The organism is Bradyrhizobium sp. USDA 3315 (genome assembly GCF_054056795.1).
This window is the reverse complement of sequence record NZ_JBSRYP010000001.1, coordinates 572955-629404: the sequence shown is the minus strand read 5'-3', so window position 1 is coordinate 629404 and position 56450 is coordinate 572955. Positions and strand designations below refer to the sequence as shown.

Below are 56450 nucleotides of genomic sequence, written 5' to 3'. Positions count from 1 at the left end.
TGTCCGAACGCGCGCTTCCTCGGCCGTCCCCGTGCATCGCGCTGCGCCGGGAGGAACGGTGGCGCAAGGTGATATTGCACCGTGAAGTCGCCGTCGAACTCCTGACTGAGTTCGTCGAGGAAGCCCGACTGCATATGCAGCCGCGCCACCTCATATTCGTCCTTGTAGGCCATCAGCTTGAACAGCGACCGGGCCACGGCGTCGGTCAAGGTCTCGCTGCCGAGCGCCACTTCGACGCGACGCACGCGGTCGATTGTCGCCCGATAGCGCGCGGCATAGGCCTCGTCCTGATACGCCCTGAGGAAATCGGCGCGCCTCGCGATCACCTGCTCCAGCGTTTCGGGCACATCGGCCGCAGCACCGTCGGCCTTCGGCAAGAACTCCGGATCGGCGAAGGCGATCCGGCCCCAGGCCAGCGCCTGCCTGTTGCGCTCGATGGCGACGCCGTTCAATTCGATCGCGCGGATCAGCGCATCCAGCGACACCGGCACCAGGCCCTGCTGCCAGGCAAAGCCGAGCATGATGATGTTGGCAAAGACGCTGTCGCCGAGCAGCCGCTCGGCCAGCGCGTTGGCGTCGATCATGGTGAGGTTGCCCGACCCGATCACCCGCTCGATGGCGCGTAAGCGAACCGGCGAGGCGAGGTCGGCATCGCGGAAGCGCACCACGTCGCCGGTCGGCATCTCGGCGGTATTGACCGCAGCGCGCATCCCCTTGCGATAGGTGCCGGATGCTTTTGCCGACGAGCTCACCACGAGGTCGCAACCGATCAGCGCGTCGGCCGCGCCCTGGTCGATCCGCACCTGATGCAGCGCGTCGGGTGTGGCCGCCAGCCGCAGGTAGCTCAGCACCGGGCCGAACTTCTGCGCAAAACCAGTGAAGTCGAGCACCGAGACGCCGCGGCCCTCGAGATGCGCCGCCATGGCGATCAGCGCGCCCACCGTGATGACGCCGGTGCCGCCGACGCCCGTGACCAAGAGATCATAGGGCCGCTCGAGCGCCGCGAGCTCCGGCATCGGCAGCGCCGCTGCACGCGTCAGCGGATCGATCGCGCTCGCGCTCTTCGCCCGCCGCTTGCCGCCCTCGATGGTGACGAAGCTCGGGCAGAAGCCGTTGAGGCAGGAGAAATCCTTGTTGCAGGTCGAGAGGTTGATCCGGCGCTTGCGGCCGAACGGCGTCTCCCTCGGCTCGACGCTGAGGCAGTTGGATTCCACCGAGCAGTCGCCGCAACCCTCGCAGACGAGGTCGTTGATGAAGGCAAAGCGCGCGGGATCCTTGATCTGTCCGCGCTTGCGCCGCCGCCGCTTCTCGGTGGCGCAGGTCTGCTGATAGATCAGCACGGTGACGCCGGGAACAGCGCGCAGCTCGCGCTGCACGGCGTCCATCGCCTCGCGCGGATGGATGGTGACGCCCACGGGCAGGTCGGCCGGCGAGAAATGCGCGGGGTCGTCGGAGACCAGCGCGATCCGCGCGACGCCCTCGGCGCGGACGGAGTGCGCGATCGCCTGCACGCTGACCGGGCCGTCGACCGGCTGGCCGCCGGTCATCGCCACCGCGTCATTGAACAGGATCTTGTAGGTGATGTTGGCTTTCGCGGCGATCGCCTGCCGGATCGCCATCGAGCCGGAGTGATAGTAGGTGCCTTCGCCGAGATTCTGGAACACGTGGCTGTTGCCGGTGAATTTCGACGATGCCGCCCAGTTGACGCCTTCGCCGCCCATCTGGATCAGCGACGAGGTCTCGCGGTCCATCCAGCTTGCCATGAAATGGCAGCCGATGCCGGCCAGCGCCTTGGAGCCCTCGGGCACTTTCGTCGAGGTGTTATGCGGGCAGCCCGAGCAGAAATACGGCGTACGGGTCGCGCCCGGCACCGCGATCATGCGGTCCTGTTCGGGCACCAGCGCGGCAACGCGGCGAGCGAGTTGCAATTCCGGAAACATCGGGTCGAGCCGGCGCGCCAGCACGTCGGCGAGCATGCGCGGCGACAATTCGCCGGTCCAGGAGATCAGCCGCGCGCCGCTCTCGTCATGCTTGCCGACCATCCGGTCCGGCTTGGCGCCGGGATAGTCGTAGAAATACTCCTTGAACTGGCTCTCGATGATGCCGCGCTTCTCCTCGACCACGAGGATCTCGCGCTTGCCCTTCACGAACTCCATCGCATCGTGCAGCGCCAGCGGCCACACCATGCCGACCTTGTAGATGTCGATGCCGAAGCGGCGGCAGGCGGCTTCATCCAGCCCGACCAGCCGCAGCGCCTCCATCAGATCGAGATGCGCCTTGCCCGTGGTGACGATGCCGTAGCTCGCATCCTTGATGTCGTAGATGTGGCGATCGATCGGATTGGCTTTCGCGAACGCGTAGACCGCGTGCTTCTTCGCCTCCAGCCGTTCCTCGATCTGCGGGCCCGGCAGATCCGGCCAGCGATAATGCAGGCCGCCGGGCGGCGGCACGAAATCCGGTTGCACGAAACGGCGCGGCGGCGAAAGCTCGACCGAGGCGCCGGATTCCACGATCTCCGAGATCGCCTTGAAGCCGACCCACATGCCGGAGAACCGGCTCAGCGCGTAGCCATACTCGCTGAATGCGAGATATTCGCCGACATCGGCCGGATGCAGCGTCGGCATGAACCAGCTCATGAAGGCGACGTCGGACTGATGCGGCATCGAGGACGACACGCAGCCATGGTCGTCGCCGGCGACGACGAGCACGCCGCCACGCGGCGAAGAGCCATAGGCATTGCCGTGCTTCAGCGCATCGCCGGAACGGTCGACGCCGGGGCCCTTGCCGTACCACAGGGCGAACACGCCATCGACCTCGCGATCCCTTTGCGTCTCGACCTGCTGCGAGCCGAGTACGGCGGTCGCCGCGAGGTCCTCATTCACCGCGGGCAGGAATTCGATGCGGCTGTCCTTGAGCTGCTCGCCGATCTTCCACAGTTCGAGATCGACGCCGCCGAGCGGCGAGCCGCGATAGCCGGAGATGAAGCCCGCGGTGTTGAGGCCGGCCGCGCGGTCGCGCCGCGCCTGGTCGAGCACGATGCGGACGATCGCCTGCGTGCCGGTGAGGAAGACGCGGCCGCGGTCGCGGCTGTAGCGCTCGGACAGCTGATAGGCGTCGAGCAACGGCATCTGGCCCATGACTGACCTCTCCGGGATTCGCGATGTCTGATCCGACAAGGCTATGCCTGTGGGCGTGGTAGGTCTTACCTATCCATTCATTTGTCGCGGAAAAATCGGCAGGATATTGCTGAGAACGATGTAGTTCGGTAGGATCTACCAAATCGAGGGCCTCGCAATGGTCGAAGAGCAGGACGAGAAAATCCTCGCCGAACTGCAGAAGGACGGCCGCGCCACCAACCAGCAGCTTGCTGAAACCGTCGGGATGTCGACCTCGGCGTGCTGGCGCCGGGTTCGTGCGCTGGAAGAGTCCGGTGTCATCTCGGGCTATTCGGCGCTGGTCGCGCGCGAGCGCGCCGGCTTTGCGACCTCGGCGATCCTGCACGTCTCGCTGGAGCGCCACGACGTCAAGTTCGTCGACGAGTTCGTCGCCCGGGTGATGAAGCGCCGCGAGGTGCTGGAATGCTTCGCGACCACCGGCGACGCCGACTATCATCTGCGTGTCGTGGTGCGCGACATGGACGCCTACAACAAATTCCTCGACGAGTTCATGTTCCGCATTCCCGGTATCCGCCACGTCCGCACCAACGTGATCCTGAAGGAGATCAAGACCGGCGTGGCGTTGCCGTTTTGAGGTGACGACGATGATGGGGCCGCGCGCTCAATTTTGTCCCGTCACCCTGAGGAGGCCGCGTAGCGGCCGTCTCGAAGGGCGAACGGCCTCCAGCCCGGCCGTGCATCCTTCGAGGCTCGCTCCGCTCGCACCTCAGGATGACGGTCGAACCAGTCGGTAGGATGGGTAGAGCGAAGCGAAACCCATCATCTCAAGGCTTGCACCGGTGCGATGGGTTTCGCTTCGCTCTACCCATCCTCATATGGGGATTTGTGAGTCAAGTCTCTTCGCGAGGTCTGGGTTGGTGTTTGACGGCAAGAGGGCGGCGCGCGGAGCCGAGCGTAGCGCAGCGCGACGACCGGGCAACGAACAGGGATTGGCTTCCGAAGATTGCTGCAGTTCACTGCATCACCTCATATCCGGTCGGATTGTTTGATCCGTACCCACTTTCCGCATGCTTGCGGCGAGGAAGCCTGGCGAGGATGAGACCCATCTACGAAACGGCGGTTGAAGCCCTAGGATGGCACGGTCATCATCCATCCCGCACGGAGCGCGGCGAAGCCGCGGCGCGTGGTGGGGTGGTCGGTTTTACGCCTTGATCACGGCCTGGTCGGGGACGAGGCCGGTGGTGAGATAGCGCCACAATGCCACGATCAGCTTGCGCGCCAGCGCGACGATGGCGATGCGTTTGGCGCGCTTGCCGGCGTCGGCGGTGCGGGTGCGGAACCAGCGGCTGAGCGTGCTGTCGCCTTGATGACGAAGCCACAGCCAGGCCAGTTCGATCGCCTTGTGGCGGGCGCGCCGATTGCCGGCCTTGCTGATGCCTTGCTCGCGATCGGTGCCGCCGCTCTTCCAGGGACTGGGCGTCAATCCGCAATAGCTGGCGACCTCGCGGCGGTTGCGGAAGTCCTTGTAGAACAGCTCGTTCACCAGCGTTGCCGTGAAGGCCGGGCCGAGCGCCTTGAGCCGCTGCAATTGATCTCGTCGCTCGACCATCGGCGTCGGAACCGCCGGAGAAGTGTCCGCAGCCTGGGTCTGCTCCAGCGCCGCGAGTTGCTCACACACCAGCATCAGCCGGGCGTGCTCGCGCTTGATCTCGGCCAGAAGATGCGGCGGCAGCGCCTCGCCCTGCCAGTCGCGCTGCCGCTCGAGCCAGGTAAGCCAGTCGCGCCGCCGCGGATTGCCGACCGCCATCCCCCGAAGACGCAGCAACGCCTTGATCCGGTTGCTGTGGGCGGTCTGCTCGGTGACCAGGCGGTCGCGTTCGCGGCTGGCGCGCCGGGCATCCTCCGCTTCCACGCGCGGCACCCGCACGATCCGGACCACCCGCGGCTCACCCCGCAAATAGGCCATCAGCGTGCGCAGCAATAGCTCGCCGTCGATCCGGTCCGTCTTTGCTCGCCGTGCCCGCTGCTCCACCGCAATGCTCGCGGGGTCGAACACGAAGTTCAAAATCCCGGCCGCCTCCAGCAGCCGGTGCAGCCAAAAGCCGTCATAGCCGGCTTCATAGCAGCTCACCACACGCGGCACCGATCCGAGCTTCTCCGCCACCCGGGCGCGGGTCCGTTCGATCAACGCCAGCAGTTCGGCGTGATCGCCTCCTTGCAGCTTGTGGCGCGACATCCGATCCCGGTCCGGGCTGTGCAGCGTCACAAGCCACGTCTTCTGACTGAGTTCGATCGCAACAAAAATTGTGCCACAATGGCTGGCGGTGGGCGTCCCTGCGGTCGATGCTTGCATCTGACTTCTCCGATGGTTCGAGTGTGGAAACCCAAATCTATCGGAAAGGCCACGCTCACCGCCCCATGGAATCTACGAAGATACGGGTCATGCTGCCTGTTCTGTCGACTTGGTCTTCAACAGAATCATGAACACCATGACATGGCTGACCAGCAGCAGCGGCACATAGAGCGCCGGAATATAGATGCCGGCGCCGAACAGGCCGGGATCGCCGATCTTCACGCCGTTGTAATAGGCGTTGAGAAGGTCCAGCGTGCCCCAGATGTTGAAGACCCAGACGATCGGAATCGCGATCGCCCACCGCCAGGACAGCGCCGCCATCGCAAGCAGCGCGAGAACGGCGGCGACAAGATCGCCCCATCCGACCTCGCTTGCGAAATCCGTGCTCAACTGCGGCGACACGAACCCGGCCACCATGAAGTTCATGCCCAGGAACCTGAACGCATGGAACGCTGCGAGCAGTCGGAGCGCGTTATCACGTGGCATCGCGCGGACCGCCGGCCAGACGTAGGTGACGGCGACGACAGCACTTGTCAGAAACGCGCCGGCGACGCTGAGGACGAATGGAAGATTGAAGCCCGGGGGCATCGGCGGATTCCCTTGTTGTCGATCGGTTCGGCTGGCTTGCGTTCAGGACCTTGACGCTCAGGGCTTGGCGACGAGCAGGCGGAGCGGCAGCAGCGGGCCGACCCCGATGTACTCGTGATCCATCAGATCGAGCTTGGACAGCGGCAGGCCTTCCATGATCGCGTGCGCCTCGGATGCATCCTTGGCGTCGAGCAGCAAGACCACGCCGCGCCCGTCGGAGCGCGAATACCATTCGCGAATCTTGCCGTTGAGATAGAGCTGCACGGTCTGCCGGATTTCGTCCGGCATCACGGCCATCACCTGATCGCGGGTGACGCCGGCTTTCGCGGTGAGGATGACCATCACACCGGTGGTGACGGTGGCTTGGGCTTGTGCTTGAGCTTGGGCAAAGGAGGGAGCGGTCATGGAAGTGGTGCCTGTCAAAGTGAGGGTGAGAGCCAGGATTGTGTGACGGATTGCTTGCATCGGTCGCATGTCTCCGTTCACGACGGATGTCGTGATGTCGCGTGAGCAGCGCAGGTCGCGTTGCCGCTGCTTGTGGCTCCGATGTAGGGCGGCTTTCCGCGAGCGACTATTCGCGATAATGTTCACAGGCCATGAAGCAGAACTTCACAGTCCGGCAGGGCGCGCTCGACGGTGTCGAGGCGTTCCTGGCCGTCGCCCAGCACCGCAGTTTTCGCCGCGCGGCGGCCGAGCTCGGCGTCACGCCATCGGCGATCAGCCAGGCGGTGCGCGCCCTTGAGGCGCGCCTCGGCGCCGTGTTGTTCATCCGCACCACCCGCAGCGTCGGGCTGACCGATGCCGGCGAACGGTTTCTGGCGCGCGCAAGACCGGCATTCGAGGAGCTGGTCGCGGCGAGTGGGGCGGCGCGCGAGCTCGGGCAGAAGCCCGCCGGGCTGTTGCGTCTCACCGTACCGCGCTCGGTGGTGCCGATCCTGCTGGAGCCGCTGATCGCGTCGTTCTGCAAGGCCTATCCCGAGATCGAGGTCGAGCTCGCCGCCAGCGAGGAATTGGTCGACCTCGCCGCCGGCGGCTTCGATGCCGGCATCCGGATGGGCCAGTTCATCAACCCGGACATGGTCGCGGTGCGCCTGACCAAGCCGTTCCCGTTCGCCATCGTCGGTAGCCCGGACTATCTCGCGCGCCGCGGCCGGCCGAAACGCCCGGACGATTTGCGCGAACACGCGTGCCTGCGGCTGCGGCGATCGAACGGCGGGCTCGCGCCATGGTCGCTGACCGACAACGGCCGTTCGATCGAGCTTGCCGTGTCGGGATCCTTCATCGGCCATGATTTCCCGACGCTGGTCGGCGCCGCCATCGAAGGCGTGGGCCTCGCGCAAGTCCCCGCACCGCTGATATCAGGCGCCGTGAAGGAGAAGAAGCTCGTCCGCGTGCTGGAGCCGTTCGCGCCGACCACGCCGGGCGTGTTCCTCTACTATCCCGGCCACCGCCAGATCATGCCGAAGCTGCGCGCCTTCATCGATCACGTGAAGAGCAGGCCGCGGGCTGAGCGGTGAGAAGAGCCCGGATTTGCATTGCTCGTTCAGGTCATCGCGGAACGACGGGAGGGTCTAGGCGCGCTTCTGAGGATGCCAGTCAGGCACCGTCTTGACCATGTGCCAGACCAGCAGGTCGAGGGCGCGGGTCATGCCTTCCCGCGATCTGGTGTTGGTGAACGCCGACCAGCAGAAGTCGCCGCTGGTTCGCACCGAGATCGTCGTCGTTCCGTCCAGCAGGCCGCTGTGCCACCAATTGTTGTTCGCGGTGACGAACAGGCCCTTGGCGTAGCGGGGGTTGATGGCGCTGGGGGTGCTCATGACGCGGAGGCTGTCGTCGGTCAGCAGCTGCTCGGTGTCCTTGAAGCCGTCGATATGGACGAACAGCGTCGTCAAATCGCCCGGCGTCGCAATCCAGCCGCCGTGCGAATCCATCCGGGCGACGTTCATCCGGTACGGATCGCCGGTCTGGCTGTAGTATTTCACTTCGTTGCTTGCGCGCTCGCTCAGCGTATTGCCGGCAATCTGCATGTCGGTGATGCCGCATCGCTTCAGGACGGCGTCCTTGATGTATTGCTCGTAGCTCTGGCCGCTCAGCTTTTCGATCACGCGGCCGAGGATGCAATAGCCGAAGTTCGAATAGGCATAGGCTTCGCCTGGCGGACTGGTGAGCGGCATATGCTCCAGCGTCCAGCTGATCAGTTCGCGATGCTTCAGGTTCTGGTTCATGAACATCGGATCGCGAAACTGGTTTCCCCAGGTTCCGGTGGTGTGGGTCAAGAGATGCTCGATCGTGATCTGCTCGACATGGGAGCGAGACGAGCCGACTGGCATCAAGCTTGGCAGCGTGGGTGTCGTCGGATAGTCCTTGCCGAGAATGGAGCTTGCGCCGAACACATAGTCGCCGAGCCGCAATTTGCCGGCCTCGATCAGGGTGAAGATCCCGGTCGAGGTCACAGGCTTCGATATGCTCGCGATCCGGAAGCGGTGTTGCGGGGTCAATGCTTCGCCGGTCTCCCGATCCGCAACGCCGAACGCCTCGACATAAGCGGGCTTTCCCTTGATTGCGATCGCGATCGAAAGACCCGGTACATCGTAGTCCTTCATGAAGTCGGCGGCCAGGTCAGCCATCTGCTTGCGTTGCTCCGACGTCGGAAGCTCCGCGGGCTGCTCGGCAAGGGCGGTCGACGGCCCGCAAACGATCCCTGCGGCCGATAGCAGGGAGCCCTGAAGCAACGTTCGGCGTGAAAGTGGCATGGCTGACTTGTCTGATGAGTGCGCGCGGACCTTATTGCGCTTCGCCCTGTGTTGTCACGATGCGAACGGCTGTGTGATCACGTCACGATGGCCCGTCGGGCAAATGATGTCGCGAGAATGCGGATGTGTGATCCACAAGCGGCGCCACAAACTCGCCGTCGTCCCGGCGAAAGCCGGGACGACAAATGGAGAGAGAAGCGACCCGGTCCATCACCGTCATGCTGAGGTGCGAGCGCAGCGAGCCTCGAAGCACGACGGCCCGGCTCTCGACGCAAGGATGGAGCGGCGGCCGTGCATCCTTCGAGGCTCGCTTCGCGAGCACCTCAGGATGACGGCTCTAAAGTGGTGCAAGCCGCCTCACACCTTCTCCCTCACGAACCTGTTCCGCAGCGTGCCGATGCCGGTGATGTCGATCTCGACCACGTCGCCGTCCTTCAGGTCCGGCGAGGCGCCGTCGGTGCCCATCCAGATCACGTCGCCGGGCGACAGCGTGAAATATTTGGTCAGTTCGACGAGGAACGGGACGATGCCGAAGATCATCTCGTTGGTGTGGAAGCGGCCGGTTTCCTTGCCGTTGACGCGGATCGCGGTCTCCATGCGGTCGAGGTCGACATCGGTCTCGATCCACGGACCCATCGGCTTGAAGGTATCGGCGTTCTTGGCACGCCACAGTCCGCGATCGGCCTTCTGCCAGCTGCGTTCGGAGACGTCGTTGCCGATGGTGTAGCCGAACACGCAGTCCATCGCGTTGGCCTCGGTCAGGTGCTTGGCGGTCTTGCCGATCACGACGACGAGCTCGCCCTCGTAATGGATCTTCTCGGTCGCGCTCGCGGGGATCACGACGTTCTCGTCATGGGCGATCAGCGCGTTCTGCGCGCGGTAGCCGATCTCGGGACGATCGGGAACGTTCGGCACCGTGCCGGCCTTGTCGGCGGCTTCTTTGAGGTGTTTCAAATAATTCAGCCCGACGCAGTAGAAGGTGCGCGGGATCAGCGGCAGCTCGATCTTGACGTCCTTCAACGCATGCGTCTTCGACGTCTTGCTCCATTCACCGAAGGGATCGCCATTGACGGTGGTGACGGCGTCGCCCTCGACGAGGCCCCAAGACGTAGTGCCTGCGGCAGTAAATTTCAGCCAGCGCATGATGATGTCCCTCTATTCCGCGGCCTGCGCGCGGGTCTTCCAGGCGCCCGCGGCCGGGCGCTTCAGCTCGAGATTCTCGCGCAGCGTCGTGCCGGCGTAATCCTTGTGGAACAGCCGGCGCTTCTGCAGTTCGGGCACCACGTGGTTGACGAAGTCGGCATAGGAGCCCGGCACGTAGCTCGCCGCGACGACGAAGCCGTCGCAGCCGCGATTGACAAACATCTCCTCCAGCCGGTCGGCGATCTCCTTCGGGCCGCCGACCATCGCGTCCTGCACCTGGCCGCGGCCGGAGAAGGTGATGAAGTCGCGGGTCGAGGGATTGCTCTTGCCGGAGGTGCGCAGCACGCCGTCGCGAATGCCGAGCATGCCTTGCATGCCCTGCAACTCCTCGGTGGTCAGCGGCTCGTCGATCGGTTTGGCGCCGAAATCGAAGTTGAGGCCTTCGGCGAGCAGCGACAACGCGTCGATCTCGAGCGGCAGCTTCTGGATCACCGCCATCCGGTCCTCGGCCTCGGCCTTGGTCGCGCCGGTGACCGGGGTGATCAGATTGCAGAGGAACATCTGGTCGGGATCGCGCCCGGCCTTGGCGGCTTCGCCCCGGATCGCGTCATAGCCCTGCCTGGCATTGGCGAGGTTGCGCGCCGCGGTGAAGATCACCTCACCCCAACGCCCGGCAAAGCGCTGGCCGCGGCCGGAGGCGCCGGCCTGGATCACGACGGGATGGCCCTGCGGCGAGCGCGGCACCGTGAACGGGCCGCGCGAGGTGAAGAACGCGCCCTTGTGGTCGAGCCGCTTCACCTTGGTCGGATCGGCGAAGCGGCCGCTCTTCTTGTCGATCAGCAGCGAACCATCTTCCCAGGCGTCCCAGTGGCCGAGCACCACCTCCATGAACTCGTCGGCGCGGTCATAGCGATGGTCGTGCTCGAGATGCTGCTCGCGGCCCATGTTGAGCGCTTCGCCGTCATTGACCGACGTCACCACGTTCCAGGCGGCGCGGCCACCCGTCATCAGGTCGAGCGTGGCGAAACGGCGGGCGACGTCGAACGGCTCGAAATAGGTGGTGGAGGCGGTCGAGGCGAGGCCGAGCTTGGTGGTGACCATGCCCATCGTGGTCAGCACCACGATCGGGTCCATCTTCACGCAGCGGATGCCGTATTCGACGGTGTGGGCGTGATCGTTGCCGTAGCGATCGGGCATTGCGAGGCGATCGTCGAAGAACGCCATGTGGAACTTGCCGCGCTCCAGGATGCGCGCGATCTCCTGATAGTAGTCCGCCGACATCGAATCGTCGCGCGATTCCGGGTGACGCCAGGAGCTCGGCAGGTTGGTGCAGTTCTGCGCCTGCAAAAAGCCAACCAGCGCCATTTGCCGTGTCATGTCGTTCTCCTGTGTCCGCAACTATCAGCGAAGGTCGAGCTCATCGGTGAGCTTGTAATCGGCGGCGAGCGCCTTGAGCTTGTCCCAGGTCGCATCCTCGATCTCGATGCCGTCCTTGCGCCGCTGCTGCTCGCGCAGATATTCGATCTCGCCGGGATAGAACACGCCGCGGCTCCCTTCCGAGGGCGGCGTCGATTTCAAATAGCGGGCGAAGTCGGCGACTTCCTTCCTGAAGTCCTTGAGCGGACGGAATGCGGCGACGTTGAACACCGCCATGAAGCAGCCGTCGTTGTGTCGGCCGGTCGGCTCGACGCCGAAGCCGAGCCCGGTCAGGAGGCCGCACAGCACCTCGACCATCGCGGCAAGGCCCGAGCCCTTGTAGCCTTCGCTGCCGCCGAGCGGCAGCAGCGCGCCGCCCCTGCGGTAGTCCTTTGGGTCAGTGGTGTCGCGCCCCTCGGCATCGATGATCCAGCCCTTCGGGATGCTCTCGCCGCGCGCCACCGCGAGCTGGATCTTGCCGGCGGCGACTGCCGAGGTCGCCATATCGAGATAGAATGGCGCCTCGAGGTCGGAGGGCACCGCGATCGAGAGCGGGTTGGTGCCGAGCCGGGCCTCGCGGCCGCCGAACGGCGCCACGTGTTTCGGCGAGCGGCCGGAATCGGCGGCCGCAATCCCGATCATGCCTTCGCGCATCGCCATCATCGGGTAATGCGCGAGCCGTCCGACGTGGCTTTGGCGGAACACCGTGCAGGCCGCGACATTGGCGGTCTTCGCCTTGTTGATGGTCATCTCCATCGCCTTGGCGTTGACGTGGAAGCCGAAGCCCCAATGACCGTCGATCACAGTCGTGGTCGGTGTCTCCTGCACGATGGTCCATTTCGCGCCGGGCACGATGTGGCCGGCCTTGATGCGGTCGATATAGGTCGGGATTGCGATCACGCCGTGGGAGTCGTGGCCGGCGAGGTTGGCGTTGACGCAGCCGGAGGCGACTGCGCTGGCTTCCTCCTCCGATGCGCCGGCACCCTTGAGGAGTGCCGCGCCGATGCGCGTGAGACGGTCGGCCTGGACGATCGGCATGGGATTTTCCTCGCGGTCTGCCCGCGTGATGCGCGGGTCGTGCTTGCTGTTGTCGACGTCATGCTCTCAAAGCGCCGAGGGGCGAGCAAGGGCAGAAAATCCGGGCGGCCATACCGCCAGCAGGGTGCTCGCCGCCGCGATTTCACCGAGTGGAACAGGCGCGGTCGCGATGCGGAATTTGGCTGCTCCGGCGGCGCGAGCAGGACGTCCATCCGCGCCTCGCCGCCCTCCGCCTCAGGCTGGCACACCGGTGTCCGTAATATCCCGGAAAACCGCTGCCGGCATTCGTCAGCCGTTTACTTTGTCGTGCAACTTGCCGGATACGCTAACCACCACTTAGGCCTCTCGCGGGCAATGTTCCCCGCCAGATTGGAGGGGTTGGCCCCGGGGCCTTCAGGAATCGTGCAGTCGAGCATCGGGCGTACCTTCGCGGCGTTGAGTGCCACCAACGAAGCGATCCTGTACGCGAAATCACCAGAAGAATTGTACGGCAAGGTCTGCGAAGCCGCGTTCTCGAGCGGGAGCTTCCTGGCCGCGACCGTGTTTTTGCTGGAGCCGGATACCGGTCTCTTGAGGTTCGCGGCTGGCTACGGCGACGATGTCGCGCGACTATGCAGCATCACCATTTCCGCGATCGCCAACACCCCGGAGGGCGAAGGCGTGGCCGGCCGCGCGTTCCGCGACCAGAAGGCCTGCGTCCGCAACGACTATGTCAACGACGCTGTTTCGGCGGCTTGGCGCAGCGGCGCGGCAGCGGCCGGCGTCGGGGCGGCCGCCGCGGTGCCGCTGGTTTGCAACCGGCGCAGCGTCGGCGTCTTCATGGTGACGCGGCGCGAGATCAATTCGCTCAGCGACGAGGCCGTTTCGCTGCTCGAGCGCATGGCCGCGAACGTGTCCTTCGCGCTCGATAATTTCGACCACGAGGCCTCGCGCAAGAGCGGCGAGCGGGCGATGCGCCGGCTCAACCGCATGTTCGGTGCCATTAGCGCAACCAACGAGGCGATCCTTCGCGCCAAGACCGAGCACGATCTCTATCAGCGGGTCTGCGATGCCGCGGTGTTCAGCGGAAAGTCCTTCGCCACGGTGGTGCTGCTGGCCGAACCCGACACGCACTGGTTCGAGCCTGTCGCCGGCACCGGCGAGGCGCTCGACCTGATCACGCAGACGCGCTTCTCGACCGATCCGGACAGCGTCTACGGCAAGGGGATTTGCGGCGAGGCGTTCCGGACCCAGCGGCCCTGCGTCGAGCACGATATCCCGATATCGATGAGCCCGTCGCATATGCCGATCGGCGGCAGCGGCCTGATGGCCTGCGTCGCGCTGCCGCTCATCCGGTTCGGCAAGAGCGTCGGCGTCCTGATCTTCTTCACTAGCAATTCCTGGGCGCGTGACGAGGAGATCATCGCGCTGCTCGCGGGGATCGCCGAGAATGTCTCGGTCGCGCTCGACAATTTCGGCCGTGCCACCGAAAAGGCCAGGGCCGACGCCGAGCGCGAGCGGCTGTCGCGGATGTTCGCGGCGCTAAGCGCGACCAACGAGGCGATCATGCGCGCGAGATCGCGGCTCGAGATGTTCGAGCTGGTCTGCGCGGCGGCGGCGCATGGCGGCGGGTTCAACTCCACCAGCATCCTGATCGCGAAGCCCGGCGACGATTTCCTGGAGATGATGGCGGTCGCGGGGCCTACCGCGGCAAATGCGCGCCGCCTCAACGTCTCCCGCAGCGAGGCTCGCCCCGAAGGGCGCGGCGTCTGCGGCCGGGCGTTCCGCTCGCGGCGCGCCTGCATCAACAACGATTTTCTGGGCGACGTCGCCAGCAATCCGTTCCGCGACGTCATCGACCGCGAGGATGCGCGATCGGGCGCGGCGTTCCCGCTGATCGTCGACGACGAGCCGGTCGGCGTGATGCTGTTCATCTCCGCCAAGCGCAACACCTTCTCGGCTGAATTCGCCGAGCTGCTGCAGCGGCTCGCCGACAACGTCTCCTATGCGCTCGGCAGCTTCGACCGTGCCGACGAGAAGGCGCGGACCGAGGAGCAGAAGGAGCGGCTGCGGCGGATGTTCGCGGCGCTGAGCGCGACCAACGAGGCGATCATGCGGGCGAAATCCCGCAGCGAACTGTTCGATCTGGTCTGCGATGCCGCGGCGGTCGGCGGCCAGTTCGTCTCGGCCACGATCAGGCTGGTGCGCCCGGGCGAGGTCTTTCTGGACAATGTGGCCGCCTCGGGCCCAAACCGGGTGCGGGCCCGAGAGGTTCAGCTGTCGGCCGACGCGGCGCGTCCGGAGGGACAGACGCTGACCGGCGTTGCGATCCGCACGCGCAGGCCCTGCATCAGCAACGACTATCTCAGCGATTTCGGCCCCGAATCGCACGTCTATCCGGCCGTGCGCGACAGCGGCAGCAAATCGGGCGCAGCCCTGCCGCTGCTCAAGAACGGCGAGGCGATCGGCGCGCTGGTGTTTCTCTCCAGCGAGTTCGGCACCTTCAGCCCGGAGATGATGGCGCTGTTGCAGCGGCTTGCCGAGAACGTGTCGTTTGCGCTGGCCAATTTCGATCGCGCCGACGAGAAGGCGCGGGACGACGAGCAGAAGGAGCGGCTGTCGCGGATGTTCGCGGCGCTGAGCGCGACCAATGAGGCGATCATGCGGGCGAAGTCCCGCGCCGAATTGTATCGACTGGTCTGCGCGGCGGCGGCGACCGGCGGCAAGTTCACCTCGACCACGATCGCGCTGGCGCAGACCGGAAGCGACTATCTGCGGATCGTCGCGATTGCGGGGCCGGCGGCGGAGGGCGCGCGCCAGGTGACGCTCTCGACCAGCGAGGCGCACCCCGAGGGGCGCGGCGCCTGCGGCCGGGCGTTCCGCTCCGGCAAGGCGTGCATCATCAACGACTATTTTGCCGATCCCGAGACCGCCGCTTTCCATGAGCGCGCGCGGCTCGATGGAACGCAGTCCAGCGCCTCGTTTCCGCTTGTTGTCAGCGGGCAGGTGGTCGGGGTCATGATCTTCGTCGCGATCGACAAGGACACGTTCACGCCGGAGTTCGCCGAATTGCTGCAGCGCCTTGCCGACAATCTGGCGTTCGCGCTCGAGAGCTTCGATCGCGCCGATGAGAAACACAAGGCCGACGAGCGCATCGAATATCTTGCCTCGCACGACAGCCTGACCAATCTGCCGAACCGCGAGACGTTCAACGAGATGCTGCATCACGCGATCTCGGCGGCGGATCGCCATCGCCGGCAGCTCGCGGTGCTGTTCATCGATCTCGACCGCTTCAAGGTGATCAACGACTCGCTCGGCCACGACGCCGGCGACATGCTGCTGGTGGCGATCGCCGAGCGGCTGCGTGGATCGTTGCGCGCGAGCGACGTGGTGGCGCGGCTCGGCGGCGACGAGTTCGTGGTCATCCTCGAGGAAACCGCCGAACGGGACGACGTCGAGCGCATCGCCGGCGATCTTTTGGTTTCGCTCAGCCAGCCGCTGCAGCTCAGCGGGCATGAGTGCCACACCACGGCCTCGATCGGCATCGCGATGTATCCGGCCGATGGCTCGGACGTGCAGACGCTGACCAAGAATGCCGACATGGCGATGTATCTCGCCAAGGAAGACGGCAAGAATGGCTTCCGCTTCTTCTCCAACGAGATCAGGGCGCAGTCGATCGAGCGCTTGACGATGGAGAGCGCATTGCGCCGCGCACTCGAGCGCAAGCAATTCTCGCTCGACTATCAGCCCAAGGTGGACATGGCGAGCGGGCAGATCAGCGGCGTCGAGGCGCTGCTGCGCTGGACCCATCCCGAGCTTGGCAAGGTATCGCCGGGGCAGTTCATCCCGCTTGCCGAGGAGACCGGCCTGATCGTGCCGATCGGCCGCTGGGTGTTGAAGGAAGCCTGCGGGCAGAACATGGCGTGGCAGCGCTGCGGCCTCAGGGCCGTGACGATGGCGGTCAACCTTTCACCGCGGCAGTTCGGCGATCCGAACTTGCTCGACGACATCGACGCGGCGCTGGAGGAGAGCGGCATGTCGCCGGCGTTGCTCCAGCTCGAGGTCACCGAGAGCATGGTGATGCGCAACGTGACGCGCGCGGTGCGCGTGCTCGACGCGATCCAGAATCGCGGCATTCGGCTGGCGATCGACGATTTCGGCACCGGCTATTCGTCGATGTCGCTGATGAAGCAGTTCCCGATCGACACCATCAAGATCGACCGCTCTTTCGTGCGCGACCTGCCCAATGATTCCGAGGACGTCGCGATCGCGCAGGCGATCATCTCGATGGGCAAGGCGCTTGGCATGACCATCGTCGCCGAGGGCGTCGAGACCTCCGAGCAGCAGGAATTCCTGCGCGCTCATGCCTGCGACGAGATGCAGGGCTTCCTGTTCAGCCGGCCGCTGCCGCCGCGCGATCTCGCCGAATTGTTGAAGCCGTCGCAGGCAGAGGCGTCGCCGCCGTTGCAGCCGTCGCTGGATGGCGAGGCGACCAGCGAGGCCGAGCCGGATCTAGGGCGGAAACGCGCTGTCGTCTGACGGCTGCACGGGCAGGTCGCGAACGTCGGAATCGGTGGATGCGACCTTGCGCGAGAAATCATAGGGCCACGGCAGGATGTCCTGGCCGGCCAAAGTCTGGCGCAACACAACGGCAGCCTCCGCAAAGCTCGCGCCGTCGGCAAGGCGCAACTGGCGGCTCCAGGCGGATGGCAGCGGTTCGGCGGCATCGCGCATCTCGAATGCCGGCCCCCACCACCAGGCCGGCGCGGGCGGCCGTTCCGGTTCCGGAATGACGCGCCAGCGCGCGAACTCGTCGACGATGCGGGCAAATTGCAGCTTGGCGGCGGGATGCATCGAAGGCCCTTCCTTGGGCCGGGATGATAGCATCGCTCCCACCTCGCGCAACGCGGCTATTGGCGGCCGTGCTGCCAATGCGCCGTCACGTCGGAGCCCGATTTGTTGAGGTGGACGTGCTGGTCGACATGGTCGACCCAGGACAGCGGAATGAAGTGATGGTGCTGACCGTCAGGCGAGCTTTGCTTGGTCAGCTTGATCTGGTCGGTGCCTTCCATGTGGTCGACCTTGCCGACCGTTTTCTTGTCCGACGAGATCACATCCATATGTTCCCGAATGTCGGCAGCGTTTGCCATGCGTCATATCCTCGTCATGCTGATGAGGATGAAACGCCGCCTGGATGCAAAGGTTGCTAGCCGGTTCCGGCTACTTCTGCTCGACCTCGGTCGCGGTGGCCGGGCCTTCGCCCATGATCAGCAGCACGGCGTCCTCGTCCTTGGCGCCGTCCCAGTGCACCTGCTTGCCGAAATGGGTGACGAAGCTGCCGGCCGGCATCGCCACGGTGCCGTGATCGGGATCGAATTTCGGACCCGAGCCCACCCACCAGGTACCCTTGAGGACCACGATGTAGCGGTCGTTGGGATGGAAGTGTGGACGGCTGAAGTGACTGCCCTTGGTCCATTTGGTGTAGACCATGTAGAAGCCGGGCTTCGAGGGATCGCCGACCACGACCGCATTCTGCGCGCCGCGCGCGTCGACCGGGCTCCAGGGAATCTGATCCGGCAGCTTGTAGGTGACGGCGGCCGGATTGAGCTCGGCCGCGGAGCTGACGCTCAGCGTCGCGGCGAGGGCCAACGGCATCATCAGATATCGCCAGGACCCGTTCGATGCCGTCATCGGTATGCTCCCAGATCGGATTTCTCGAGCGACTGCCGCGCTCGTATACCGCGCGATGCTAGTCGTCCTTGCTTCAGCCCGGCAAGACGCGGCCGTGCATGTCTGACCTCAGGATTGCGACAACGATCCGTGACACAACGCAGTTGCAATATGAAAAAGCATTTACGCCGCCGCAGACGATGATAGGTTGCGCGCCAACCAAAAGACGGGAGGATAACCTTGAAGAAGCATCTGTCGATACTGGCGGCGGGACTTGTGATCGGTGCGGCCGCGCTGCAATTTTCCACCGCCGCCTCGGGGGACGACGGCTGGGTCACGCTGCTCGACAGCTCCAAGAAGGGTGACTGGGACGAGGTCGGCAAGGCCAATTGGGCGATGAAGGACGGCGCGCTGGTCGCCGACAAGCTCGACGGCAAGGATCTCTCCTATCTCGTCAGCAAGACCCAATACAAGGATTTCCAGATCAGGGCGGAGTTCTGGACCGACGAGGATGCCAACAGCGGCATCTTCATCCGCTGCGAAGGCAACAAGGTGATCGACTCCAAGGTCTGCTACGAGGTCAACATCTTCGACAAGCGGCCGGACCCGACCTACGGCACCGGCGCGATTGTCGACGTCGGCAAGGTCGATCCGATGCCGAAGGCGGCCGGCAAATGGAACGTCTACGAGATCACGGCGCAGGGGCCGCATTTCGTCGTGACGCTGAACGGCCAGAAGACCGTCGACGCCCAGGATTCCAAGCACGCCAACGGCTATATCGCGCTCCAGTATGGTTCGGGCGTGGTCAAGTTCCGCAAGGTGCAGATCAAGCCGCTCTGACGGCGCAGGTTGAGCGGGGCCTCGGTCGCACTGCGACGAGGCCCCTCCTCATTGAGGAGCACTGTCGGTCGCAGAGACCTTCCGATCGTCACTCTGCGTGCGCAGATGGTGGCCGATCACGAGTCCGGTCAGGCACAGCAACAGCCCAAGTGCCGGCGGCGCAAACAGCGCCTCTTCCTGGAAGATGCCGTTCACCAGAACGACCATCGTGCCGAAAGCGGCGAGCCCCTGGATGAGGATTCCCGACGAGGCGTAGAGCCGCCAGGCCTTCAGCGCCATCGCCAGGAAGTAGCCAAGCGGCACCAGTGAGCCGATCCCCATCTGGTACAGCAACACGCCGACGGCGCTCTCCACCGCGCCGTCCATCGTGCCGGCCGCCTGCGCGGCGTTCCAATCGATCGAGAAATAACCTTCGGAGAGGTTGCCGCCGACGCCAAGTCCGCGGCCGATCGGATTCTGCCGAAAGCCGTCCCAGCCGCCCATGAAGCCGATTACGTGGAAGTCGCCGATCTGGAGTCCGATATAGATCGCCGCGATGGCGTACAGCACGAGCCCGACCAGTGCGACGGCAAGGGTGACGGTTGCGCCGAGCAGCCAGGTTGCTGTCCAGCCCAGGGCGACGAAGATGACCAGGATGAGCGCGCCTTTTACGCTGCAGCAGATCAGCAGCGGGATCGCGGCCAAGGCCAGCCAGCGATATCCGACCGCGAACAGGAACAGGATGGAGAAGGCGATCCCGTAACCGAAGCTGATCGGGCTCATATTCGGTCCGAAGATACGCAGCAACGACGAGAGGCCGAGGTCTTCGAACAACGGGCTGTTGAGAAAGCTGAAACGGAAGCGATCGATCAGATCCACCGGCACCCTGCCGGTTGCGCGCATCTCGGCTTCCCAGGATCCGGAGCGGGTCGCCTTCAGCTCGTCGAAATGCCAGAACGTGTAGCCGTTGGTGATGGAGAGCCAGAAATCGCGGAACAGCAGTTCGACATATCCGCAGACGATCAGCAGCGCGGCAACCGTCACCAGGAACGGCGTGATGCGGATCTCGAAGGTTGCGGCCGTCAGCAGCGATAGCTGAAACAGAAACAGCGGCAGCGCAATGTTGCGCAGATAGACGAGGGCCGCGTGCGAGTCCTGCGTGGCGCCGAGCAGGAAATACGCCGTTACGGTTGCGAGGGTGATCAACCCCCATTTCATGATCCGGTCGATCTCGGCGGAATGTTTCCGCTCGTGCAGCGCGTAGAGCGCCAGCGTGACCAGCCACATCACCGCGATGACCAGGAAATTGTAGCCCTTGACGAAATCCATCTCCTGCTCGGTCGTCATGTAGGACGACAGGATCGAGACGAAGAGGTTCTGGAAGAAGATGATGAAGATGGCGATCGACGGCGCGTAGGCCGGCACCGCGAGCACGATGGCGCAGCCGATCAGGCTTTCGACGACGATCGCGAGCCCGGCGTTGGCCGCCTGCATGATCGGTGCGAATGCGATCGATGCCACGGCGATGCCGAGTGCAGGAATCAGATCGCCGGCCAACAGCGGCCGCGGGGCTATCTCTGCTTGCACGGGCTCTGACCTAATGTGACCGGACGTGTGGGCGTGCCACACCGCATCGTCGATCTAGCCGCGCATTGTGTAAGAACCGGTTAACCAGATGGGTCAGCGGGTCCCGAGCAGGGCCCTCAGCGCCTCGCGGTCGACCTTGCCGGTGACCGGGTCGGCGAGGCCGAAGCCTTGCGATAGCTCCCAATGGGTCCAGCCCCAGCATTGTTGCCGGGCGTAGGCCGTCACGCCGGCGAGCCAGCGCAGCCGGCTGTCGCGCGGCGCTCCGGCCTTGAGCACACCGAATTCATTGATGATGATCGGCCGCGAATATTGCCGTTGCCAGGCGGCGGCAGGCTCGAGCCACTTGTCGACGCCGCGGTCGGGAATGGCGCGGTCCACCATCGCGAGCGCCTTGCGCTTGTCCAGCGCGGTGAGCTGCTCCCGCAGCTGCTGAACCCTGGGATCGTCGGCGCGGACCGGATAAGGCAATCCGGTGACATCATGCAGCGGTTCACCCGGATCCCAATGGGCCTGATGGGTGAATACCATCGGATCATAGAAGTGGATGGCATAGACGACATTCGGATCGTCGAGCGGAGTGAAATCCGGCAGCGAATCCGCGCGCTGCCAGTTGACCGGACCGGTGACCAGCGTGGTCTGCGGCAGCAGGCCGCGAATGAAACCGGCCAGCTCCCGGACTTCGCCCTGCCATTGCGCGGCCTCGACATCCGGCTCGTTCAACAGTTCCGCAAACACACGGTCGGACGGATAGCGCTGCATGACCCGTGCGAGCTCGGTCCAGGCGCGCTTCATTTCGATCATCGCACTGGTGGGATCGTCCTTGTGCAGCGCGTTGAAGCGCTCGCTGGAATGCAGGTCGATCGACACCGCATAGCCGAGCGCGAGCAGGGTCTTGAGCGCGGCATTGACGGTGCGCAGGCGGCTGTCGATCTCGGCTTTCGCGGCGAAGCGCGGCATGACGAAGTCGGCGGGCACCGGCAGCCGGATGTGGGTCATGCCGGCCTTGCGCAGCTCGAGCAGCAGGCTGCGGGGCGGCGCCGACCGCGGATCGGCCATCCAGCCGTCGGCATTGACGCCGCGTGACAGCGCCTCGAGCCGGTCGGCCGGGACGCCTTCGATCAAGGCGGGGCAAGCCCGCGCGGCGACCGACAGCAGAATGGACGCGCTGACCGCGAGGGCAAGGATCGATGGCCGCGTCATGACCGATCAGCGTGCGGTGGTTGTCGCGGGATCGTGACGGGTTGCGGGGCGCTCACGAATATACTGCCTGTTGTGTTCGAGCCGGCCGGGGTCGCGGGGCGTCGTCCGAAAGATAGCTCGGCGATGCAACGATGCGGTAAAGGCGTAACACGAAAATTTAACTTATGCGCCTTCGCCGACTATCCACGAGAATCGCAAACGAAGCGTTTGGTCGCGACCGCGGCGTGCTGGCGCTGCGTCACTATCCGAAATTCTCCGCGCGGCTGAAGCAGGCGCTCGGCAAGGCGACCCCGTCGCGCGAAGAGGATTGAGCCGCCGGCACAGCGCGCCGCTAGACCCCTCGGACCACGCCCGGCTGGCCCGGTGCGCATTCCAGCGCAGCACGGTCCCAGTTCGCGTTGATGGCCGCGGCCTCATAGCTCGATTGCAGGAATTCGAGCAGCGCCTTGTCGGGGTCCGCAGCCGTCCGCACGGCGTCGTAGGGCAGGATGAATTCGCCAAGCGCCTCGCTGAAGAAGGCGGCGTCGGGCCGTACCGGCGCGCTGCGATAGCCCGCGGGTTCCGGATAGGCGTAGGAATAGAACGCGGGATAATCGATCGCGCCGCCGCCCGGCCAGAAGCCGGCGCTGCTGACCTCGTGCGAATAGGCCTCGTGCGCCACTTCATCGGGCAAATGGGGCACGCCGCCGGGATGCCGCGGCGCGGTTCTGCCGGAAAACCGCGTCACCGCGAGATCGAAGCTGCCCCAGAAGAAATGCACCGGGCTCGCCTTGCCGAGGAAGCCGGTCCGGAATTGCTTGAACACGCGATCGCAGTTCACGAGGATCTGGTGAAACCGGCGCACGGCATCCGCGTCGTACGACGCATGCTGCGTATCCTGCGAAAAGCGGATCGGATCGGCGACTTCGTTCGGTATCTCGTCAATGGCGACGTCGATGCCGAGGTCCTTCAGATTGCTCATGACCGCCGCGTAGAAGCTTGCGACCGATTGACCGGCCAGCGCGAATTGCCGTTCGGTGCCGTCGCTGGTCGAGATGCGGAGCACGTGATCGATGAAATCGAAGTCGATCTGGAACGTGCCATCGCCGTCGGGGATCGGCGAGGTCGTCAGCCCGCGCGCCGTGACATAGAGCGTGACGTGCCAGGAGTGATTGAGCCAGGGCGACTTCGCCAGCCGGATCTTGCCGGCGATCTGGGTGAAGAGCTGGAGCGTGGCACAGCTGTCGCGCCACGCCGCGGTCGGCAGTTCCGGCCAGCGGGTCTTCTGTGTGTTGGTCATGACAAACCTCTGGGCTGCGCGACGTACAGTGCTTCGGCTATTACGAATTGTGTCGCGATGACCTCGGGCGAACCGATCCTCTGGTTCCGCGCGACGTGCTCTGGTCGGCGAAGCGCACGAACGCGCTTTGCCGTCAAACCGCACGTAGGTTAGTTCGCGGCCCAAGCTCCGTGGTCCTCACCGGCGGCATATCGTCGAGGGCGGCAATCCGGCGGTCAATCTCACGGATCACGTGTTTCGAGAATGGCCCGAAATGCAAATACAGCGCCATCAGCATCACGATGTAGCGAAGCGCGCCCGGATTGGACTTGGCGACCTCGACGAAGGTCTTCCAGAACGGTTCGCGGACCTCCGGCAGGGCACGCATGATCGTGTGCACGCCCTCGATGCCGCCAAGCCTCTTGCGTATGTCGCCATCCGGCAGGTCGCGGCGCCGGTCGGACCGGTCGAGCATGGCGGCGAGCCGCGACAGCCGTCCTGCATAGGCCGTCGGGTTGAACACGTGCCCGATCACTGCCTTGTAGTCCTCAAGGATGTCACGCAGCGGACGTATGGTGTCGAAATTGCAGCCGAGCGTGCATTGGTCGCCCGCCTGCTCGACTTTCATGAGATCGTGGCCTTCGTGCAGGCGGCCTTCCTTCGCCAGCCGCCGCGTCAGCTGTGTGCCCGGCAGTGCATAGAGCAGTCCAACCATGCAGACTGGAATGCTCGCCTCCTCGATGAAGTCGATCATCGCGTGCCCCATCGAGGCTTTCTCGGTATCGAACCCGACGATGAAACCCGCGGTGACGAACATGCCGTAGCCATAGATCTTGTGAATGCATTCGGCGATGTCGCGCCGGGTGTTCTGCTTCTTCTTCATCTGCACGAGGGTCTCCGGATCCGGGCTCTCAATGCCGACGAAAATCCCGAAGAAGTTCGCGTCCTTCATCGCCTGCAACAGCTCGCTATCGTCAGCGATATTGATCGAGGCTTCCGTCGAAAACTCGAACGGATAGTCTCGCTCCTCCAGCCAGGCTTTGAGCTGCGGCAGCAGGATGCGGAGGTTTTTCTTGTTCCCGATGAAGTTGTCGTCGACGAAATCGACATGTCCGCGATAACCGTGATCGTAGAGCGCTTGCAACTCAGCGAGAATTTGATCGGGGGTCTTGGTGCGCGGCACACGACCATACAGCTCGATAATATCGCAGAACTCGCAGGTGAACGGGCAGCCACGCGAATATTGCACGCCAATGAAGAGATAGTGCTCGAACTTGATCAGGTCATAGCGGGGCATCGGGCTTAACGTGACGTCGATCTTGAATTTCTCGGCGACGAACACGCCCTTGCGCTCTCCACTTTCCCAGGCGGCGACGAATTGCTGAATGATTTGCTCTGCCTCACCGATCACCTGGAAGTCCGCGTCGGCGTAAAGATGCGGGCTGGAGGAGACGTCAGGTCCGCCGACACATACCGGCTTGCCGTGCCGGTGTGCGAGATCGATCAGGTGGAGAAAATCAGGTTGCTGGTTGAGCATGCCGCCGATCATGACAAGATCGGCCGAGTCGAGATCGGCGTCCGTCAAGGGCTCGGTGTTACGGTTGATGAGGCGAATATCCCAATGCTTCGGCAGCATGGCGGCGACGGTGATCAGTCCGAGCGGCGCCGCCGGATACTTCGCATCGACGAGTTCACAAGCTTCCGTATAGTTCCAGAAGGAGTCCTGAACGAACTTCGGATAGATCATTAGGACGCGACAGGGAACCGTCATGTTGCTCCGGCCTGGATATTGACGGGCACGATGACACGCGGCTTGTCGCCGCTCAAGGGCTCAATTCGCGGCCAATTGTCAGGCAATCCTGGGCATGGACGCCTATTACGTCGATTATCGGCCTTTCTTGGCGTCTCTTGGCGTTCGAGCAGCGATCGCTCTTGCGCCGTTGTCCGGGAACGACGTCGCGACTTTGGTAGGGGCGGCAATCGCGAACGAGAATGCCGCCCCCGTCGCATCAGTCGTGAAGTTTCCTCGCGGTCTCCGCGATCGCGCGGCCCTGATAGCGGGCGCCGGCGAGTTCGTTCTCGCTCGGCTGGCGGCTGCCGTCGCCGCCGGTGATCGTGGTTGCGCCGTAGGGCGCGCCGCCGGTGACCTCGTCGAGCTTCATCTGTCCGGCAAAGCCATAGTTCAGGCCGACCACCGTCATGCCGAAATGCAGGAGGTTGGTGATGATCGAGAACAGCGTGGTCTCCTGGCCGCCATGCTGGGTCGCGCTCGAGGTGAAGGCGCCGCCGACCTTGCCGTGCAGCGCGCCCTTGGCCCAGAGGCCGCCGGCCTGGTCGAGGAAGTTGGCCATCTGCGAGGCCATGCGGCCGAACCGGGTGCCGGTGCCGACGATGATCGCATCGTAGTTGGCGAGATCGTCGATCTTGGCGATCGGCGCGGCCTGGTCGAGCTTGTAGTACGAGGCCTTGGCGACTTCGGCCGGCACCAGCTCGGGGACGCGCTTGATGTCGACGGTGGCGCCGGCTTCGCGCGCGCCTTCCGCGACGGCATTCGCCATGGCTTCGATGTGACCGTAGGCAGAGTAATAGAGAACGAGAACCTTGGCCATGATGGCCTCCTTGTGGTTTGGCAGTAGGGTGAGGTTAAGGAACCCCGTCATTGCCGGGCTTGACCCGGCAATCCATCAAACGGAGAACTCTTGCGAAGCCCGATGGATGCCCGGGTCAAGCCCGGGCATGACGAGTGTGGATGTGGTGATCAGGCCGCGTCGACGAGCACGAGCTCGGCATCCTCGAGCGCGGTGATCTTTAGCTTGGCCTCGTCGCGGATCGCAGCGCCGTCGCGGGCATTGACGCGCACGCCGTTGACCTCAATGCTGCCGGCCGCCGGCACCAGATAGAGGTGACGGGCCTTGTCGGCCGCGTATTCCGCGCTCTCGCCGGCCTTCAGCGTGGTGGCGAGCACCCGCGCATCGGCACGGATCGGCAGCGCGTCGTCGTCGCCGTCGATACCCGAGGCGATAGTGACGAGCTTGCCGGAGCGGTCCGCCTTCGGGAATGGCTTCGAGCCCCAGGTCGGGTGGCCGCCCTTCGTCGTCGGCTCGATCCAGATCTGGAAGATCTTGGTCTTCGCCGGCTCCAGATTGTACTCGGAGTGACGGATGCCGCTGCCGGCGCTCATCACCTGGACGTCGCCGGCTTCGGTGCGTCCCTTGTTGCCGAGCGAGTCCTGGTGCGTGATTGCGCCTTCGCGAACATAGGTGATGATCTCCATGTTGGCGTGCGGATGCGCCGGGAAGCCGGAGTTGGGCGCGATCTCGTCGTCGTTCCAGACGCGCAGCGCGCCGTGGCTGACATTATCGGGATCGTAGTAGCTCGCGAACGAGAAGTGGTGCTTGGCCTTCAGCCAGCCGTGGTCGGCGCCGCCAAGCTTTGCGAATGGTCTGAGTTCGATCATGGTCATTCCCCTTGATGTCGATGTTGAGGAGCAGGCCGGGCGCACTGCGCCCGGCGTCTCCAGAAAATTTTGCGATCAGGCGCCGAAGCCGCCGTCGACGTTGAGCACGGTGCCGGTCACGAACGAGGCTTCCGGGCTTGCCAGGAACACGACGCCCGCTGCGACTTCCTCCGGGCGGCCGAAGCGTTGCAGCGCGTGCTGCAAACGTTGCGTCTCGGCAAACTCGCCGCCGTCCTTCGGGTTCATGTCGGTGTCGATCGAGCCGGGCTGCACCACGTTCACGGTGATGCCGCGCGGTCCGAGGTCGCGCGCCGCGCCCTTGGTGTAGCCGACGACGGCCGCCTTGGTGGCGACGTAGTCGGCAAGCCCCGGGAACGAGGCGCGGTCCGCCAGCATCGAGCCGACGGTGACGATGCGGCCGCCTTCGCCCATCAGCTTGGAGGCGGCGCGGATCGCGGTGATCACGCCGTTGATGTTGATCGCCTCCTGGCGGGCGAGCGTCGCGGTGTCGGCCTTGGGGTCGTCGACCGCGCCGCCCGATGCGACACCGGCATTGTTGACCAGGATGTCGAGCCGGCCAAAATCCTTGGCGACGGTCTTCACCAGCTGATCGACATCGGATGACGAGGCCTGGTCGGCCTTGTAGGCGCGGGCGTTGACGCCCTTGCCCTTCAATTCGGCGACCACGGCCTCGGCCTTCTCGGGAGAGGCGACGTAGCTGATCGCGACGCTCGCACCTTCCGCGGCGAGTGCACGGGCGCTGGCCGCGCCGATGCCGCGCGAGCCGCCGGTGACGAGGGCAACCTTGCCTGAGAGCTTCTTTGTCATTGGATTTCTCCATCGGTTGAATTTGATGGCACTTGGATATGCCTCCGGCTGTGGTATAGAAATAGAAACTATTGAAACTCATTGTTTCCAGTATTGAGCAATCAGGACAGCGGCCCATGTCGAAACTGCCGGACTTCGAGGCGCTCGCGATCTTCGCAAAAGTCGTGGAATTACGGTCGTTTGCGGCGGCCGCGACCGAGCTCTCGCTGTCCAAGGCGACGGTGTCCAAGGCGGTCAGCCGGCTGGAGGAGCGGCTCGGCGCCCGGCTGTTCAACCGCACCTCGCGGCGGCTGGCGCTGACCGATGCCGGCCAGAAATTGTCGGAGCGCGCCGCGCGGCTGCTCGCCGATGGCGAGGCCGCCGAGAACGAGGCGCTGGCGCAATCGACCACGCCGCGCGGCCTGGTGCGGCTCGCAGTGCCGATGAGCTTCGGCATCAAGACGGTGGCGCCGCTGCTGCCGGAATTCATGGAGGCCTATCCGGAGGTGTCGATCGACCTGCACTTGAGCGACGCCACGGTCGATCTGATCGGCGAGGGTTTTGATGCCGGGCTGCGCATCGCGCGGCTGCCGGACTCCTCACTGATCGCGCGGCGGCTGTGCGGCATGCCGCGCTACACGGTGGCCGCGCCGTCCTATCTGAAGCGCCACGGCCGGCCGACCCATCCGATGCATCTCGCCGAGCACAAATGCTTCGGCTACGCCTATCTCTCGACTCAGGGCGTCTGGCACTACACCAACGCGTCGGGCGAGCAGGCGAGCGTGCGTCCCGCCGGCCAGCTCCGGGTCAATAATGGCGAGGCTGTGATGCCCGCGCTGCTCGCCGGTCTCGGCATCGCCGATCTGCCCGACTTCATCGTCGGCGACGCGATCGCGCGGGGCGAGGTCGAGGTGATCCTGAAAGGCTGGAAGCAGCCCGAGGGCGCCGTGCATCTCGTCACCCCGCCCGGCGGCCCGCGGCCCGCGCGCGTCGAGGTGCTGGCGGATTTCCTGGCGAAGCATTTCGCCAAAGGGCGCGCGCAGCGGAAATAGAAATCCGCACGCGGAGCGGTGGAGGGACATCCGGCCCGCCCCGTCACATTCGTGTCATCCCTTTTAAATTGTATTGCTTATGTGAACTAACCCACGATCGAGGGCTGCCGCGATCGTCTATTTCTGCGTCCTGCACCGGTGTTGCCGCAAAGCGCATTTTCGGAGGAACCAGATGATTGATCTGACCAAGCATGACTTCACGTCATTGTCGGTGAAGGATCTGCTCGATGCCCGCGAGGCCTATCACGTGCATCTGGCACATCTGCAATCGGTCTACGCCACGGCGATCGGCCGCTATCTGATCCGGGACAACGACCGCAACGCGACGGAAAGAAAGGCGCACTCCAAGCCGCAGGCACTCGGACCGCGCACGCTGTTCAATTCGTCGGTCAAGGACTGGTCGTGGCCCTGCATCCTCGTCTTCGTCCGCGACTGGATGAAGCGCTCCGAGCTGAAGAACCATCCCGAGAAGCAGGACCAGCTGGTGCCTCCGTTCCTCTATCTGCCGGATGGTCGCGTCGTGCCCACCTGCGTCGTCAAGGTCGATCCGAACGAGGGCAGTCCCGGCACCGTCGATCCGCCGGTGTTCAAGAGCGATCTGGTCGGCGGCGGCTTTCCGGTGCAGACCATGATCCAGGGCAAGATCCACCGCGGCTCGATCGGCTGTCTCGTCACCAATGGCGAGACGGTGTTTGCGCTCTCCAACCGTCACGTGGTCGGCGCTGCCGGCCGCGAGATCTTCGCCGGCTTCAAGAACACCGACCGCCGCCTCGGCATCAGCGATGCACTGCAACTCGGCAAGCGCGCCTTCAGCGAGGTCTATCCCGGCTGGCCCGGCTCGCGCGTGGTGGCCAATCTCGATGCCGGCCTGATCCGCGTCGATGACGTCAAGGGCTGGACCGCACAGGTTTACGGCGTCGGCCAGGTCGGCGACGTCGTCGACCTCAATGTCGGCACCTTCCGTCTCGACATCATCAACCAGCCGCTGATCGCGTTCGGTGCGATCAGCGGATTGATGAAGGGCAAGATCCTCGGCCTGTTCTATCGCTACAAGACCGTCGGCGGCGTGGAATATGTCAGCGATTTCGTGATCGGCCCGCGCGACGGCGACACGCCGCTCAACAATTATCCGGGCGACTCCGGCACGGTCTGGTTTGTCGACGATCCGGACGCCAAGAAGAACGCCAGCGGCGCGCGGATCCTCAGTCCCCTGGCGCTCGAATGGGGCGGCCAGGAATTGTTCGGATCGAGCGGCAAGGTCCCGATGCAGGTCGCGCTCGGCATCTGCATGTCGACGCTGTGCCGTGAGCTCGATGTCGAACTGATCGGCGACTGGAACGCGGGCCATACCGAGTATTGGGGCGAATGGGGTCACGTCAAGATCGGCGCCTACGCGACCGGTCTGATTGCCGCGAAGCTTCCCAAGCTTGCCGCCATGATGGACGCCAATGCCGACAATATCGGCCTCGACGACAAGCTGCTCGTCGACCTCAAGCCGCATCAGCGAGGCACGTTCTCGCCGCTGGCCGATGTCGCCGACCTGGTCTGGCGCTTCACCCGGCACACCGACGAAAGCAACCATTTCGCCGACATGGACAAGCCCGGCAGGGACGGCAAGACGCTGCTCGATCTTTGCGCGGAGTCGACGCGCAACGTCGATCCGAAGGTCTGGAACGACTATTACGAAGGGATCGGCGAGGACCGGCGCGGTGCATTGCCGTTCCGGGTCTGGCAGATTTTCGACGAGATGGTCGAGTATGCCGCCGCCAACAAGAAGTTGGAATTCGTCTGCGCCGCGGGCATCGTCGCACATTACATCGGCGATGCCTGCCAGCCGCTGCATATCTCGCAATTCCACCATGGCCTCGATCCGAACGACAAGGCGCATGCCAAGGTGCACAGCGTGTACGAGACCACGATGATCGGCCGCCACGGCAAGGATCTCATCAAGATGATCCCTGACGCCAGGACCAGCGACGTCGCGGAGATCGTCCCGGGCGGCACCCCGACCGGCCGCGACGCCGCGGTTGCCGTGGTCGCGCTGATGCAGCGGACCGTGAAGCGGCTGCCGCCGATGACCATCGTCAACCTGTTCAACTCCCACATGGGCAGCGGCCAGGTCGAGGCGCTGTGGTCGAAGCTGAAGGATGCCACCGCGGCCTGCATGCAGGATGGTGCCAAGACCCTGGCCCGGGTCTGGGAAGCGGCCTGGCGCGCCGGCGCGGGCGAGGACCGCGGGCAGGGCGGCAAGTTCGATCAGGACAGTTTGAGCAAGCTCTACAACGACCCGAGCTTCCTGCCGGCGTTTCCGCTCCAGCAACTCACACTGGATGCCGACGACCACCTCGTTCCGATCGGAGGCAGCAGCACGCGGCGCCGCGGCGCGACAACCGCGCGACGCGCGCGTCCGCAAGCAGCGAAGAAGGCCGCCAGGAAAGCTGCGAGGGAAACGACCAGGAAGGCGCCGAAGAAGGCGGTGGCGCGCAAGCGGCCGGCCGCAGCTGCTCCGGTCCGACGCGCGGCCGCCAGCAAGAAGACCGCGACCAAGCGCGGCGCCGCCAGCAAGCGGTCGGTCGGAAAGACCCGCAAGGCGGCGCGCAAGCGCTAGAGCAAGATGACTTGCATCGCATCGCGCAGCGGACTCAGCTTTACCTCGCCCCGCGTGCGGCAGGGGTGTCCGGGGAATGATTCACTGTGTCGCGGTGCATGCTCGGCAGGACCGAGGCAAATCGGTCTTTTCTGGTTGTCGAGACACAGAGGGCCGAGCATGCGATATCGCGGTAGCATTTTTGGAAGGCTGCTTGAACCGATCAATCGACGGCAGTTTCAGACGGTTGTGGATCGTCTGGACGGGGATGCCTACGACAAGTCGTTCAGGAGCTGGGATCATCTGGTGGCGCTGATCTATGCCCAGCTTAGCGGCAACAGCAGTCTGCGCGGGGTGGTGACTGGCTTCAACGCCAATTCGCAGCATCACTATCACTTGGGAACCGGCAAGCTGTCGCGCTCGACGTTGTCCGATGCCAATGCCCGCCGTCCGATCGGCATTTTCGCGCAAACCTTTGCGGCGCTGTCGGCGATGGCGCGTCGCCAGCTGCGGAGTGAAGGCATGGAGATGGTGCGTCTGATCGACGCCAGTCCGATCCCGCTCGGCAAGGTCTGCAGTTGGGCGACGTGGAACGGCCGCATCCGCGGCATGAAGCTGCATGTCGTCTACGACCCAAGGAGCGATGTCCCGACCTGCGTCGAGATGACGGCCGCGAACGTCAATGACATCGAGATCGGCCGACAGACCCCAATCCAGCCCGCCACCACCTATGTGTTTGACAAGGGCTATTGCCGTTTCGACTGGTGGCAGAAGATCAATGATAGCAAGGCTTTCTTCGTTACCCGGGCGAAGACGAGCATCCGTCTTCGCTCGCTCAGGCATCGCGCCATCCGCAAGCGTAACGGGGATGGCTTCGAAATCCTTGCCGATGACGAGGTGAAGCTCACCAGCAAGGGCGATTCGCGCCTTCCAATCCCGCTCCGCCGCATCAAGATCAGACGCGAGAAAGGCGGCAAGATCACACTCCTGACCAACGACCTTGCCCGTAGCGCCGTCGAGATCGCCGCCCTCTACAAGAGCCGATGGCAAATCGAGCTGCTGTTCCGCTGGATCAAGCAGCATCTCGATATTCGCAAGTTCCTCGGCGCCAACGACAACGCGATCCGCCTTCAGGTGCTCGCTGCGATGATTGCCTACCTGCTGCTGCGCATCGCCGCTCACACCAACTGCATCAAAATGCTCCCGCTCAGGTTCGCCGAACTCGTCGGCCAGCTCCTGCTCACGCGTCGATCCCTCGCTGCCATCGACAAACCTCCGCCCATCAACCCCAGCCGTCGGAAATCAACCATCTCACCTGACCAGATGGAGCTCCGCTATGCCTGAATTTCCCCGGACACCCCTGCGCGTGCGGGGAGAGGTCGGAACGCATCGTCAGATACGTTCCGGGTGAGGGGGAGCCTCCACAAGTCCAACTGTCGCCGTTTACGCGGAGGCAGCCCCTCACCCCAACCCTCTCCCCGTAAGAACGGGGAGAGGGAGCACAGCGCCGTCGTTATTCGATCGAATCTCAACATGCACTCGGCCCGACCAGGCTCGATCTTCCCCATCGGTCAGTCGGCGTCAGGTGCGACGCGCGGGACGCTTGAGATCAGCGCTCCGCTCCTGCACGATACGACCAAGCCGCGGCTCTGACCGCGGCATCGCGATCGGTTGCGATCGCCAAAAAAGATGATTGGGGAGAAACTCTCGATGAACCGCCGCGAACTCCTGCGCGTCGCTGCCGCATTGCCGCTTGCGCAGGCTGCGCTCGCCAACTCCGCGTTTGCGCAAGCCGCCTATCCCAACCGCAACATCACGATGATCGTGCCGTTTCCGGCCGGTGGCCAGGCCGACCTTGCGGCGCGGCCGGTGGCGCTCGCGCTGGAGCGCATCCTCGGCAAGCCCGTCATCGTCGACAATCGCGCCGGCGGAGCAGGCGGATCGATCGGCAATGCGCAGGCGGCGCGCGCCGAGCCCGACGGCTATACGCTGCTGATGACGCTGTCCTCGCTCGCGGTGCTGCCGGAGGCCGACCGGCTGTTCGATCGTCCGGTTGCCTACGAGGTGTCGCAGTTCGCGCCGATCGCGCGCGTGCTCGCCGACCCGACGCTGCTGGCGGTGCCGGCCTCGGCGCCGTGGCAGACGCTGCAGGAATTCGTCGACGACGCGAAGAAACGCCCGGGACAGATCCCCTACGGCTCGTCCGGTCCGTACGGCACGCTGCATGTCGCGATGGAGATGTTCGCGGCGAGCGCAGGAATCAAGCTGCTGCATGTGCCGTTCCGCGGCGCAGGCCCGGCGCTCACCGCACTGCTTTCCGGCACCGTGCAGGCATTGGCGTCGGCGCCGGGCACGCTCAAGCAGCAGGTCGAGGACGGCAAGATGCGCGTGCTCGCCAATTGGGGCGCCGAGCGGATCGCGAGCTTCCCCGATCTGCCGACCTTCAAGGAACTCGGCTACAAGGACGTCGAGTTCTACATCTGGGCGGGACTGTTCGCGCAGTCAGCGCTGCCGGCGCCGATCATGGAGCGGCTGCGCGCGGCGATGGCTGATGCCGTGAAGGCGCCGGAGGTGATCAAGACTTTCGAGACTGCGGGCAGTCCGGTCGCCTATATGGACGCGCCGGCGTTCTCAAAATTTGTTGCAGACGACAGCGCGCGGTTGATCGCGGCGGTGAAGAAGATCGGCAAGGTCGAATAGGGAACTCCCGGGACAAACTCTCTTCACTTTTAGTTGTCCGCGCGAACGATCCTTGGCCGCATTCATTGGGCAGCTTTGGAGCAAATCGCGGCGCGGGAACATGCGCGCGCGGGCCAGTATCTGGAACAACGGGAGCCCGACATGCGATCGCAGCGGATCGTCCTGAGCCTTGCCATAGCGATCGGCGGAGCTGTCACGGCAACGGCCGCCGTCGCCGAGGAGTATCGGGGAACCTGGGAACAGCAGATGGCGTGCACACCGGACGTGTGGCGGCTCTGCAGCGACCAGGTGCCCGACGTGCAGCGCATCGTGGCTTGCCTGCGGCAGAACACGCCGCAACTTTCCAACAGTTGTCGCGCCGTGTTCGAATCAAACGCGCAACAGTCGCAGACCCAGGGGCGGGCCCAACAGCCGCAAGCGCAGGGCCGTGCGCCGCAGCAGCCGCAGATGCAGCAGCGGCCGCGCGCACCACAGCCGATGCAGCCGGCGCCATCGCGGCCGCCGTTCGACGATGAGGACTAGTCCCCAGGTCTGACTTCGCAGACGTCGACCCATTCGGCCGCAGTCAGCTCCGCCATCTTGTCGGGCGTGATGCGGACCGCGCTGTGGGTCGAGCCTGCCGCCGGCACCACGACATCGAACGCCTTCAGCGACACGTCGCAATAGACCGGCAGCGGCGTCTTCAGCCCGAACGGGCAGACGCCGCCGACCTCGTGGCCTGTGATGTCGGCGACCTCGTCGAGGCCGAGCATCTTCGGCTTGCCGCCGAACGCCGCCTTCACCTTCTTGTTGTCCATCCGCGACGTCCCGGCGGCGACGATCAGCACCACGCGGTCGCCGACCCGCAGGCTCAGCGTCTTGGCGATCCGCGCCGGCTCGACGCCATAGGCCTCCGCCGCCAGCACGACGGTCGCGGAGCTCGTGTTGGATTCGATCACGGAGATTTCGGGCGCCTTCTCGGCGAAGAAGGCGCGGACGGACTCGAGGCTCATGTTGTTCAGGACCTTGCTAGTCAGGATCTGGCAGACACCAGGGCAGGAAGTTCGGAGAGACCGTGGATCCGGTGATCGGGCACGACGCCGAGCTCGTCCATCTGGGTACGTAGCGCCTTGAACATCGTCAATGGGGCGACCGTCTCGCTTTCGACGCAGGCCAGCGCCATCGCTTGCGGCGTCACCCGCTCGATCCATGCGACGTTGAGGCCGAACGACTTGGCACCGCAGGCGTCCCACGGATTGGAGGAGATGAACAGCACCTCCGCCGGCGGTACTTTCAGCACCTCCTCGATCAGCGTGTAGGCCTCGGGCGCCGGCTTGAACACCTTGTGGGCATCGACGCTGATGGTGGCATCGAGCACGCGGTCGAGGCCTGAATTGCGCACCAGCGCATTCAGCATGTCAGGGCTGCCGTTGGACAGGATCGCGAGCTTCTTGTCCTTCATCGCCTCGAGCGCGGCGAGCGCATCCGGATACAGCGCCAGATGCTGATATTTGTCGATGATGCGGGCGAAGGTCGCCGCGTCATATTGCAGGCCGAGGCAGCGCAGCGTGTAGGCGAGGGAGTCGTGGGTTACGACAGCGAAATCCTGGTAACGCCGCATCAGCGAACGCAGCCAGGAGTATTCGAGCTGCTTGATGCGCCAGACCTGCGTGATGATGTCGCCGTAGCCGGGAAACGCATCCTCGGTGACGTCGGCCACCGACTGGACGTCGTAGAGTGTGCCGTAGGCGTCGAAGACGATTGCCTTGATGGTCATTGTGATCTCTCTTGCCCGCCGATTGTCGCATACAGGAATTTCCTGAGTGCGTCGATGGATTGATCCCTGGCCACCTCGTTGAATTCGAGGTGATGACCGAGCAGCTGCACCGGCGTGGTGTAATGCGGCACGTCGAAACCGTGATAGGCGCCGGGATAGACAATCAGCTCGATCGGGTGTCCCGCATGATTCTGCCGGGAGATGCCGTAGTCGTCGCGGCCCTCGGCCAGGGTCCGGCACTCCTTGGCCGGCGTCCAGTCGTCGAGCTCGCCGACCATGATCAGCGTCGGCACCGTCATGTCGCCCTTGATGCTGAGGCAGGGCGGGTAGAATGCGACGGCTGCGCGGAATTTCTCTGCCGCGTTATGTTCGATCGCGCCACGCTCGACCGAGAGCAGGGCGAGCCAGGCGCCTTGCGAGAACCCGACCACCGCGACGCGATCAGGATCGACCGCCGATTGCCGCGCGAGATAGCTCAGCGCACGATAGGCGTCATGGACGGTTGCGGCCGGCGCGCCGCTCGTGCAGGCGCTGGTGATGCCGCGCGGCCCGAACCGGTCGACCGTGAGCGTGACATAGCCCCAGGCCGCCAAGCGCTTGCCCCAGCGCTCGTCGAGTTGCTTGAAGAAGCCGCTGCAGCCGTGCAGCAGCACCACGGCGGGCGAGGGGCCCGGTCCATCGGGTGTTCGCAGATAGCCTTGCAGCGGCTGCGCACTTGCAAGCGGGCTCTCGAATTCGACGAACGCGGGCGGCTGCCCGCCGCGTGCCGCGCAGCAGAGTCCTGCGCTTCCGATCAGGAGTGCGGAGAGGGTGGCAAGTCCGGTGAAGTTCGTCATGAACCACCTCCGAAGCTTGCCGCCGACAATACTCCCTTAGATTCCCAAAATCTTCCGCGCGTTGGCCTTCAGGACCTTCGGCCGGATCTCCTCGCGGATGTCGAGCTTGGCGAAGTCGGCGAGCCAGCGGTCCGGCGTGATCACCGGCCAGTCGGAGCCGAACAGCATCTTGTCCTGCAGGATCGAGTTGATGTAGCGGACCAGGATCGGCGGGAAGTATTTCGGCGACCAGCCAGACAGGTCGATATAGACGTTCGGCTTGTGGGTCGCGACCGACAGCGCCTCTTCCTGCCAGGGGAAGGAGGGATGCGCGAGGATGATCTTGAGGTCGGGAAAATCCGCAGCGACGTCGTCCATGTACATCGGGTTGGAATATTTCAGCCGCATCCCCATGCCGCCCGGCATGCCGGAGCCGACGCCGGTCTGGCCGGTGTGGAACAGCGCGATCGCGCCGCCGTCGTTGATGGCTTCATAGAGCGGATAGGCCATGCGGTCGTTGGCGTAGAAGCCCTGCATGGTCGGGTGGAATTTGAAGCCGCGGACGCCGTATTCCTCGATCAGCTTGCGTGCCTCGCGGACGCCGAGCTTGCCCTTGTGCGGATCGATCGAGACGAACGGGATCAGCACGTCGAGATGGTCGGAGGCGACCTCGAGCATTTCGTAATTGTTGTAGCGGCGGAAACCGGTCTCGCGCTCGGCGTCGACCGGGAAGATCACCGCGGCGATGTTCTTGGCGCGGTAGTAGGCCGCGGTCTCCGGCACGGTCGGCGGATGTTTGTGCGGCGACTTGAAGTAGTCGGCCATCTGCGCCTGGAAGTCGTCATAGCCGTCGTCGCCATGCATGCCGCACGGCTCCTCGGCATGGGTGTGGATGTCGATGGCGATGACCTTTTCGATGTCGGGCAGTTTGAGCTTGGGCATTCGGTTTCCCCGGCGGCGTGTTCATTGGTGATGGAAAATAATTATATGATATAACGATTTTCGCAAGCGCTGTGGCGTTGAAGGCTTATGGCCTCGCGCCGAGCTCGGCCCGGCGCGAGGTCCGGTTCGGTCGGGGGCGGGCGCGAGGAGGACGAAAACTCGATTCGGCGGCCGTGGCGCCATGGTCAAAGGGCGACGGCGGGTCCGTCGTTGGTCCGGATAATTGTAGTCGTCGCCGTTTCCGAAGCGATCTCAATGGCATGGCGCGGTACCCGGCGCGGGTTCCGGACCAGGGCAGGCCCGAAAATCGGCCCATCTCGGTTGACATTTAACGGTCCGATGGCTTAGAACGCGGCGGTCCCGGGCGGCAGGCCGCTTGTCGGGATAAATCCCATTTTGCCAATTATTGGCATTGATCAGGTACGGCCTCCAACACGGGCCTTTCGAAGTAACAGGATTGTCCCATGAAGGTCCGTAACTCGCTCAAGTCGCTGCGCGGCCGCCATCGCAACAACCGTCTGGTTCGCCGCAAGGGCCGCGTCTATGTGATCAACAAGGTCCAGCGCCGCTTCAAGGCGCGCCAGGGTTGATCCAACAAATCTGATCGACAAGGCTGATCCCACCCGGATCGCCGGCCGATTCCGATCCTTCCTTCACAGGTCTTTGACGCCGCGCTGCTTTGCAGTGCGGCGTTGTGCGTCTAGACTTCGGCGATGGGATTAAAGCTCGGATTCAAGTTCCTGGTGCCCACCAACCGCCGGCTGGCGATCCTGATCGCCGCGCTTCTGGCCATGCCCGTTGCGGCCGTCGCGCAGGACGATCCGCGCGTGGTCCCGTCGCCCAGGGCCCAGAAAAAACTACCTGAAGCTCCGACCAAGCTGCCGAAGGTGCCGGCCGACCGGGCCCGCGGGCTGGATTTCCTGTTCGGCGCGCTGAAGGCCGCGCCCGACGAGGACAGTGCCCGCCATGTCGAGGCGCGGATCTGGGCGCTGTGGCTGCAAACCCCGAGCGATACCGCGGCGCTGTTGATGGTGCGCGCCAAGGCGGCGATCGACGCCCAGAATGTCGATGTCGCACTGAAGCTGCTGGACGCGGTGATCAAGCTCCGGCCCGACTATGTCGAGGCCTGGAACCGGCGTGCGACGATCTACTATTTGAAGAACGATTACGTTCGTTCGCTTGGAGACCTGCAGCAGGTGCTGACCCGCGAACCCCGCCATTTCGGCGCGCTGGCGGGCGTCGGCATGATCATGCAGGACATGGGCGACGACAAGCGTGCGCTCGACGCCTTCCGCAAGGCGCTGGCTGTCGATCCCTACCTCGAGAAGGTGCCGCAGATCGTCAAGCAGCTGACCGAAAAGGTCGAAGGCCGCGATATCTGATTGCGTGCGATTGATCGCGATCGTGGGGCGATGGCCGCGAATGGACACGTTGCTCGCGAGCTTGATGCTTGCTCGCGGTCCGGTCCGGCGCAGGAGGCTAGTGCAAGAACTTGCCGCGGGACGCGGTGTCCTGGGCTACGGCAGCATAGAATTGCTGAAGCTCCGCCTCCAGGTGCTCATTCACCAGCAACAGTGCCTTCAGGGCGCCGCGCAGGTCGCCATTGCAGCTCGCCACGATCTGATCGATGGCCGCATCGCTAGGGTCGGAAATCATGGTACTCCTCCGATTACTTCCCGTTGAACTCGTCATGCGGACGCCGGTTCCTGTGGATACCGTGTACAAACCAGGAAGCGTTCCAATGGCGTCCCGGTTTCGATGAAGCCTCGCGTCTGATGGCGAAATTGCCACCGCCAATCTATGAAATGACTAATGACGCAGGTATGAACCCGCTATCCACAGGCTGGGCGCATTGTGGACAACTCCGCGCCGGGGCGCGAGCCGGATAATCGACAATTGGCTTTCCGAACAAGAGCATGCCCTGGCAGGGGGCACATCCGCGCGAAACCTGATTTCGGCTTCGTCGTAATTGTCAGGTGCCCAATCAGGTGCCTAAGACCTTTCGGATCCCCTCGATGTTGACCGCAATCATTGCGCTGGCGGTCGCAGGGCTGGCCCTGGCGCTGGTGACACAGCTCGGCGCCCTGCTGATCCAGCGGGCCTTCCCGCCGCAGGGGCGAATGATCGATGTGGCCGGGGCGCGGCTGCATGTGGTCGAACTCGGCCCGCGCGATGCGGTCGGGCCGCCGGTCGTGATGCTGCATGGTGCAAGCTCCAATCTCCGCGCGATGCAGCCGCTCGGCGATCGCGTTGCCAAAGCGCGCCGGGTGATCCTGATCGATCGGCCGGGTCACGGCTGGAGCACCCGCGCGCGCGTCGCGGATTCGACGCCCGCGATCCAGGCCCGGATGATCGTGGAGGCGCTGACCAGGCTCGGCGTCGAGCGGGCGATCGTGGTGGCGCATTCCTGGGCCGGCGCACTCGCCTTGCGCATTGCGCTGGATCATCCGGACCGCGTCGCCGGCCTCGTGCTGCTCGCGCCCGTCGCCTATCCGTGGCGCGGCGGCGCCGGACGCTACAATGATGCGATCTCGACACCTTTGATCGGACCATTGCTTGCGCACACGATCACGCTGCCGCTCGGTTTCCTCGTCGCCAATTCGGCTACGCGCGGCGTGTTCGCGCCGCAGCCGGTGCCGGCTGATTTCGTCCGCGACAGCGAGTCGTTGCTCCTGCTGCGTCCGCGCGAGTTCATCGCCAATGCGCGCGACCTCGTCACGCTGAAGGCGGCCGTTGTCGAACAGGCCCCGCGCTATGCCGAGATCAGGGCGCCGCTGTCAATCATTTCGGGCGACGTCGACAAGACGGTCTCGACCGGCATCCACTCGCGGCCGCTCGCCGCATCGGCGCCGAACGCGAAGCTGACCGTGCTGCCGGACACAGGCCACATGGTGCAGTACGTCGTGCCCGATCTCGTGGCGTCCGAGATCGAGACGATGGCCGGCCTGATGGTGCGGGACGCGGTGACGGCGCAATAGCTGCCGCGCCTTTGCGCCGCGCGAATGTGATCCGGCAAGGCTTGCGCCGCCGCGTGGCGCCGAACATCATGCGGCCCACGCGGTTTCGGATTGCAGCAAAGGACACCTCTCATGCGGATCGACAACATTGCCGACCTCATCGCTGAAACCCTTGCCCAGGCCGGCGTCAAACGCATCTACGGTGTCGTCGGCGACAGCCTCAACGGCCTGACCGAGGCGTTGCGCAAGCGCGGCACGATCGATTGGCTGCATGTGCGTCACGAGGAGGTGGCCGCGTTCGCCGCCGCCGCCGAATCCCAGATCACGGGCGCGCTCGCGGTGTGCGCGGGCTCCTGCGGCCCGGGCAATCTGCACCTCATCAACGGCCTGTTCGACGCGCATCGCAGCCGCACGCCGGTGCTGGCGATCGCGGCGCAGATCCCGTCGGCCGAGATCGGCGGCGGATATTTCCAGGAGACGCATCCGCAGGACCTGTTTCGCGAATGCAGCCATTATTGCGAACTGGTGTCGGATCCGGCGCAACTGCCCTACATGCTGGAGAACGCGATCCGCGCCGCGGTCGGCAAGCGCGGCGTCGCCGTATTGGTGCTGCCGGGCGACGTCGCGATGCGGACGGCGCCGAAGCGCGACATCGCGCCGAATGCCGGCTTGCTGCCGCCGGCGCCGGTGGTGCGTCCGGCCGACACCGAGTTGAACGCGCTGGCGGCACTGCTCAACGGCGCGCGACGTGTCACGCTGTTCTGCGGCCGCGGCTGCGCCGGTGCGCATGACGGCTTGATCAAGCTTGCCGAGACGCTGAAGAGCCCGATCGTGCACGCGCTCGGCGGCAAGGAATATGTCGAATACGACAACCCCTATGACGTCGGCATGACCGGCTTCATCGGCTTTTCCTCCGGCTATGCCGCCATGCACGGCTGCGACGTGCTGCTGATGCTGGGCACCGATTTTCCCTACAAGCAGTTCTTCCCGACCGGCATCAACATCGCGCAGGTCGATATCCGCCCCGAAAATCTCGGCCGCCGCTGCAAGCTCGATCTCGGCATCGTCGGCGAGGTCGGCGAGACCATCGCCGCGCTGCTGCCGAAGCTCCATGTGAAGACCGACCGCAAGCATCTCGATGCCAGCCTCGCGCATTACAAGGACGCCCGCGCCGGGCTCGACGATCTCGCCCGCGGCAAGCCGGGCCAGAAGCCGATCCATCCGCAATATCTGGCGCGCCTGTTGAGCGAGCAGGCGAGCGAGGATGCGGTGTTCACCGCCGACGTCGGCACGCCGACGATCTGGGCCGCGCGTTATCTGAAAATGAACGGCCGCCGCCGTCTGGTCGGCTCCTGGGTCCATGGCTCGATGGCCAATGCGATGGCGCATGCGATCGGCGTGCAGGCGGCGCAGCCGGGACGGCAGGTGGTGTCGATGTCTGGCGACGGCGGCTTCGCCATGCTGATGGGCGATTTGATCACGCTGACCCAGGCCAAGCTGCCGGTGAAGGTCGTGATCTTCAACAACAGCGTGCTCGGCTTCGTCGCGCTGGAGATGAAGGCCGCCGGCTTCATCGAGACCGGGGTCGATCTGAAGAATCCGGATTTTGCGGCGATGGCCCGCGCCATGGGCATTCACGGCGTCAGGGTGGAGGATCCCGGCGAGCTCGAGGGCGCGATCCGCGACGTGCTCGCGCATGACGGCCCGGCCGTGCTCGACGTCGTGACCGCGACGCAGGAACTGTCGATGCCGCCGACCATCACGCTCGAGCAGGTAAAGGGATTCAGCCTGTGGGTGCTGCGCGCGGTGATGAGCGGCCGCGGCGACGAGGTGGTCGATCTCGCCAAGACCAATCTGTTGCCGCGCTGAAAGGGGATGGCGTTTCGAAGAAAGGCCATCCCCGTTCTAACGTCCGCCCCGGCATTGGCGCCGGGTGGACGGCGCGACCGATACCGCCGATTACTTCTGCTTGCCGTCCTTGTCGAACGAGGAGACGTAGGCCCAGAGGTTGTTGGCCTCGTTCTCGTTCTTGATGCCGGCGAATGCCATCTTGGTGCCGGGGATCTTGGCCTTCGGATCCTTGATGTATTCGAGGAAGGTTTCCTTGTTCCAGGTGATGCCGGAATTCTTGTTGGCATCGGAATAATTGTAGTCCGGCGCGGAGCCGGAATGGCGGCCGTCGAGGCCGTTGAGCTCGGGGCCGACCTTGTTCTTGGCGCCTTCGCCGATTGCGTGGCAGGCGAGGCATTTATTGAACGAGGTCTTGCCGGCGGCGGCATCCTGCGCCAGCGCGGAGGATGCGGAAGCCAGCGATGTGACGACCGCCAGCGCGCTCAAGGTCTTTAGGTTCATGGGGTTCTCTTCGTTTCGTCCCGGGAGGTAGTGATCGTTTGTGGCATGTCCGGCTTGGACAGGACAAGCCACGAAACTTTGACAGGTTTCGCGGCCGCCCGCTTGTCCGAGAGAGAACTCGCCATTGCGGGGTGGGGCAATCCGACCTTCGGCCGGTGCACTGAAACAGGTGCAGACGTGATTGATTTGTCGTAACAAATCGGCGAAGGGCAAAAGCCCAGCCGAGGGAACAACGATGTCCATCATGATGCCGGCGACCGACCAGGCCGTCCTCGCTCGCCGCGCCGAAATCGTGGCCGCCTTGCGCGCAATCGTCCCGGGCGAGGGCGTGATCGACAGCGCCGCCGAGATGCTGGCCTATGAATCCGACGGCCTGACCGCCTATCGGCAGCCGCCGATGGTCGTGGTGCTGCCCGATACCACCGAGCAGGTGTCAAAGGTGCTCAAATATTGCCAGGGCCAAGGCATCAAGGTGGTGCCGCGCGGCTCCGGCACCTCGTTGTCCGGCGGCGCGCTGCCGCTTGCCGACGGCGTGCTGCTCGGGCTCGGCAAGTTCAAGCGGATTCGCGAGATCGACTTCGAGAACCGCGTCGTGGTCACCGAGCCCGGCGTCACCAACCTCGCGATCAGCCAGGCGGTCGCCCATGCCGGCTTCTACTACGCGCCCGATCCGTCGTCGCAGATCGCCTGCTCGATCGGCGGCAATGTCGCGGAAAATTCCGGCGGCGTGCACTGCCTGAAATACGGCATGACCACCAACAACGTGCTCGGCTGCGAGATCGTGCTGATGAGTGGCGAGATCCTGCGCATCGGCGGCAAGTCGGCCGAGAATGCCGGCTATGATCTGATGGGAATTATCACCGGCTCGGAAGGGCTGCTCGGCGTCATCACGGAGATCACGGTGCGCATCCTGCAGAAGCCGGAGACGGCGCGCGCGCTGATGGTCGGCTTCGCCGAGGTCGAGGCGGCCGGCGCATGCGTCGCCCGGATCATCGGCGCCGGCATCATCCCGGGCGGCATGGAGATGATGGACAAGCCCGCGATCCACGCCGCGGAGGCGTTCGTTCACGCCGGTTATCCGCTGGACGTCGAGGCGCTGTTGATCATCGAGCTCGACGGCCCCCAGGTCGAGGTCGACGAGCTGATCAAGCGGGTCGAGGCGATCGCGCAAGGCTGCGGCTCGACCTCCTGCCAGATCTCGACCTCGGAGGCCGAGCGCAATCTGTTCTGGGCCGGCCGCAAGGCGGCGTTCCCCGCGGTCGGGCGCATCTCGCCGGACTACCTCTGCATGGACGGCACCATCCCGCGCGGTGCCTTGCCGAAGGCCCTGGCGCGGATCCGCGACCTCTCGGAGAAATACGGCCTCGGCGTCGCCAATGTGTTCCACGCCGGCGACGGCAATCTGCATCCCTTGATCCTCTACGATGCCAACAAGCCGGGCGAGATCGAGAAGGCGGAGGCGTTCGGCGCCGACATCCTGCGCTGCTGCGTCGAGCTCGGCGGCGTGCTCACCGGCGAGCACGGCGTCGGCATCGAGAAGCGCGACCTGATGCCGGACATGTTCACCGAGATCGACCTCAACCAGCAGCAGCGGCTGAAATGCGCTTTCGATGCCGGGGGCCTGCTCAACCCCGGCAAGGTGTTTCCGACCCTGCACCGCTGCGCCGAGCTCGGCCGTGTCCATGTCCACGCCGGCAAGCTGGCCTTCCCGGATATCCCGCGGTTCTAGAGCATGATCCGGAAAAGTGCGAAGCGGTTTTCCGAAAAGATCATGGTCAAACAAAGAGCTAAAGCGCGATGACGATTCAACCCGATCTCATCGCGCTTTAGTACCGTCTGAGTAGCCCCGACGCCGCGCCGCTATCGCCATAGGCGGCGCAGGCCCCTTCCGGGTCTCTGATCAACGCCGCCCGGACTCGCTTGAAGGTCTTGCCGGCCGCTTCGGACACCTCGGGGCGGAATTTGCGCGGATCGTAGTCATTGCCGTCGTGAGCCTTGATCGCCGCGTCGAACGCATTGATCATGGCCATCGCGGCGTCGGGGCTGCCGAGAAGTCTGGCGCCCGTTTGAACGCCGCCGGCACCATTGGCCTCATAGCCGGTGCATCGTTGTTCGAGCACCGCGGCTGCGGTCGCGAGCTGGTCGAGGAACGTCGTCTCGGCGTCGGTGAGCATCGCGGCACGCGCCTGTCCCGGCGCGATCATCGCGAGCAGCGCGATGGCCGTCAGTTTGATGAGCATCGTGGTGGTTCTCCCGGCGGACCCGCGATCAAATCAATGGTTGCCGAATGACGATAACAAGTCTGCTTCTAAGGCATCAGGAGCCACGTCGGCTATTGGGCCCCGAGGCCAACATGCGTGAGCGTGCGCCCAGAGCCACCAACGCGCGAGGGCCGGTCGATACAATTCGACGGATCGCCCTAGCCGGCCGATAACCTTAACCGATCCTTGCACGGTGGCCGGCGCCCGTGCGTCGCTGCAATTACAGCGCGGACCCATTTACACGGCCTTAGACTGTTGCTCGGTATTTTCCGCAGATGCACGTCTTCGGGAGCACATCGATGCCCAGCCTGGCCGATCAGCTGGCGCTTTCGCGCAATCGGCCCGCGGGTTTCGACTACATGCGGATCGCGCTGGCGGCGTCGATCATTGGCCTGCACAGCACGAACGTGACGCTCGGGCTCGGCCGCGCGCTAGAAATCCAGAGCACGCTGCGCATCGGCGTCGCGATGATCCTCGCGCTGTTCTTTGCCCTGAGCGGCTTCCTGGTGACCGCAAGCCTGCTCCGGTGCAAGAGTCTGATTTCCTTCCTCGGCCTGCGCGTGCTGCGGATCGGACCGGCGCTCGCGGTCGAAACCACGCTATCGGCAATCATCATCGGCTCGGTCTTCACCGAGCTGCCGTTGGCGCAATATGTCGCCGATCCGAAATTCCACGCCTATTTTCTCAATATCGTCGGCGACATCCATTACGAGCTGCCGGGCGTATTCCTGCACAATCCGCTGCCCGATCTGGTGAACGCCCAGCTCTGGACCGTGCCGTACGAGCTGTGGTGCTACGTCATCCTGGCGCTGCTCGCCGTGCTCACGATTTGCTTCAACCGGGTGGCGTTCCTGGGGTTCATGGTGATCGCCCAGATCGGGCTCATCGTCTACGACATCTGGCGCTGGGACGAGGTGCCGATCCAGCTTCGCCCGCACCTTCTGGTGTTCTGCTTCCTTGCCGGCGTCGGCTTCTACCTCTGGCGCGACAAGGTGCCGTTCAACCGCACGCTGTGCCTGCTGGCGCTGGTGCTGTGCGCCGCCGGCATGGCGACCGGGCGCGGCGACGCGCTGGCTCCCGTGCCGGCCGCCTATGTCGCCTGCTATCTCGGCCTGATGAATCCGCGGCGGAGCTGGATCGTCTCGTCAGGCGATTACTCCTACGGGCTTTATCTCTACGGCTTCGTCATCCAGCAATGCGTCGCCACCTTCGGCCCGCCGGTCCAGCACTGGTATCTGAACCTCCTGATCAGCCTGCCGCTCGCCTTCGGCGTCGCCGTCGTGTCCTGGCATCTCGTCGAGAAACGCGCGCTTCGGCTCCGAACCCAGGTCGAGAGCCTCGAGGCGGCGGTGCTGTCGCGGATCTCGATCGTCGGCTTCTGGCGCAGGCCGCCCGAGCGGGCCGGCTTGCGCGCAACGCTCGGCAACAGCGGCGCGTCGATCTGACCCGCGCCGGCGGGAAGGACGAGCTTCGGTTCTGATTGAATCAGAACCGAAGCTCTCGCTTCTTGTCTTGACGCGTTTTCTTCACGCGAACCGGGTCCACTTCGCTCGAAAACGCTCTAGCATCCTCCCCGCCCCGCTTTTCTTCACAGCAGCGCGTATTGCGACCGCTCGCGCTTGGCGAGCAGCGGCAGCGCCTGCTCCGCGATGTAGGTCTTGAAAGCCGCGCTGTCCTGGTGTGCCTTGAACGCGGCTTCGTCCTGGAACAATTCGTAGAACAGGAATTGCGCCGGATTATCCTTGCCGCGGCCGATCAGGAACAGCTTGGTGCCGGGGTCCTTCTGCGCCTCGGGCAGGAAGCCGTCGAGGATTTCCGCCACCTTGTCGGCCTGTCCCTCCTTGGCTTCCCATTGCGCCACAACCAGAAGGCCTGACGTGTTGATCGCGTCGCTGATGGTTCTCGTGCTCATCGCATAGTGCTTCATTGGCATTCCTCCATTGCTGTGCTCCGATCGAGCTTGCGATCCGGCCCAGGGCGAGACGCCGGCGATCGCCATGATCGCGAACGAGCCGATGGCCGATCGTCGGGTGAGGATCATCGTCGTGGTCGAAACTTCCGAACGTTTCATGTTCGCCTCCAGATGATTCGCGCCAACCGTCCTGCCGGCCGAACCGCAACGCGAGAGGTAGTGGATCGTTCGGCGAACCGAGTTCGGCGATGATCGAAATGTCGATGTTGTGAAAACAGTTCGGCAATGATCGAAGTGTTGCAGCAGAGACCGCACGACGCGATTTTCCCGATATCGGCGCTTGCCACGCTGCGACGCATGGAAGCATCGCGCTAACGGCGGCTTAAGTCGCCTGTCGTACAGTTCCGGCATGGTCAAGGTCACAGACATCGGAGGCCTCGAAGGGCGTATGTGCGGTCATCTGGCGGCCAGCCTCTGCGCATTCTTTGCCGGACCCGGCTGCGATGGTGCCGGCCAGAAAGGCGGCTTCATCGCGCGCACCTGCCCGAGCGACTGGGTGGCCGCCGAGCAGGCGCTGCTCGACGTCGGCGTGATGCATGTCGAGCCGGTCGGAGCCGACGACGCCGTGACAAGGGCCGTGTTTTCGATGAATGCGGCAGAGATGCCGGATTTCCTCGCTGCTTCGATTGGCGACGGCGACCCGCGTATCGTGCAAATCGTGCAGTCCTTTGTCGCCATCGCCTGCGGCGGCTACAGCCGGGACGTCCTGTCGGACCAGCGCGACTGGTTCGAACCTCCTCCCGGATACGCGACGGCGATGAAGTGGCTCGCACGCCACGGATACGCCGAACGGGAGCAGCACGCGTTCCGCTGGACCGACAGGATCGGGCCGGCGATGCGCGCCAGCCAGATATGGAACGATCAAGACCGATCCGTCGAGGCAAGCGAACGCATCGAGCGCGATGCCGAGTGTGAGCTGATCTGGTCGACCATGCCGGACACGCTCAAGCGGGGGGTCAAATCAGGCCGGGTCAGCTTCTTCGATTTGGTCAAGGCGCTGGCGCTCGGATGGAGGGACGGCCGGTGGCGCGCCCACAGAGGTGACGAGCCCTTCGAACTCTCGGGCCAAACTCTCCTGGCGCGGCGAATTTTTGAGCTGGCGGGACGTTCCGAGTAGGGCAGCCTGACCGCGGTTTCCATGCCTGCCGGATGGCGCCAAGCCCCGGCCGCCGGGCCCTTCCGTCGGGATTACGAGGTCGGCTTGCCGCATTCAGACGTTCGTTCGGTGCGCATTTGATTTCGGCGCGAAATTTCGTTACCGCCTAGCGTGTGGATACGCTCAGGGTCAGAGACGCAAAAGACGTCGAGGAAGTGGTGCGCGCGGCGGTTGCCAGCGAGCAGCCGCTTGAGGTCATTGGACATGGATCGAAGCGCGCCATCGGCCATCCGATGGCGACCAATGCGCTGCTCGACGTCTCGGCGCTGAATGCGGTCACCTCCTATGAGCCGAACGAACTGATCATCACCGTGCAGGCCGGCGCGCCGCTCGCCGACGTGCAATCCCTGATCGACGCCAAGAACCAGCAATTCGCCTTCGAGCCGATGGACACGTCTGTGCTGCTCGGCACCGCGGGCGCCGGCACGATCGGCGGCATGATCGGCGCCGGACTGGCCGGTCCCCGCCGCATCAAGGCCGGTGGTATCAGGGATCATCTGCTCGGGGCGCACGCGGTGTCCGGGTTTGGCGACAGCTTCAAGACCGGCGGGCGGGTGGTGAAGAACGTCACCGGCTACGATCTCTGCAAGCTGCTGACCGGTTCCTGGGGCACGCTCGCGGTCATGACCGAGGTCACGCTTAAGGTCATGCCGAAGCCGGAAGCCGAACGGACGCTGCTGCTGCGCGGGCTCGACGACGTCACCGCCAACAAGGCGATGACGGCGGCGCTGGGTTCGCCCTTCGACGTCTCCGGCGCCGCGCATCTTCCGGGTTCGGCGTTGCGGACCGGGGGCGGTGCGCTCGCCGGCCTCGCAGCCTCAGGCCATCCGGTCACGCTGGTGCGGCTGGAGGGGATTTCGGCGTCGGCGGCACATCGGGCGGCCTCGCTGAGCCAGACGCTCTCGTCCTATGGAACGGTCGACAGCCTCGCCGACGATGCGTCGGCCGCAATCTGGAGCGCGCTGCGCGACGTGGTGCCGTTCGCGGCGAACGGCGCGCTCGCAGCCTGGCCGGTGTGGCGTATCGTTTGCCCGCCGGCCTCTGGCGGCGCGCTGGGCCAGGCGTTGTCGCGCGCCACTGGCGGCGACGTGATCTACGACTGGGGCGGGGGGCTGATCTGGGCCGCGCTGCCGCCGGGCGCCGACGCCCAGGCCGCGCTGGTCCGCGGCCAGGTCGAGGCCATCGGCGGACACGCCACCCTGATCCGCGCCGCCGAGGATGTACGCCGGGCGGTCGATGTGTTCCAGCCGCAGGCGGCCGGGCTTGCCGCGCTCGGTGAACGGGTCCGGGCGAGCTTCGATCCTAGGTCCGTCCTCAACCGCGGCCGGATGATGCGAGGCGGGGCTGCATGAAGACCGAGTTTTCCCTGGCGCAGCTCGCCGATCCCGACATCAAGGAAGCCGACAAGATCCTGCGCGCCTGCGTGCATTGCGGCTTCTGCACCGCGACCTGCCCGACCTATGTGCTGCTCGGCGACGAGCTCGATAGCCCGCGCGGCCGCATCTACCTGATCAAGGAGATGCTGGAGAAGGACAAGCCGCCGACGGCCGACGTGGTCAAGCATATCGACCGCTGCCTGTCGTGCCTCGCCTGCATGACGACCTGTCCGTCGGGCGTGAACTATATGCACCTCGTCGACCAGGCCCGGGTCCGGATCGAGCGGGATTACCAGAGACCGCTGACCGAGCGGCTGCTGCGGTGGGTACTCGCCCTCGTGCTGCCGCGGCCGGGCCTGTTCCGGATCAGCATGATCCTGGCCGGGCTCGCCCGTCCGTTCGCCGCATTGCTGCCGACGCCATCGGTCGGTGCGTCGAGCCCGGGTCTGCTGCGGCGGATCAAGGCGATGCTGGCGCTCGCGCCGCGCGGCCTGCCGCAACCGGGGCCGGCTGCGGGAACCGTGTTTGCGCCGATCGGCCGGCGGCGCGGCCGGGTCGCGCTGCTGCAGGGCTGCGCCCAGCAGGTGCTGGCGCCACGCATCAATCAGGCCGCGATCAATGTCCTGACCAGGCACGGCGTCGAGGTGGTGCTGGTCAAGGACGAGCAATGCTGCGGCGCGTTGACCCATCACATGGGACAGGACGGCGACGCGCTGGCGCGCGCGCGGGCCAACATCACAGTGTGGCAAAGGGAAGCGGACCAGAACGGGCTCAACGCCATCCTGGTGACGACCTCGGGCTGTGGGACAGTTGTCAAAGACTACGGCTACCTGCTGCGCGAGGACAAAACATTCGCGGAGCCGGCCAAGCGAATCTCGGCGCTGGCAAAGGATATCACCGAGTATCTCGCTGGCCTCGAGCTCGCGCCTTCAACGCAGAAAGGCGACGTCACCGTCGCCTATCACTCGGCTTGTTCGTTGCAGCATGGACAGAAAATCACTCAACTTCCGAAAGAATTGCTTTCCAAGAATGGATTCGTGGTGAAAGATGTGCCCGAGAGCCATTTGTGTTGCGGTTCGGCGGGGACCTACAACATTCTCCAGCCCGACATTGCGAGCAGATTGCGCGATCGCAAGGTCGCCAATATTGCGCTTGTCAAACCGGACATGATCGCTGCGGGCAATATTGGCTGCATGGTTCAGATTGCCGGCGGTACGTCAGTTCCTGTGGTGCACACGATTGAGCTTCTCGATTGGGCGACAGGAGGTCCCCGGCCAGGATTGAATTGATCGACTGCCACTCGAGCATGATCCGGACCTCAGCCTTGCCCTGACGCAACGTGAAGGACCGGCGCTTCCTTGCCACAGACGCGAAGCGATCGCGCGGCCATCATGCCCGGGTGCCTCTCTTCGAGGTGCAGCCAACGTCCGGCAAGCGATCACTTCAATGCGCCCGGTGGACTCAGATAGCGGCAACAGGAGGACCACGATGGCGAAGTCGAAGAAGGCGAAGAAAAGCAAGAAGGCCAAAAAGGCCAAGAAGGTGGTAGCGGCGAAGAAGAGGTCCGCGAAGAAGTCGGCCAAGAAGGCTGCGAAGAAATCCGCCAAGAAGGCTGTAAAGAAATCGGCGAAGAAGTCGGCCAAGAAAGCTGCAAAGAAAACGGCAAAGAAAGCCGCCAAGAAGGCTGCGCCGAAGAAGGCTGCGAAGAAAGCCGCTGCCAAGAAGAGCGCGCCGAAGAAGGCCGCTGCTCCGAAGAAGGCTGCCGCGCCGAAGCCGGCCGCTCCGGTCGCAGTACCCCCGGCGCCCGAGCCGCAGCCGGCGCCGAGCTGGGCCACACCGAGCCACGAACCGGCGCCGGGCTGGATTGCGGGGTCGGCCGACGGCGGCGAGCACCACTAAGCCGCTGCCACATTGCCGAGGTTCAACTGATCGAAGCCGCAGCGCGCAACGCTGCGGCTTCTTCCGTAGGTGCGACGACAATCCGTGCTTTTACGGGCACGGCGATTCGCACCGAACGCTCTCGCGCCGAGCCGACTGTTGCCGTTTCCCTGTCCGAATGACCCGTTCAACCGGTGCGGGAGCAGCAGTCTTGTGGTGCAAATGCAACACCCGCAAGTCAACATGCGGCAAGATGGCTAGAACGCCTAAAAAGGCGGCACATGCATGTCTTTTTGGCTTCACGGTACCGTGCACGGGCCTCAGATTGATCCACGCGATTTAGTTGCAGTCCGTTAGCGCGCGCCCTGGGGGCCACCGGAGCTGGGCTGTCTGGAAAAGTTAGATGGGGATCGTCATGAAGAAACTGGCTTTGTTAGCAACGGCGCTAGCAATGATTTCGAGCTCGGCAATGGCAGCTGACATGGCGGTGAAGGCCGTCAAGGCGCCGCCGCCGGCTCCGTTCGACCCGTGGGACATCGCCTTTGGCGCTGGCATCATGAGCGACTACATCTTCCGCGGCGTCACCCAGTCCAACCACAATCCGTCGGTCACTGCCTATTTCGAGCCGCGCTACAACGTCAGCAAGGATCTGCAGCTCTACGTCGGTACGTCGACCGAAAGCATCTCCTTCGCTAATCGCGCCGCGGCTGAAGTCGACGTCTACGGCGGTATCCGCCCGACCTTCGGCGCCTTCGCCTTCGACATCGGTGTCTGGGGTTACCTGTATCCGGGCGGGACCTGCTACTACGGCGGCGGTGCCGTGGCCGACTTCGCAGGCAATCCGCTGAGCGCCGATTGCCAGGCCAACACCCTCACCAACCTCGCCGTCATGAAGAAGGACGTGTCGTTCTTCGAAGTCTATGGCAAGGCGACCTGGACCATCAACGACAACTGGGCGTTCACCATCAACGAATACTACTCGCCGAACTTCCTCAACACCGGCGCCTGGGGCAACTACTCCTCGATCATCGGCAAGTACACTGCGCCGAGCACCGTGTTCGGCAGCAGCGGCGTCGGCATGTACGTGTCGGGTGAGTTCGGCCGGCAGTGGCTCGGCACCTCCGACAGCTTCTACGGCGTCCCGGCGTTTCCGAACGGCATCAAGTATGCCGACTACAACACCTGGAACATCGGCATCGGCTTCACCTACAAGGTGTTCACGCTCGATCTGCGCTACTCCGACACCGACATGTCGAAGGGTGATTGCAGCGCCTTCACCAGCGACTTCACCGCGGGCGGAACCACGGCCGTCACCCCGATCAATCCGGGTGGCACGAGCTCCAACTGGTGCGGCGCGGCCGGCATCGCCAAGCTCTCGGTCGACCTGACCGCGATGTCCAACCTGAAGTAATCTCTCCTCCGGGGATCGAGGGGCGGCAGAGCAATCTGCCGCCCTTTTTGTTTTGGCCGGATAGGTCTAATCGGCACAGGGCGGACAATAGCTAAAGGCGCTCGCGAGACCTGTGGGCTGCCCCCGCCGGGGTTAGCCGCAAGCCGTGGCCGCCGCTGCCCCCTAATGCCGCTTACGACGCGGCGACCTTGACCGCGTCGCGCAGGGTGAAGCGGTCGCCGTCGCGGACCAGCGTGACATTGCGCTGATGGAAGGTGTCGAGCGTCGAGCGGTGGCCGATCGAAACCACCGTGGTGCCGGGCAACTTCTCGGCAACCAGCCTGTACAGCGCGGCTTCCGCCGGTTCGTCGAGCGAGGCCGTCGCCTCGTCCAGGAACAGGAACTGCGGCGCATGCAGCAGCGCCCGCGCGATGCCGAGCCGCTGCTGCTCGCCGAGCGACAGCATCCGGTTCCAGTGCGCCTGTTCCTCGAGCCGCGACGCAAGCTGCGGCAGTCCGACGGCGGTGAGAACCTCGCGGACCCGTCCCGCATCGAATTGCCTGGCCTCGCCCGGATAGACGACGGCGTCATGCAGCGAGCCGATCGGCAGATAGGGACGTTGCGGCAGCATCATCAGGCTGGCATTGGCCGGGATCTCGACCGCGCCATCGCCGAACGGCCAGATCCCGGCGATCGCGCGGAACAGTGTCGACTTGCCGGCGCCCGAGGGGCCGGTCATCAGCGTGCGCTCGCCCTTGCGGAAGCCGAACCGGTCCGCGTTCAGCAGCGGCGTGCCGTCCGGCAGCCGCAGCACCAGATCCTGCAGGCTGACGGCGCCGTCGCCCGGCGTCGCCGTGACATGAATTCGGTCGTCGCGCTTGGCGAGGTTTGATGCCGCCGCGATCCCTGCCTCGAATCCATCGAGCCGGTTCACCACGGCCTGCCATTCGGCCAGTTGACGATAGATGCTGACGAAGTACGAGAACGCGCCCTGGACGTTCGAAAACGCCGATGCGGTCTGCATCATGCCGCCGAGCTGGATCTTTTGCGCAAAGTAGGCCGGCGCCACCAGCACATAGGGGAAGATCACCGAGGCCTGATTATAGCTCGCCGTGAACGCGGTGATCTTCTTGGTCCGGTTCATGAGGGCGATCCAGTTCTCCACCACGCGTCCGAAGCGAACGCGCAGGCGCTCGCGCTCGGCCGGTTCGCCCTGCAGCAGCGCGATCTGCTCGGAGTTTTCCCGCACGCGCACCAGGTTGAAGCGGAAATCGGCTTCATATTGCTGCTGCTTGAAATCGATGCCGACCAGCGGCCAGCCGATCAGATGGGTCAGCACGGTGCCGAGCACCGAGTAGATCAGCGCGCACCAGACAAGGTAGCCGGGAATTGAATATTCCGTACCGAACAAATGCAGCGGTGCCTCATTGGAAAGGCCCCACAGCAGGGTGAGAAAAGACGCCAGCGTGACGACCGAGCTCAACAGGCCGAGGCCGAGCGTGAGCGTGCGGTCGACGAACAGCTTGACGTCGTCGGTCATGCGCTGGTCGGGGTTGTCGGCCGCGTCGCCCTGCAGCTGCATCCTGTAGTGATTGGCCTGATGCAGCCAGTCCCCGAGATAGTGTGTGGTCATCCATTGCCGCCAGCGGATCTGCAGCCATTGATTGAGGTAGAGCTGGTAGACCGCCAGCAGGATGAAGAACGCGACGACGACGCAGAAATAGATGATCTCGCTGACGAAGGAATCCCAATTGCGTTCCTGCAGCGCGTTGTAGAAGCGGTTGTTCCACTGCGTGATCAGAACGTTGATGCCCACGATCGCCAGTTCGATCGCGATGACCGCCGCAAGCAGTCCCCGGCCGGCCCATTTGTCCTCGGAGTTGAAATAAGGCGAGGCGATGCGCCACACCGTCGCGAGCGTCGAGCGAATGTTGTTCACAGATTATCGTCTCCGGGGAAGGGGCCGCAAAGGCCTGAAGAATCGGGACAATCGGGGTAGTCCTCGACTAAAGTCGTAGTTCTGGCATGCAAGCGTTGGCTTGTCCCGGCAATCGAGTCAATCCTAGCATGAGGACAACGGCGAGGGGCGGGGGACCTTCGATTTTTCGCGAGGATGTGAGCGATCCTTACCGATCGTTCATTCGCGAGCCGGGGCTGCAGATTTTCCGACGGACTCCCGCAATCGCACCAGTCGCGCCTGCCCGCATGCAGGCCGGCGCGCTGCATAATAATGTGGGAAGGATCCCGAGATGAACACCTGGAATCAAATCTACAACCCGCTGGGCAATGCGGCGCTGTCGACGGTCGCGGCCGCCATTCCCGTGGTCACGCTGCTGGTGCTGATCGCCAGCGGCAAGGTGAAGGCGCACATTGCGGCCATCATCGCCGTGATCGTGACCAACCTGATCACGATCTTCGTCTTCACCATGCCGGCCAACATGTCGATCCGCGCCACCCTGCTCGGCGTGATCACCGGGTTCTTCCCGATCGGCTGGATCGTGCTCAACGTCATCTTCCTCTACCAGGTCACGGTGAGGTGCGGGAAGTTCGAGCTGCTCAAGCGCGCGGTCGGCGGCGTCACCGAGGACCGGCGGTTGCAGCTGCTGTTGATCGCGTTCTCGTTCGGCGCCTTCTTCGAGGGCGCCTCCGGGTTCGGCACGCCGGTCGCGATCACCGGCGCGGTGCTGATCGGGCTCGGCTTCTCGCCGCTCGCCGCGTCCGGCCTGTCGCTGATCGCCAACACGGCACCCGTTGCCTACGGTGCGCTCGGCACGCCGATCCAGGGCCTCGCCTCGGTCACCGGGCTCGACCCCTACATCCTCGGCGCGATGGTCGGCCGGCAGCTGCCGCTGTTCTCGCTGATCGTACCGTTCTGGGTGGTGTGGGCGTTTGCCGGCTGGCGCGGCATGAAGGAGGTGTGGCCGGCGATCCTGGTCACCGGCGTGTCGTTTGCGGTCCCGCAATTCGTGATCTCGAACTACATCAATCCCTGGATCGTCGACATCGGCGCCTCGCTGATCTCGATGGGCGCCCTGATCCTGTTCCTGAAGGTCTGGCAGCCGCGGCAGCTCTGGCTGTCGCCGGCGCTGCGCGGCCGCGATGAATCGGCGGCGACGATGGCCGCCGCACCTCCGCTCGACAAGACGCCGCTGACCCAGGGCGAAATGTGGAGCGCGCTGCTGCCGTGGATCATCGTCTGCATCCTGATGCTGATCTGGGGCAACGGTGCCTTCAAGGCCTGGGCGAACGCCAACTTCGTCTGGAACTATCCGGTCCCCGAGCTCGACAAGCTGATCTTCAAGGTGCCGCCGGTGGCCGCCAAGCCGACGCCGGAAGGCGCCGTGTTCGGCTTCACCTATCTGTCGTTCACCGGCACCGGCATGCTGATCGCCGCGATTATCTCGGGTCTGTTGATGGGCTTCTCGCCGCTCAAGCTGATCGCCGAGTATGGCCGCACCATCCGCATCTGCGCGATCTCGCTGATCACGATCTCGGCGATGCTGGCGATCGGCACGCTGACCCGGCTGTCCGGCGTCGACGCCACGCTCGGCCTCGCCTTCGCGGCGACCGGCGTGCTCTATCCCTTCTTCGGCACCTTGCTCGGCTGGCTGGGCGTGGCGCTGACCGGATCGGATACCGCGTCGAACGTGCTGTTCGGCAATCTGCAGAAGATCACCTCCGAGCAGCTCGGCCTGTCGCCGATCCTGATGGCGGCGGCGAACTCCTCGGGCGGCGTGATGGGCAAGATGATCGACGCGCAATCGATCGTGGTCGCCTCGACCGCGACCAACTGGTACGGCCACGAGGGCTCGATCCTGCGCTACGTGTTCCTGCACTCGATCGTGCTGGCGTGTCTGGTCGGTCTGTTCGTGACCCTGCAGGCCTATGTCTATCCGTTCACGATGCTGGTGCTGAAATAGCGCCACGACGCGTCCATCGAACCACGGATCCCCGCGAGCGAACGACTCGCGGGGATTTGCTTTTCAGGCACATTTTCCGGCAATGCCAATCTGGCCAATCGCGCTCTGCTCCCATAGAAGGGGCCGCAGTTGCGCGTCGCATTTCGAGGATT

The 56450-nt window shown here is 64.5% G+C and carries 49 protein-coding genes (1 of these 49 only partly in view); 22 read left to right on the top strand and 27 right to left on the bottom strand.

What is annotated here, in order from left to right; translation table 11 throughout:
• Positions 1–3137, bottom strand: partial view of an indolepyruvate ferredoxin oxidoreductase family protein gene (locus ACVIYL_RS02785; protein WP_456777671.1) — the 5' portion only. The gene continues 340 nt to the left of window position 1, outside the view; only the first 3137 of its 3477 coding nucleotides appear in the window; the start codon lies at positions 3135–3137; its stop codon lies off the left edge, out of view.
• A 157-nt stretch (positions 3138–3294) separates the two neighbouring features.
• Between ACVIYL_RS02785 and ACVIYL_RS02780 the strand changes: the two genes are divergently transcribed.
• Positions 3295–3750, top strand: coding sequence for an Lrp/AsnC family transcriptional regulator (locus ACVIYL_RS02780; protein ID WP_057015467.1), 456 nt, complete (start codon positions 3295–3297; stop codon positions 3748–3750).
• A gap of 567 nt (positions 3751–4317) precedes the next feature.
• On the opposite strand, the gene ACVIYL_RS02775 is transcribed toward ACVIYL_RS02780, so the two are convergent.
• The 3 genes from ACVIYL_RS02775 to ACVIYL_RS02765 form a co-directional block, all read right to left on the bottom strand.
• Positions 4318–5469, bottom strand: coding sequence for an IS110 family RNA-guided transposase (locus tag ACVIYL_RS02775; RefSeq protein ID WP_456777621.1), 1152 nt, complete (start codon positions 5467–5469; stop codon positions 4318–4320).
• An 87-nt stretch (positions 5470–5556) separates the two neighbouring features.
• Entirely contained in the window at positions 5557–6057 is a 501-nt protein-coding gene (locus ACVIYL_RS02770; protein ID WP_456777670.1) for a hypothetical protein, read from the bottom strand.
• A 57-nt stretch (positions 6058–6114) separates the two neighbouring features.
• On the bottom strand, positions 6115–6543 hold the full coding sequence (locus ACVIYL_RS02765) for a hypothetical protein (protein ID WP_456777669.1): 429 nt from the start codon (positions 6541–6543) through the stop codon (positions 6115–6117).
• 110 nt (positions 6544–6653) lie between these two features.
• On the opposite strand from ACVIYL_RS02765, the gene ACVIYL_RS02760 reads away from it, so the two are divergent.
• The gene (locus ACVIYL_RS02760; RefSeq protein ID WP_456777668.1) at positions 6654–7574 is read left to right on the top strand and encodes a LysR family transcriptional regulator; all 921 of its coding nucleotides are present in this window, start codon (positions 6654–6656) and stop codon (positions 7572–7574) included.
• 54 nt (positions 7575–7628) lie between these two features.
• Here ACVIYL_RS02760 and ACVIYL_RS02755 read toward each other — a convergent pair whose 3' ends face one another.
• From ACVIYL_RS02755 to ACVIYL_RS02740, 4 genes are all read right to left on the bottom strand, one after another.
• Positions 7629–8684 carry a serine hydrolase domain-containing protein gene (locus ACVIYL_RS02755; RefSeq protein ID WP_456777667.1) on the bottom strand — a complete coding sequence of 352 codons (1056 nt, stop codon included), beginning with the start codon at positions 8682–8684 and terminating at the stop codon, positions 7629–7631.
• Positions 8685–9167: 483 nt separating this feature from the next.
• The gene (locus ACVIYL_RS02750; RefSeq protein WP_057015462.1) at positions 9168–9953 is read right to left on the bottom strand and encodes a fumarylacetoacetate hydrolase family protein; all 786 of its coding nucleotides are present in this window, start codon (positions 9951–9953) and stop codon (positions 9168–9170) included.
• A gap of 12 nt (positions 9954–9965) precedes the next feature.
• Positions 9966–11330, bottom strand: a complete 1365-nt coding sequence (locus tag ACVIYL_RS02745) for an LLM class flavin-dependent oxidoreductase (RefSeq protein ID WP_456777666.1) — start codon at positions 11328–11330, stop codon at positions 9966–9968.
• A 24-nt stretch (positions 11331–11354) separates the two neighbouring features.
• Complete coding sequence (locus ACVIYL_RS02740; protein ID WP_456777665.1) at positions 11355–12407, bottom strand: Ldh family oxidoreductase; 1053 nt, start codon at positions 12405–12407, stop codon at positions 11355–11357.
• Between the two features lie 402 nt (positions 12408–12809).
• On the opposite strand from ACVIYL_RS02740, the gene ACVIYL_RS02735 reads away from it, so the two are divergent.
• Positions 12810–16925: a bifunctional diguanylate cyclase/phosphodiesterase gene (locus ACVIYL_RS02735; RefSeq protein ID WP_456777664.1), complete on the top strand. Its 4116-nt coding sequence runs from the start codon at positions 12810–12812 to the stop codon at positions 16923–16925.
• Here the strand turns inward: ACVIYL_RS02735 and ACVIYL_RS02730 are convergent.
• The 3 genes from ACVIYL_RS02730 to ACVIYL_RS02720 form a co-directional block, all read right to left on the bottom strand.
• Positions 16899–17240 carry a hypothetical protein gene (locus tag ACVIYL_RS02730; RefSeq protein ID WP_168856512.1) on the bottom strand — a complete coding sequence of 114 codons (342 nt, stop codon included), beginning with the start codon at positions 17238–17240 and terminating at the stop codon, positions 16899–16901. The genes ACVIYL_RS02735 and ACVIYL_RS02730 overlap by 27 nt on opposite strands.
• A 56-nt stretch (positions 17241–17296) precedes the next feature.
• Positions 17297–17536, bottom strand: a complete 240-nt coding sequence (locus ACVIYL_RS02725; protein ID WP_057015458.1) for a DUF2171 domain-containing protein — start codon at positions 17534–17536, stop codon at positions 17297–17299.
• Between the two features lie 70 nt (positions 17537–17606).
• The gene (locus ACVIYL_RS02720; RefSeq protein WP_229160372.1) at positions 17607–18077 is read right to left on the bottom strand and encodes a cupin domain-containing protein; all 471 of its coding nucleotides are present in this window, start codon (positions 18075–18077) and stop codon (positions 17607–17609) included.
• A 219-nt stretch (positions 18078–18296) separates the two neighbouring features.
• Between ACVIYL_RS02720 and ACVIYL_RS02715 the strand changes: the two genes are divergently transcribed.
• Positions 18297–18896: a 3-keto-disaccharide hydrolase gene (locus ACVIYL_RS02715; RefSeq protein ID WP_057015457.1), complete on the top strand. Its 600-nt coding sequence runs from the start codon at positions 18297–18299 to the stop codon at positions 18894–18896.
• Positions 18897–18944: 48 nt separating this feature from the next.
• On the opposite strand, the gene ACVIYL_RS02710 is transcribed toward ACVIYL_RS02715, so the two are convergent.
• The gene (locus ACVIYL_RS02710) at positions 18945–20462 is read right to left on the bottom strand and encodes a hypothetical protein (RefSeq protein WP_456777663.1); all 1518 of its coding nucleotides are present in this window, start codon (positions 20460–20462) and stop codon (positions 18945–18947) included.
• Between the two features lie 93 nt (positions 20463–20555).
• A complete protein-coding gene (locus tag ACVIYL_RS02705; protein ID WP_456777662.1) occupies positions 20556–21662 on the bottom strand; it encodes a glycoside hydrolase family 5 protein in 1107 nt (368 codons plus the stop codon).
• A 164-nt stretch (positions 21663–21826) separates the two neighbouring features.
• On the opposite strand from ACVIYL_RS02705, the gene ACVIYL_RS02700 reads away from it, so the two are divergent.
• Positions 21827–21973 carry a hypothetical protein gene (locus tag ACVIYL_RS02700; RefSeq protein ID WP_253604328.1) on the top strand — a complete coding sequence of 49 codons (147 nt, stop codon included), beginning with the start codon at positions 21827–21829 and terminating at the stop codon, positions 21971–21973.
• Positions 21974–21993: 20 nt separating this feature from the next.
• Here the strand turns inward: ACVIYL_RS02700 and ACVIYL_RS02695 are convergent, their stop codons facing one another.
• The 5 genes from ACVIYL_RS02695 to ACVIYL_RS02675 all read right to left on the bottom strand — a co-directional run bounded on the left by ACVIYL_RS02695 (position 21994) and on the right by ACVIYL_RS02675 (position 27205).
• Positions 21994–22941, bottom strand: coding sequence for a DUF5996 family protein (locus ACVIYL_RS02695; RefSeq protein WP_253604326.1), 948 nt, complete (start codon positions 22939–22941; stop codon positions 21994–21996).
• Positions 22942–23074: 133 nt separating this feature from the next.
• A complete protein-coding gene (locus ACVIYL_RS02690) occupies positions 23075–24691 on the bottom strand; it encodes a B12-binding domain-containing radical SAM protein (protein ID WP_456777661.1) in 1617 nt (538 codons plus the stop codon).
• A 238-nt stretch (positions 24692–24929) separates the two neighbouring features.
• A complete protein-coding gene (gene wrbA, locus ACVIYL_RS02685) occupies positions 24930–25529 on the bottom strand; it encodes an NAD(P)H:quinone oxidoreductase (RefSeq protein ID WP_456777660.1) in 600 nt (199 codons plus the stop codon).
• A gap of 149 nt (positions 25530–25678) precedes the next feature.
• A complete protein-coding gene (locus ACVIYL_RS02680; protein WP_092086905.1) occupies positions 25679–26377 on the bottom strand; it encodes a pirin family protein in 699 nt (232 codons plus the stop codon).
• A gap of 75 nt (positions 26378–26452) precedes the next feature.
• A complete protein-coding gene (locus tag ACVIYL_RS02675; RefSeq protein ID WP_253588107.1) occupies positions 26453–27205 on the bottom strand; it encodes an SDR family NAD(P)-dependent oxidoreductase in 753 nt (250 codons plus the stop codon).
• A 116-nt stretch (positions 27206–27321) separates the two neighbouring features.
• Here ACVIYL_RS02675 and ACVIYL_RS02670 point away from each other — a divergent pair, with 116 nt between their 5' ends.
• The 5 genes from ACVIYL_RS02670 (at position 27322) to ACVIYL_RS02650 (ending at position 34045) form a co-directional block, all read left to right on the top strand.
• Positions 27322–28236: a LysR family transcriptional regulator gene (locus ACVIYL_RS02670; RefSeq protein WP_016846155.1), complete on the top strand. Its 915-nt coding sequence runs from the start codon at positions 27322–27324 to the stop codon at positions 28234–28236.
• Positions 28237–28408: 172 nt separating this feature from the next.
• The gene (locus tag ACVIYL_RS02665) at positions 28409–30844 is read left to right on the top strand and encodes a Nal1-like putative serine protease (protein ID WP_456777659.1); all 2436 of its coding nucleotides are present in this window, start codon (positions 28409–28411) and stop codon (positions 30842–30844) included.
• A 159-nt stretch (positions 30845–31003) separates the two neighbouring features.
• Positions 31004–32167, top strand: coding sequence for an IS4 family transposase (locus ACVIYL_RS02660; RefSeq protein WP_057015126.1), 1164 nt, complete (start codon positions 31004–31006; stop codon positions 32165–32167).
• A gap of 366 nt (positions 32168–32533) precedes the next feature.
• Positions 32534–33523, top strand: a complete 990-nt coding sequence (locus tag ACVIYL_RS02655; RefSeq protein ID WP_456777658.1) for a tripartite tricarboxylate transporter substrate binding protein — start codon at positions 32534–32536, stop codon at positions 33521–33523.
• Between the two features lie 141 nt (positions 33524–33664).
• On the top strand, positions 33665–34045 hold the full coding sequence (locus tag ACVIYL_RS02650; RefSeq protein WP_168856521.1) for a hypothetical protein: 381 nt from the start codon (positions 33665–33667) through the stop codon (positions 34043–34045).
• On the opposite strand, the gene ACVIYL_RS02645 is transcribed toward ACVIYL_RS02650, so the two are convergent.
• The 4 genes from ACVIYL_RS02645 to ACVIYL_RS02630 are packed head-to-tail and all read right to left on the bottom strand — an operon-like array spanning position 34042 to position 37036.
• Entirely contained in the window at positions 34042–34515 is a 474-nt protein-coding gene (locus tag ACVIYL_RS02645; RefSeq protein WP_456777657.1) for a YbaK/EbsC family protein, read from the bottom strand. The genes ACVIYL_RS02650 and ACVIYL_RS02645 overlap by 4 nt on opposite strands.
• A 20-nt stretch (positions 34516–34535) precedes the next feature.
• Positions 34536–35279, bottom strand: a complete 744-nt coding sequence (locus tag ACVIYL_RS02640; protein WP_456777656.1) for a haloacid dehalogenase type II — start codon at positions 35277–35279, stop codon at positions 34536–34538.
• Positions 35276–36115 (bottom strand): dienelactone hydrolase family protein, encoded by an 840-nt coding sequence (locus tag ACVIYL_RS02635; RefSeq protein WP_456777655.1) that lies wholly within the window; start codon positions 36113–36115, stop codon positions 35276–35278. Before ACVIYL_RS02635 ends, ACVIYL_RS02640 begins: the two co-directional genes overlap by 4 nt.
• 36 nt (positions 36116–36151) lie before the next feature.
• On the bottom strand, positions 36152–37036 hold the full coding sequence (locus tag ACVIYL_RS02630; RefSeq protein ID WP_456777654.1) for an amidohydrolase family protein: 885 nt from the start codon (positions 37034–37036) through the stop codon (positions 36152–36154).
• 464 nt (positions 37037–37500) lie between these two features.
• On the opposite strand from ACVIYL_RS02630, the gene ykgO reads away from it, so the two are divergent.
• Both ykgO and ACVIYL_RS02620 read left to right on the top strand, forming a co-directional pair.
• Positions 37501–37626 (top strand): type B 50S ribosomal protein L36, encoded by a 126-nt coding sequence (gene ykgO, locus ACVIYL_RS02625; RefSeq protein ID WP_002718645.1) that lies wholly within the window; start codon positions 37501–37503, stop codon positions 37624–37626.
• Between the two features lie 123 nt (positions 37627–37749).
• A complete protein-coding gene (locus tag ACVIYL_RS02620; RefSeq protein WP_456777653.1) occupies positions 37750–38418 on the top strand; it encodes a tetratricopeptide repeat protein in 669 nt (222 codons plus the stop codon).
• A gap of 97 nt (positions 38419–38515) precedes the next feature.
• On the opposite strand, the gene ACVIYL_RS02615 is transcribed toward ACVIYL_RS02620, so the two are convergent.
• Positions 38516–38692 carry a hypothetical protein gene (locus ACVIYL_RS02615; protein WP_018269760.1) on the bottom strand — a complete coding sequence of 59 codons (177 nt, stop codon included), beginning with the start codon at positions 38690–38692 and terminating at the stop codon, positions 38516–38518.
• 359 nt (positions 38693–39051) lie between these two features.
• Between ACVIYL_RS02615 and ACVIYL_RS02610 the strand changes: the two genes are divergently transcribed.
• Positions 39052–40014, top strand: a complete 963-nt coding sequence (locus ACVIYL_RS02610) for an alpha/beta fold hydrolase (RefSeq protein ID WP_456777652.1) — start codon at positions 39052–39054, stop codon at positions 40012–40014.
• A 111-nt stretch (positions 40015–40125) separates the two neighbouring features.
• Positions 40126–41862, top strand: a complete 1737-nt coding sequence (poxB, locus tag ACVIYL_RS02605) for a ubiquinone-dependent pyruvate dehydrogenase (protein WP_456777651.1) — start codon at positions 40126–40128, stop codon at positions 41860–41862.
• A 90-nt stretch (positions 41863–41952) separates the two neighbouring features.
• On the opposite strand, the gene cycA is transcribed toward poxB, so the two are convergent.
• Positions 41953–42345, bottom strand: a complete 393-nt coding sequence (gene cycA, locus ACVIYL_RS02600) for a cytochrome c-550 CycA (RefSeq protein ID WP_018269764.1) — start codon at positions 42343–42345, stop codon at positions 41953–41955.
• A gap of 235 nt (positions 42346–42580) precedes the next feature.
• Between cycA and ACVIYL_RS02595 the strand changes: the two genes are divergently transcribed.
• On the top strand, positions 42581–44074 hold the full coding sequence (locus tag ACVIYL_RS02595; RefSeq protein WP_456777650.1) for an FAD-linked oxidase C-terminal domain-containing protein: 1494 nt from the start codon (positions 42581–42583) through the stop codon (positions 44072–44074).
• A 97-nt stretch (positions 44075–44171) separates the two neighbouring features.
• Here ACVIYL_RS02595 and ACVIYL_RS02590 read toward each other — a convergent pair whose 3' ends face one another.
• Complete coding sequence (locus ACVIYL_RS02590) at positions 44172–44585, bottom strand: hypothetical protein (protein ID WP_310883275.1); 414 nt, start codon at positions 44583–44585, stop codon at positions 44172–44174.
• A 320-nt stretch (positions 44586–44905) separates the two neighbouring features.
• Between ACVIYL_RS02590 and ACVIYL_RS02585 the strand changes: the two genes are divergently transcribed.
• Entirely contained in the window at positions 44906–46051 is a 1146-nt protein-coding gene (locus ACVIYL_RS02585) for an acyltransferase family protein (RefSeq protein WP_456777649.1), read from the top strand.
• A gap of 143 nt (positions 46052–46194) precedes the next feature.
• Here ACVIYL_RS02585 and ACVIYL_RS02580 read toward each other — a convergent pair whose 3' ends face one another.
• Positions 46195–46677, bottom strand: coding sequence for a putative quinol monooxygenase (locus ACVIYL_RS02580; RefSeq protein WP_225162242.1), 483 nt, complete (start codon positions 46675–46677; stop codon positions 46195–46197).
• Positions 46678–47074: 397 nt separating this feature from the next.
• Between ACVIYL_RS02580 and ACVIYL_RS02575 the strand changes: the two genes are divergently transcribed.
• From ACVIYL_RS02575 to ACVIYL_RS02555, 5 genes are all read left to right on the top strand, one after another.
• Positions 47075–47695, top strand: a complete 621-nt coding sequence (locus tag ACVIYL_RS02575) for a hypothetical protein (protein WP_253636008.1) — start codon at positions 47075–47077, stop codon at positions 47693–47695.
• Between the two features lie 152 nt (positions 47696–47847).
• Positions 47848–49086 carry an FAD-binding protein gene (locus ACVIYL_RS02570; RefSeq protein WP_456777648.1) on the top strand — a complete coding sequence of 413 codons (1239 nt, stop codon included), beginning with the start codon at positions 47848–47850 and terminating at the stop codon, positions 49084–49086.
• Entirely contained in the window at positions 49083–50399 is a 1317-nt protein-coding gene (glcF, locus tag ACVIYL_RS02565) for a glycolate oxidase subunit GlcF (protein ID WP_456777647.1), read from the top strand. Before ACVIYL_RS02570 ends, glcF begins: the two co-directional genes overlap by 4 nt.
• A 199-nt stretch (positions 50400–50598) precedes the next feature.
• Entirely contained in the window at positions 50599–51009 is a 411-nt protein-coding gene (locus ACVIYL_RS02560) for a histone (RefSeq protein ID WP_456777646.1), read from the top strand.
• Between the two features lie 394 nt (positions 51010–51403).
• Positions 51404–52399, top strand: coding sequence for a TorF family putative porin (locus ACVIYL_RS02555; protein ID WP_057018099.1), 996 nt, complete (start codon positions 51404–51406; stop codon positions 52397–52399).
• A 172-nt stretch (positions 52400–52571) separates the two neighbouring features.
• Here ACVIYL_RS02555 and ACVIYL_RS02550 read toward each other — a convergent pair whose 3' ends face one another.
• Entirely contained in the window at positions 52572–54317 is a 1746-nt protein-coding gene (locus tag ACVIYL_RS02550) for an ABC transporter ATP-binding protein/permease (RefSeq protein ID WP_310879632.1), read from the bottom strand.
• A gap of 310 nt (positions 54318–54627) precedes the next feature.
• Between ACVIYL_RS02550 and ACVIYL_RS02545 the strand changes: the two genes are divergently transcribed.
• Entirely contained in the window at positions 54628–56298 is a 1671-nt protein-coding gene (locus ACVIYL_RS02545; protein WP_038380167.1) for an L-lactate permease, read from the top strand.
• The last annotated feature ends 152 nt before the right edge of the window (positions 56299–56450 follow it).

What these genes read in the sequence shown, in the direction of transcription:
- ACVIYL_RS02650 (WP_168856521.1), top strand. Translation starts at nt 33,665, where the DNA reads ATGCGATCGCAGCGGATCGTCCTGAGCCTTGCCATAGCGATCGGCGGA.
- ACVIYL_RS02680 (WP_092086905.1), bottom strand. Translation starts at nt 26,377, where the DNA reads ATGATCGAACTCAGACCATTCGCAAAGCTTGGCGGCGCCGACCACGGC.
- ACVIYL_RS02620 (WP_456777653.1), top strand. Translation starts at nt 37,750, where the DNA reads ATGGGATTAAAGCTCGGATTCAAGTTCCTGGTGCCCACCAACCGCCGG.
- ACVIYL_RS02615 (WP_018269760.1), bottom strand. Translation starts at nt 38,692, where the DNA reads ATGATTTCCGACCCTAGCGATGCGGCCATCGATCAGATCGTGGCGAGC.
- ACVIYL_RS02770 (WP_456777670.1), bottom strand. Translation starts at nt 6,057, where the DNA reads ATGCCCCCGGGCTTCAATCTTCCATTCGTCCTCAGCGTCGCCGGCGCG.
- ACVIYL_RS02545 (WP_038380167.1), top strand. Translation starts at nt 54,628, where the DNA reads ATGAACACCTGGAATCAAATCTACAACCCGCTGGGCAATGCGGCGCTG.
- ACVIYL_RS02670 (WP_016846155.1), top strand. Translation starts at nt 27,322, where the DNA reads ATGTCGAAACTGCCGGACTTCGAGGCGCTCGCGATCTTCGCAAAAGTC.
- ACVIYL_RS02610 (WP_456777652.1), top strand. Translation starts at nt 39,052, where the DNA reads ATGTTGACCGCAATCATTGCGCTGGCGGTCGCAGGGCTGGCCCTGGCG.
- ACVIYL_RS02755 (WP_456777667.1), bottom strand. Translation starts at nt 8,684, where the DNA reads ATGGCTGACCTGGCCGCCGACTTCATGAAGGACTACGATGTACCGGGT.
- ACVIYL_RS02690 (WP_456777661.1), bottom strand. Translation starts at nt 24,691, where the DNA reads ATGACGGTTCCCTGTCGCGTCCTAATGATCTATCCGAAGTTCGTTCAG.
- ACVIYL_RS02720 (WP_229160372.1), bottom strand. Translation starts at nt 18,077, where the DNA reads ATGACGGCATCGAACGGGTCCTGGCGATATCTGATGATGCCGTTGGCC.
- ACVIYL_RS02580 (WP_225162242.1), bottom strand. Translation starts at nt 46,677, where the DNA reads ATGAAACGTTCGGAAGTTTCGACCACGACGATGATCCTCACCCGACGA.
- ACVIYL_RS02730 (WP_168856512.1), bottom strand. Translation starts at nt 17,240, where the DNA reads ATGCATCCCGCCGCCAAGCTGCAATTTGCCCGCATCGTCGACGAGTTC.
- ACVIYL_RS02660 (WP_057015126.1), top strand. Translation starts at nt 31,004, where the DNA reads ATGCGATATCGCGGTAGCATTTTTGGAAGGCTGCTTGAACCGATCAAT.
- ACVIYL_RS02630 (WP_456777654.1), bottom strand. Translation starts at nt 37,036, where the DNA reads ATGCCCAAGCTCAAACTGCCCGACATCGAAAAGGTCATCGCCATCGAC.
- ACVIYL_RS02595 (WP_456777650.1), top strand. Translation starts at nt 42,581, where the DNA reads ATGTCCATCATGATGCCGGCGACCGACCAGGCCGTCCTCGCTCGCCGC.
- ACVIYL_RS02640 (WP_456777656.1), bottom strand. Translation starts at nt 35,279, where the DNA reads ATGACCATCAAGGCAATCGTCTTCGACGCCTACGGCACACTCTACGAC.
- ACVIYL_RS02585 (WP_456777649.1), top strand. Translation starts at nt 44,906, where the DNA reads ATGCCCAGCCTGGCCGATCAGCTGGCGCTTTCGCGCAATCGGCCCGCG.
- ACVIYL_RS02750 (WP_057015462.1), bottom strand. Translation starts at nt 9,953, where the DNA reads ATGCGCTGGCTGAAATTTACTGCCGCAGGCACTACGTCTTGGGGCCTC.
- ACVIYL_RS02780 (WP_057015467.1), top strand. Translation starts at nt 3,295, where the DNA reads ATGGTCGAAGAGCAGGACGAGAAAATCCTCGCCGAACTGCAGAAGGAC.
- ACVIYL_RS02705 (WP_456777662.1), bottom strand. Translation starts at nt 21,662, where the DNA reads ATGACGCGGCCATCGATCCTTGCCCTCGCGGTCAGCGCGTCCATTCTG.
- ACVIYL_RS02740 (WP_456777665.1), bottom strand. Translation starts at nt 12,407, where the DNA reads ATGCCGATCGTCCAGGCCGACCGTCTCACGCGCATCGGCGCGGCACTC.
- ACVIYL_RS02590 (WP_310883275.1), bottom strand. Translation starts at nt 44,585, where the DNA reads ATGCTCATCAAACTGACGGCCATCGCGCTGCTCGCGATGATCGCGCCG.
- ACVIYL_RS02745 (WP_456777666.1), bottom strand. Translation starts at nt 11,330, where the DNA reads ATGACACGGCAAATGGCGCTGGTTGGCTTTTTGCAGGCGCAGAACTGC.
- poxB (WP_456777651.1), top strand. Translation starts at nt 40,126, where the DNA reads ATGCGGATCGACAACATTGCCGACCTCATCGCTGAAACCCTTGCCCAG.
- wrbA (WP_456777660.1), bottom strand. Translation starts at nt 25,529, where the DNA reads ATGGCCAAGGTTCTCGTTCTCTATTACTCTGCCTACGGTCACATCGAA.
- ACVIYL_RS02645 (WP_456777657.1), bottom strand. Translation starts at nt 34,515, where the DNA reads ATGAGCCTCGAGTCCGTCCGCGCCTTCTTCGCCGAGAAGGCGCCCGAA.
- cycA (WP_018269764.1), bottom strand. Translation starts at nt 42,345, where the DNA reads ATGAACCTAAAGACCTTGAGCGCGCTGGCGGTCGTCACATCGCTGGCT.
- ACVIYL_RS02675 (WP_253588107.1), bottom strand. Translation starts at nt 27,205, where the DNA reads ATGACAAAGAAGCTCTCAGGCAAGGTTGCCCTCGTCACCGGCGGCTCG.
- ACVIYL_RS02695 (WP_253604326.1), bottom strand. Translation starts at nt 22,941, where the DNA reads ATGACCAACACACAGAAGACCCGCTGGCCGGAACTGCCGACCGCGGCG.
- ACVIYL_RS02655 (WP_456777658.1), top strand. Translation starts at nt 32,534, where the DNA reads ATGAACCGCCGCGAACTCCTGCGCGTCGCTGCCGCATTGCCGCTTGCG.
- ACVIYL_RS02760 (WP_456777668.1), top strand. Translation starts at nt 6,654, where the DNA reads ATGAAGCAGAACTTCACAGTCCGGCAGGGCGCGCTCGACGGTGTCGAG.
- ykgO (WP_002718645.1), top strand. Translation starts at nt 37,501, where the DNA reads ATGAAGGTCCGTAACTCGCTCAAGTCGCTGCGCGGCCGCCATCGCAAC.
- ACVIYL_RS02560 (WP_456777646.1), top strand. Translation starts at nt 50,599, where the DNA reads ATGGCGAAGTCGAAGAAGGCGAAGAAAAGCAAGAAGGCCAAAAAGGCC.
- glcF (WP_456777647.1), top strand. Translation starts at nt 49,083, where the DNA reads ATGAAGACCGAGTTTTCCCTGGCGCAGCTCGCCGATCCCGACATCAAG.
- ACVIYL_RS02700 (WP_253604328.1), top strand. Translation starts at nt 21,827, where the DNA reads ATGCGCCTTCGCCGACTATCCACGAGAATCGCAAACGAAGCGTTTGGT.
- ACVIYL_RS02635 (WP_456777655.1), bottom strand. Translation starts at nt 36,115, where the DNA reads ATGACGAACTTCACCGGACTTGCCACCCTCTCCGCACTCCTGATCGGA.
- ACVIYL_RS02775 (WP_456777621.1), bottom strand. Translation starts at nt 5,469, where the DNA reads ATGCAAGCATCGACCGCAGGGACGCCCACCGCCAGCCATTGTGGCACA.
- ACVIYL_RS02665 (WP_456777659.1), top strand. Translation starts at nt 28,409, where the DNA reads ATGATTGATCTGACCAAGCATGACTTCACGTCATTGTCGGTGAAGGAT.
- ACVIYL_RS02725 (WP_057015458.1), bottom strand. Translation starts at nt 17,536, where the DNA reads ATGGCAAACGCTGCCGACATTCGGGAACATATGGATGTGATCTCGTCG.
- ACVIYL_RS02555 (WP_057018099.1), top strand. Translation starts at nt 51,404, where the DNA reads ATGAAGAAACTGGCTTTGTTAGCAACGGCGCTAGCAATGATTTCGAGC.